Source organism: Thiomonas sp. (genome assembly GCF_034007205.1).
Lineage (GTDB): Bacteria > Pseudomonadota > Gammaproteobacteria > Burkholderiales > Burkholderiaceae_C > Thiomonas.
The window spans coordinates 1-52,979 of the sequence record NZ_JAVERI010000017.1; the positions used below are offsets into that span (position 1 = coordinate 1).

Annotated in this window: 51 protein-coding genes; 23 read left to right on the forward strand and 28 right to left on the reverse strand. The window is 66.2% G+C overall.

Annotation, left to right across the window (positions count from 1 at the left end; translation table 11 throughout):
• On the forward strand, nt 1–467 hold a 467-nt coding region (locus RBR52_RS12815; protein ID WP_320377669.1), incomplete at its 5' end, for a methyl-accepting chemotaxis protein.
• Nucleotides 468–935: 468 nt separating this feature from the next.
• Here the strand turns inward: RBR52_RS12815 and fliN are convergent.
• The 24 genes from fliN to flgA form a co-directional block, all read right to left on the reverse strand.
• Nucleotides 936–1,376: a flagellar motor switch protein FliN gene (gene fliN / locus RBR52_RS12820; RefSeq protein ID WP_320377670.1), complete on the reverse strand. Its 441-nt coding sequence runs from the start codon at nt 1,374–1,376 to the stop codon at nt 936–938.
• Nucleotides 1,377–1,406: 30 nt separating this feature from the next.
• Complete coding sequence (gene fliM, locus RBR52_RS12825) at nt 1,407–2,417, reverse strand: flagellar motor switch protein FliM (RefSeq protein WP_320377671.1); 1,011 nt, start codon at nt 2,415–2,417, stop codon at nt 1,407–1,409.
• 165 nt (nt 2,418–2,582) lie between these two features.
• Nucleotides 2,583–3,152 carry a flagellar basal body-associated FliL family protein gene (gene fliL / locus RBR52_RS12830; protein ID WP_320377672.1) on the reverse strand — a complete coding sequence of 190 codons (570 nt, stop codon included), beginning with the start codon at nt 3,150–3,152 and terminating at the stop codon, nt 2,583–2,585.
• Between the two features lie 164 nt (nt 3,153–3,316).
• Nucleotides 3,317–4,612 carry a flagellar hook-length control protein FliK gene (locus RBR52_RS12835; protein ID WP_320377673.1) on the reverse strand — a complete coding sequence of 432 codons (1,296 nt, stop codon included), beginning with the start codon at nt 4,610–4,612 and terminating at the stop codon, nt 3,317–3,319.
• A 72-nt stretch (nt 4,613–4,684) separates the two neighbouring features.
• Nucleotides 4,685–5,176, reverse strand: a complete 492-nt coding sequence (locus RBR52_RS12840; protein WP_320377674.1) for a flagellar export protein FliJ — start codon at nt 5,174–5,176, stop codon at nt 4,685–4,687.
• A gap of 90 nt (nt 5,177–5,266) precedes the next feature.
• The gene (locus tag RBR52_RS12845) at nt 5,267–6,628 is read right to left on the reverse strand and encodes a FliI/YscN family ATPase (protein ID WP_320377675.1); all 1,362 of its coding nucleotides are present in this window, start codon (nt 6,626–6,628) and stop codon (nt 5,267–5,269) included.
• Nucleotides 6,625–7,353 (reverse strand): FliH/SctL family protein, encoded by a 729-nt coding sequence (locus RBR52_RS12850; RefSeq protein WP_320377676.1) that lies wholly within the window; start codon nt 7,351–7,353, stop codon nt 6,625–6,627. Before RBR52_RS12850 ends, RBR52_RS12845 begins: the two co-directional genes overlap by 4 nt.
• 36 nt (nt 7,354–7,389) lie before the next feature.
• Nucleotides 7,390–8,406, reverse strand: coding sequence for a flagellar motor switch protein FliG (gene fliG, locus RBR52_RS12855; protein WP_320377677.1), 1,017 nt, complete (start codon nt 8,404–8,406; stop codon nt 7,390–7,392).
• Nucleotides 8,396–10,093, reverse strand: coding sequence for a flagellar basal-body MS-ring/collar protein FliF (gene fliF / locus RBR52_RS12860; protein ID WP_320377678.1), 1,698 nt, complete (start codon nt 10,091–10,093; stop codon nt 8,396–8,398). Before fliF ends, fliG begins: the two co-directional genes overlap by 11 nt.
• 38 nt (nt 10,094–10,131) lie before the next feature.
• On the reverse strand, nt 10,132–10,485 hold the full coding sequence (fliE, locus tag RBR52_RS12865) for a flagellar hook-basal body complex protein FliE (protein ID WP_320377679.1): 354 nt from the start codon (nt 10,483–10,485) through the stop codon (nt 10,132–10,134).
• 87 nt (nt 10,486–10,572) lie between these two features.
• Nucleotides 10,573–12,066 carry a sigma-54 dependent transcriptional regulator gene (locus RBR52_RS12870; RefSeq protein WP_320377680.1) on the reverse strand — a complete coding sequence of 498 codons (1,494 nt, stop codon included), beginning with the start codon at nt 12,064–12,066 and terminating at the stop codon, nt 10,573–10,575.
• A 125-nt stretch (nt 12,067–12,191) separates the two neighbouring features.
• On the reverse strand, nt 12,192–13,343 hold the full coding sequence (locus tag RBR52_RS12875; RefSeq protein WP_320377681.1) for a sigma-54 dependent transcriptional regulator: 1,152 nt from the start codon (nt 13,341–13,343) through the stop codon (nt 12,192–12,194).
• The gene (locus RBR52_RS12880; RefSeq protein ID WP_320377682.1) at nt 13,343–14,092 is read right to left on the reverse strand and encodes an SPOR domain-containing protein; all 750 of its coding nucleotides are present in this window, start codon (nt 14,090–14,092) and stop codon (nt 13,343–13,345) included. The genes RBR52_RS12875 and RBR52_RS12880 overlap by 1 nt, the downstream gene beginning before the upstream one ends.
• Entirely contained in the window at nt 14,089–14,949 is an 861-nt protein-coding gene (gene motD, locus RBR52_RS12885; protein ID WP_320377683.1) for a flagellar motor protein MotD, read from the reverse strand. Before motD ends, RBR52_RS12880 begins: the two co-directional genes overlap by 4 nt.
• Nucleotides 14,950–14,973: 24 nt before the next feature.
• Nucleotides 14,974–15,579 carry a PilZ domain-containing protein gene (locus tag RBR52_RS12890; RefSeq protein WP_320377684.1) on the reverse strand — a complete coding sequence of 202 codons (606 nt, stop codon included), beginning with the start codon at nt 15,577–15,579 and terminating at the stop codon, nt 14,974–14,976.
• 87 nt (nt 15,580–15,666) lie between these two features.
• On the reverse strand, nt 15,667–16,068 hold the full coding sequence (fliS, locus tag RBR52_RS12895; protein WP_320377685.1) for a flagellar export chaperone FliS: 402 nt from the start codon (nt 16,066–16,068) through the stop codon (nt 15,667–15,669).
• Between the two features lie 46 nt (nt 16,069–16,114).
• The gene (gene fliD / locus RBR52_RS12900) at nt 16,115–18,079 is read right to left on the reverse strand and encodes a flagellar filament capping protein FliD (protein ID WP_320377686.1); all 1,965 of its coding nucleotides are present in this window, start codon (nt 18,077–18,079) and stop codon (nt 16,115–16,117) included.
• A gap of 77 nt (nt 18,080–18,156) precedes the next feature.
• Nucleotides 18,157–18,555 carry a hypothetical protein gene (locus tag RBR52_RS12905; protein WP_320377687.1) on the reverse strand — a complete coding sequence of 133 codons (399 nt, stop codon included), beginning with the start codon at nt 18,553–18,555 and terminating at the stop codon, nt 18,157–18,159.
• A 103-nt stretch (nt 18,556–18,658) separates the two neighbouring features.
• Nucleotides 18,659–20,134, reverse strand: a complete 1,476-nt coding sequence (locus RBR52_RS12910) for a flagellin (RefSeq protein ID WP_320377688.1) — start codon at nt 20,132–20,134, stop codon at nt 18,659–18,661.
• Nucleotides 20,135–20,518: 384 nt separating this feature from the next.
• Nucleotides 20,519–21,634 (reverse strand): chemotaxis protein, encoded by a 1,116-nt coding sequence (locus RBR52_RS12915; protein ID WP_320377689.1) that lies wholly within the window; start codon nt 21,632–21,634, stop codon nt 20,519–20,521.
• Nucleotides 21,631–22,134, reverse strand: a complete 504-nt coding sequence (locus tag RBR52_RS12920; protein WP_320377690.1) for a chemotaxis protein CheW — start codon at nt 22,132–22,134, stop codon at nt 21,631–21,633. The genes RBR52_RS12915 and RBR52_RS12920 overlap by 4 nt, the downstream gene beginning before the upstream one ends.
• A complete protein-coding gene (locus RBR52_RS12925) occupies nt 22,131–23,093 on the reverse strand; it encodes a histidine kinase (protein WP_320377691.1) in 963 nt (320 codons plus the stop codon). The genes RBR52_RS12920 and RBR52_RS12925 overlap by 4 nt, the downstream gene beginning before the upstream one ends.
• A 76-nt stretch (nt 23,094–23,169) precedes the next feature.
• Nucleotides 23,170–24,147 (reverse strand): GGDEF domain-containing protein, encoded by a 978-nt coding sequence (locus RBR52_RS12930; protein WP_320377692.1) that lies wholly within the window; start codon nt 24,145–24,147, stop codon nt 23,170–23,172.
• 342 nt (nt 24,148–24,489) lie between these two features.
• Nucleotides 24,490–25,257, reverse strand: a complete 768-nt coding sequence (flgA, locus tag RBR52_RS12935; RefSeq protein WP_320377693.1) for a flagellar basal body P-ring formation chaperone FlgA — start codon at nt 25,255–25,257, stop codon at nt 24,490–24,492.
• Nucleotides 25,258–25,801: 544 nt separating this feature from the next.
• Here flgA and flgB point away from each other — a divergent pair.
• From flgB to RBR52_RS13030, 17 genes are all read left to right on the forward strand, one after another.
• Nucleotides 25,802–26,209, forward strand: a complete 408-nt coding sequence (gene flgB / locus RBR52_RS12940; RefSeq protein WP_320377694.1) for a flagellar basal body rod protein FlgB — start codon at nt 25,802–25,804, stop codon at nt 26,207–26,209.
• 27 nt (nt 26,210–26,236) lie between these two features.
• Entirely contained in the window at nt 26,237–26,653 is a 417-nt protein-coding gene (gene flgC, locus RBR52_RS12945; protein ID WP_320377695.1) for a flagellar basal body rod protein FlgC, read from the forward strand.
• Nucleotides 26,654–26,680: 27 nt separating this feature from the next.
• Nucleotides 26,681–27,370, forward strand: coding sequence for a flagellar hook assembly protein FlgD (locus RBR52_RS12950; RefSeq protein WP_320377696.1), 690 nt, complete (start codon nt 26,681–26,683; stop codon nt 27,368–27,370).
• A gap of 50 nt (nt 27,371–27,420) precedes the next feature.
• Nucleotides 27,421–28,665 (forward strand): flagellar hook protein FlgE, encoded by a 1,245-nt coding sequence (gene flgE, locus RBR52_RS12955; protein WP_320377697.1) that lies wholly within the window; start codon nt 27,421–27,423, stop codon nt 28,663–28,665.
• A gap of 20 nt (nt 28,666–28,685) precedes the next feature.
• Nucleotides 28,686–29,423: a flagellar basal-body rod protein FlgF gene (gene flgF / locus RBR52_RS12960; protein ID WP_320377698.1), complete on the forward strand. Its 738-nt coding sequence runs from the start codon at nt 28,686–28,688 to the stop codon at nt 29,421–29,423.
• A gap of 34 nt (nt 29,424–29,457) precedes the next feature.
• Nucleotides 29,458–30,243, forward strand: a complete 786-nt coding sequence (gene flgG, locus RBR52_RS12965) for a flagellar basal-body rod protein FlgG (protein ID WP_320377699.1) — start codon at nt 29,458–29,460, stop codon at nt 30,241–30,243.
• On the forward strand, nt 30,243–30,944 hold the full coding sequence (locus tag RBR52_RS12970; RefSeq protein WP_320377700.1) for a flagellar basal body L-ring protein FlgH: 702 nt from the start codon (nt 30,243–30,245) through the stop codon (nt 30,942–30,944). Before flgG ends, RBR52_RS12970 begins: the two co-directional genes overlap by 1 nt.
• A gap of 359 nt (nt 30,945–31,303) precedes the next feature.
• On the forward strand, nt 31,304–32,587 hold the full coding sequence (locus tag RBR52_RS12975; protein ID WP_413818329.1) for a flagellar basal body P-ring protein FlgI: 1,284 nt from the start codon (nt 31,304–31,306) through the stop codon (nt 32,585–32,587).
• Between the two features lie 8 nt (nt 32,588–32,595).
• Nucleotides 32,596–33,624: a flagellar assembly peptidoglycan hydrolase FlgJ gene (flgJ, locus tag RBR52_RS12980; RefSeq protein ID WP_320377702.1), complete on the forward strand. Its 1,029-nt coding sequence runs from the start codon at nt 32,596–32,598 to the stop codon at nt 33,622–33,624.
• A 38-nt stretch (nt 33,625–33,662) separates the two neighbouring features.
• Nucleotides 33,663–34,061, forward strand: coding sequence for a hypothetical protein (locus RBR52_RS12985; RefSeq protein WP_320377703.1), 399 nt, complete (start codon nt 33,663–33,665; stop codon nt 34,059–34,061).
• A 1-nt stretch (nt 34,062) separates the two neighbouring features.
• On the forward strand, nt 34,063–36,066 hold the full coding sequence (flgK, locus tag RBR52_RS12990; RefSeq protein ID WP_320377704.1) for a flagellar hook-associated protein FlgK: 2,004 nt from the start codon (nt 34,063–34,065) through the stop codon (nt 36,064–36,066).
• Nucleotides 36,067–36,248: 182 nt separating this feature from the next.
• Nucleotides 36,249–37,505 (forward strand): flagellar hook-associated protein FlgL, encoded by a 1,257-nt coding sequence (flgL, locus tag RBR52_RS12995; protein ID WP_320377705.1) that lies wholly within the window; start codon nt 36,249–36,251, stop codon nt 37,503–37,505.
• Between the two features lie 25 nt (nt 37,506–37,530).
• Nucleotides 37,531–38,655, forward strand: coding sequence for a DegT/DnrJ/EryC1/StrS family aminotransferase (locus RBR52_RS13000; RefSeq protein WP_320377706.1), 1,125 nt, complete (start codon nt 37,531–37,533; stop codon nt 38,653–38,655).
• A 19-nt stretch (nt 38,656–38,674) separates the two neighbouring features.
• Nucleotides 38,675–39,247, forward strand: a complete 573-nt coding sequence (locus RBR52_RS13005) for an acyltransferase (RefSeq protein WP_320377707.1) — start codon at nt 38,675–38,677, stop codon at nt 39,245–39,247.
• Nucleotides 39,244–44,061, forward strand: coding sequence for a glycosyltransferase (locus RBR52_RS13020; protein WP_413818330.1), 4,818 nt, complete (start codon nt 39,244–39,246; stop codon nt 44,059–44,061). Before RBR52_RS13005 ends, RBR52_RS13020 begins: the two co-directional genes overlap by 4 nt.
• Nucleotides 44,062–44,335: 274 nt before the next feature.
• The gene (locus tag RBR52_RS13025; RefSeq protein ID WP_320377711.1) at nt 44,336–45,616 is read left to right on the forward strand and encodes an EAL and HDOD domain-containing protein; all 1,281 of its coding nucleotides are present in this window, start codon (nt 44,336–44,338) and stop codon (nt 45,614–45,616) included.
• 15 nt (nt 45,617–45,631) lie between these two features.
• On the forward strand, nt 45,632–46,372 hold the full coding sequence (locus RBR52_RS13030; protein ID WP_320377712.1) for a flagellar brake protein: 741 nt from the start codon (nt 45,632–45,634) through the stop codon (nt 46,370–46,372).
• A 191-nt stretch (nt 46,373–46,563) separates the two neighbouring features.
• On the opposite strand, the gene fliW is transcribed toward RBR52_RS13030, so the two are convergent.
• Genes fliW through flgM form a run of 4 tightly spaced genes read right to left on the reverse strand, consistent with a single transcriptional unit; the run spans nt 46,564 to nt 48,175 of the window.
• Complete coding sequence (gene fliW / locus RBR52_RS13035) at nt 46,564–47,079, reverse strand: flagellar assembly protein FliW (protein WP_320377713.1); 516 nt, start codon at nt 47,077–47,079, stop codon at nt 46,564–46,566.
• Entirely contained in the window at nt 47,076–47,312 is a 237-nt protein-coding gene (locus RBR52_RS13040) for a carbon storage regulator (RefSeq protein WP_320377714.1), read from the reverse strand. The genes fliW and RBR52_RS13040 overlap by 4 nt, the downstream gene beginning before the upstream one ends.
• Before the next feature lie 40 nt (nt 47,313–47,352).
• Nucleotides 47,353–47,793, reverse strand: a complete 441-nt coding sequence (locus RBR52_RS13045; protein ID WP_320377715.1) for a flagellar protein FlgN — start codon at nt 47,791–47,793, stop codon at nt 47,353–47,355.
• Nucleotides 47,794–47,824: 31 nt separating this feature from the next.
• Nucleotides 47,825–48,175 (reverse strand): flagellar biosynthesis anti-sigma factor FlgM, encoded by a 351-nt coding sequence (gene flgM / locus RBR52_RS13050; RefSeq protein WP_320377716.1) that lies wholly within the window; start codon nt 48,173–48,175, stop codon nt 47,825–47,827.
• A gap of 259 nt (nt 48,176–48,434) precedes the next feature.
• Between flgM and RBR52_RS13055 the strand changes: the two genes are divergently transcribed.
• Genes RBR52_RS13055 through RBR52_RS13075 form a run of 5 tightly spaced genes read left to right on the forward strand, consistent with a single transcriptional unit; the run spans nt 48,435 to nt 52,835 of the window.
• Entirely contained in the window at nt 48,435–48,806 is a 372-nt protein-coding gene (locus RBR52_RS13055) for a response regulator (RefSeq protein WP_320377721.1), read from the forward strand.
• Nucleotides 48,803–49,348 (forward strand): protein phosphatase CheZ, encoded by a 546-nt coding sequence (locus RBR52_RS13060; protein ID WP_320377717.1) that lies wholly within the window; start codon nt 48,803–48,805, stop codon nt 49,346–49,348. The genes RBR52_RS13055 and RBR52_RS13060 overlap by 4 nt, the downstream gene beginning before the upstream one ends.
• 18 nt (nt 49,349–49,366) lie before the next feature.
• Nucleotides 49,367–51,460 (forward strand): chemotaxis protein CheA, encoded by a 2,094-nt coding sequence (locus RBR52_RS13065; RefSeq protein ID WP_320377718.1) that lies wholly within the window; start codon nt 49,367–49,369, stop codon nt 51,458–51,460.
• An 11-nt stretch (nt 51,461–51,471) separates the two neighbouring features.
• Entirely contained in the window at nt 51,472–52,086 is a 615-nt protein-coding gene (locus tag RBR52_RS13070; protein ID WP_320377719.1) for a chemotaxis protein, read from the forward strand.
• On the forward strand, nt 52,083–52,835 hold the full coding sequence (locus tag RBR52_RS13075) for an MBL fold metallo-hydrolase (protein WP_320377720.1): 753 nt from the start codon (nt 52,083–52,085) through the stop codon (nt 52,833–52,835). The genes RBR52_RS13070 and RBR52_RS13075 overlap by 4 nt, the downstream gene beginning before the upstream one ends.
• Nucleotides 52,836–52,979 lie beyond the last annotated feature (144 nt).

A 52,979-nucleotide genomic window follows, 5' to 3' on the forward strand; every position in this document is an offset into this window, starting at 1 on the left:
CCATGCAGGCAATAGCCGAGCGCATTTCCATCATCGACGACATCGCCTACCAGACCAATATGCTGGCTTTGAATGCCGCGATCGAGGCCGCCCGTGCCGGCGAGCATGGCAAGGGCTTTGCCGTGGTGGCCGCCGAGGTGCGCAAGCTCGCCGAGCGCTCGCAGGTGGCGGCCAAGGAGATCGGCGATCTGGCGGCCTCCACCGTCAGGCAGGCCGATGCCGCAGGCGGTCTGATCGCGCAGATCGTGCCCGCAGTGAGCAAGAACTCCGATCTGGTGCAGGAAATCTCCGCCGCCTCCGAAGAACTCGCCACCGGGGTGCAGAGCATCAATCAGGCCGTCGCCCAGCTCTCGGCCGTGACGCAGCAAAACGCCTCGGCCTCCGAAGAGCTTGCGGCCACCGCCGAAGAAATGAATGCGCAGGCGCAGGCCTTGCAGGAGAGCATGCGGCAGTTCAAGCTCGAATGAGAACGCAGCGGTTCGAGCCCCCCTCCCCGCTTCCCCCACTGCGTGGAGGAGGAGCAAACACCGGCGGGGGAAGCATGTTTGCTCCCTCCCCATTTGTGGGGAGGGTTGGGGTGGGGATGGGTGAGGAAGAACGGCGATGAATGGAGAACCCGCTCCCCCTCCCGACCTCCCCCAGCAAGTGGGGGAGGTGAGAACAGCGCTTCGCGCCACCTTCGGATGCCCCTCCCGACCTCCCCCAGCAAGTGGGGGAGGTGAGAACAGCGCTTCGCGCCACCTTCGGATGCCCCTCCCGACCTCCCCCACGAGTGGAGGAGGTGAGATCGGCCCCCTCTCCCTCCGGGAGAGGGTTGGGGTGAGGGTTCGCGGGCCAAGGCAACACCCCTCGCCGCCCAGCCGCCTCTAGGACGCGCGCCCTCCCGACCTCTCCACAGCATGGGGAGGGGTTTGCCGCGTCCGCCAGCCCGTGCATCAAGCCAAACGCCGGGCGCGCTCGGTCGGGCTGACGATGTCAGTCAGGCGGATGCCGAATTTGTCATTGACCAGCACGACTTCGCCCCGGGCGATGAGAAAGCCGTTGACCAGCACGTCCATCGGCTCGCCAGCAAGCCGGTCGAGGTCGACCACCGAGCCTTGCGCGAGTTGCAGCAGTTCGCGGATCTGGATCTTGGTGCGCCCGAGTTCGACCGAAAGCGTGACGGGTATGTCCATCACCAGATCGAGCTGCTCGTTGTGCGCGGCGCGGTCCTGATCGGCATGGAGTTCGGCAAAAGGCGCGGGCTGTACCTTGGCCTTCGGCTCGGGTGCGGCGGCGGCAGCGGGCGCGGCAGCCAGGCCCTGCTCCGCCATGGCTTCGCCCCAGTCGGCCAGATCGTCTGCGGCTGCGGTATGGGTGGGGGTGTCTTCTGCCATGAGAGTTCCTGCGGCCATGAGAAATCGGAATCAGGGCGCCGCATGCGCCAGCAGTTGGTCCCTCTCGGGCGCATCAGGGAAAAGCTGCTGGCGAATCTTGAGCGCCATCTTGTCGCCGTGCCGCCCGTACTCGCCCAGCAGCACGGGAATGCCATTGACCCGGGCCACCACGGTTTCGGGCATCTCGACCGGCAGCACATCGCCCACACGCAACTGCAGCAGCTCGCGCACCAGAACCTGGCGCTGCAACAGCTCCACGCGCATCTCCACTTCGGCCTCGCGCATTTCGGTCTGCAGCGCCTTGATCCAGCGGTGATCGACCTCGCTGCGATCGGTCGTCATGCCCGTGGTGAGCTGGTCGCGGATGGGCTCGATCATGCTGTAGGGAATGCACACATGCAGACTGCCGCCGCCGCCCTCGATCTCGACATTGAAGGTGGTGACGATGACCACTTCGGTCGGCGTGGCGATGTTGACGAACTGCGGGTTGACCTCGGAGCGCGTGACCTCGGGCTCCAGCGGCAACACCGGCGCCCAGGCGGTCTTGTATTCCTTGAACACCATGTCGAGCATGCGCTTGATGATGCGCTGCTCCAAAGCGGTGAAATCTCGGCCCTCGATGCGGGCGTGAAAGCGGCCATCGCCGCCGAAGAAGTTGTCGATCACGCTGAAGATCAGGCGCGGGTCGAAGATGAACAGCGCCGTGCCGCGCAGCGGCTTCATCTGCACCAGATTGAGGTTGCTGGGCACGACCAGGCCGCTGATGAATTCGTTGTACTTGACCAGCTTGACCGAAGACACGGAAATTTCGGATGCGCGCCGCAGAAAATTGAACAGGCTCACCCGCCACAGCCGGGCGAAGCGTTCGTTGATGACCTCCAGCGTGGGCATGCGCCCACGGACGATGCGATCCTGACTGGCCAGGTCGTAAGGGCGCACTCCGCCCTCGTCTGCCGTGTCCGGCTCGGCCACGGGCTCTTCGCCCGACAGCCCGCCAAAGAGGGCATCGACTTCGTCCTGGGAGAGAACGTCCTGGACCATGTCAGTTCCGCACGGCCGTTCCGAAGGAATTGACAGCCCCCCTGGGGGGCAGCGAGCAAAGCGAGCGTGGGGGTTGTTTCATGTCAGTTCCGCACGGCCGTTCCGAAGGAACTGACAGCCCCCCTGGGGGGCAGCGAGCAAAGCGAGCGTGGGGGTTGTTTCATCTCACTGCACCACGAAGGCGGTGAAAAACACGCCGTCGATCGGCGCCTTGGCGTGACCCTGCGCAGCCGGGGCCGCACCGCCCCCGCCGCCGTGACCGCCGCTGGCCGCGGCTGCCGCAGGCGCGCCTTCGAGCACCTTGTTCACCGAATGCAGGATTTCTTCGCGCAGGTGATCGCGCCCTTGCACCGTGTCGACCTTGTCTGTCGACTGGGCGGCGAGGATGCGCAGGATGTTGTTGCGGAGTTCGGGCATCATGAGCTTGACCTTGCCTTCAATGGATGGATCGTAAGTCTTGAGATCGATTTTCACCTGCAGGTAGTGCACCGTGCCGTCGCTGCTCTGCAGATTGGTGACGAAGGGCTCCATGCTGATGAAGCGCAGGTTCTTCGCCCGCTCGGCCGCGGCCTGCGCTGCCAGTTCGGCCGCGGTAGGGGGCACCTTGGGTTTCATCAGAAAAAATGCCGCGGCGCCGCCCCCCGCCATCAAGACGATGATCGCCACCAGAATGATGACGATCAACCTGGTCTTGCCGCCGCCCTGTTCCTTGGCCCTGGCCTCTTGCTCCGCCATACCCCGCTCCCGATGTGTTGATCTGGGCGAGCACGCTGCGCACCCATTGCGCGTGAAGCCCGATCAACGGCGCTTCACGGTTTGATTCAACGACACAGAGGCAGAGTTTTTGAAGGGGCGCCGCCTTGCGCGCCACACCCGCCGCGCTTTGAAGGGTCAGGCGTTCAAACATAGGTGTTGACCAATCCCTGTTGCCAGCGCACGACGGGGAGGGCGGAAGCCCCTGGCGAACTGACTGCAGCGATGTCGCCCATGGCGCCCGACCCCGATGTGCCGCGCTGCGCACGCGCCCGCTGATGCTCGCCCTGCCCGCCTTGCGCGCCGACGGAGGTCTGGCCGAGCGACAGCCCGGCGCCGGCAAACACATCACGCAACTGCGGCAGCGCCGCTTCCACCGCCTGCCGCACCACGGCATGCGCTGAAACGAACTGCGCCTGAACCTGGCCGTCGTGCATCTGTAGATGCACTTCCAGCGGCCCGAGTTGCGGCGGATTGAGGTGCAGCGTGGCGAATTGCTGCTGCCCCTGCGCCGCGAGCAGCACCTGCTGGTTCATCGCCTGCCCCCAGTCGGGCGCGCTCATGTGGGCCGACACCGTGCTCACCCACGTCGGCTGAGCGGCAGCACGGGTCTGCGGCAAACCCAAGGTCAGGGCCTGAGCGACCGGGGCGGGCGTCGCGGCCGACTGGCTTGAGTTTGAGTCGGCGTGGTTCGAGGGTGAAGTGCTCGGGGCCGAAAGCCCGGAGGCCGTGGCGATGGCCTGCTGCACGGCCGCGAAACGACTGGGCTGCGCGGTATCGGCGCCGTGGCCTGCCAGACTCTGCATCCACACGGGCAGGCTCTCGGCGCCCTTGCGGGCGACGCTGCCCGCCGATGCCTCCGTGCGCGCGGAAATCGCCTGTCCGTGGGGCAAGGGCAGGTCTTGCGCTGCGACCCGTGCGGTGGATGCGGGCAAGGCCTGGGCCTGCTTGTCTGCAACCGCAGCGGGCGCGGCCAGTGGCGCCTGCAGCATGGCGGCGAGCACGGAACCCGGTGCGGCAGGCGGCGTGGCCGAGGGCGCATCCTTCGAATCGGCCTTGCGCGCGTCCTGCGGCAAGACTTTGCCGCTTTGCGATGCCGCCATTGCCGCTTGGAGGGCGCCACTGGTGCTCAGCGTCTGCGCCGCGGCCGTTGCATTCGCGGCTGCCGGGTCTTGCGACGGCGCGCCTTGAAGCGTTTGCGCCGCATCGGCCTTACCTTGCGCCTGTGTCTTCGAAGACGGCGCATCGGCGGTTTGCTGCGCAGTGGACGGTCTGGCGGGCGCGGCAGCGGATGGCTCGGTCGGTTGCGCGGCCTTGTCCGCGCGCGAAAGCGCGTCGGCAAAGCGCGGTCCGCTCTCGGACTGAGACGTCGCTGCGCCGGAAGACGACGATTCGGCAGGCGATGCAGCGGCAGTGGAAACGGCAGGAACGATCAGCGGCATGATGGCGGCTCAAACGGCGGGATGCCCGTTCAAAGCAAAACCTGCGCCAGACCGTGTGGCTTTGCGATGACGCTAAAAATCCGACCGCTGTTGCGAGCTGGGCAGAAACTGCGACACCCGCCGCACCGCCCATTCCTGCAGGTTCTTCAGGGCGCTGGCCTTTTGTCCCTGACGCTGCTGTGCCTGATGCTGGTCGATCAACACCTCGAACGCCTTTTCGCGCTGGCGCAATGCCGTCCATTGCCCCATCAACTCGGTCAGGACGAGCTGCTGGCGGTCGAGTTCGATCTTTTGCGCCGTGATGGTCGACTCGATGCGATCGACAAAACCGCGCAGATCGCGCACCTGGCTCCAGGCGGCGCCCGTCGCACCCAGGCTGTCGATCTGCCCACGATATTGCGCGGCATAGCTTTCGAGCTGGGCCAGCTTCGCCCGGGCGGCCCTGAGAACTTCCTGCTGCTTGCCCACCCTCTGTCCCGCATTCTGAGCGGCGTCTACGGCTTGCGCATGCAAGGCCTGGAGGGTTTCCAGGCGTTGCGGGCTGAGGGTGTTGTCGTAGGTCATGCGCTGCGGGCCGAATGAAATTCAGCGAAAGTGTAAGCCTTGGGCCAGGACGGGCAGCGCGAATCCGAAACGGGAACCCAGACCAAAACGTCAAGAATCCGACGGGGCGGGCAGATACGGCGTCATCAGATCGGCCAGTTGCTGCCGGCTTTGCACCAGGCTCACGGCCTGGTGCAGGTCCTGGATCAGGAATTGGCGAATGCCCGCGTGCGCCTGCACCGCCTGATCGAGCTGCGGGTCGGCGCCCGGCGTGTAGGCGCCCACGGCGATGAGGTCCTGCTGGCTGGCATAGCGCGACTGCAGTTCCTTGAGCCTTTGCATGCGCCGCAGTTCGGGGGCGCTGGCGATGGCCGGCATCACGCGGCTGATCGATGCCTGCAGATCGATGGCCGGGAAATGCCCCTGCTCGGCCAGGCGGCGGCTGAGCACGATATGGCCGTCGAGTATCGCGCGCACATTGTCGGCCACCGGGTCTTGCTGGTCGTCGCCTTCCATCAGCACGGTGTAGAACGCGGTGATGCTGCCGCCGCCCTCCGGCCCGTTGCCCGCGCGCTCTACCAGCGCGGGCAGCTTGGCGAACACCGAGGGCGGAAAACCGCGCGCCGCCGGGGGCTCGCCTGCGGCCAGCGCCACCTCGCGCAGCGCCAGGGCGTAGCGGGTGATGGAATCCATCAGCAGCAGCACGTTCAGCCCCTGATCGCGGTAATACTCGGCCATCGCCGTGGCCAGACGCGCGCCGCGAATGCGCGTGAGCGCCGGCGCATCCGCCGGGGCAGCGATCACCACGGCCCTGCTGCGCCCTTGCCCGCCCAGAATGTCTTCGATGAACTCCTTGACCTCGCGGCCCCGCTCGCCGATGAGTCCGACGATGATGATGTCGGCATCGGTGTTGCGCGCCATCATGCCCAGCAGCACGCTCTTGCCCACCCCGCTGCCGGCGAACAGGCCCATGCGCGCGCCCCGGCCCACGGTGAACAGCGCATTGATCGCGCGCACGCCCACGTCGAGCGGCTGGCGCACCAGGGCACGGCTCAGGGGATTGATGGGCTGCGTCGACAAGGTGGTGTAGTTCGAGGCCAGCAGCGGCCCGTCGCCGTCGAGCGGGCGGCCGTTGCCGTCGAGCACGCGCCCGAGCAGCTCCGGCCCGACCGGGATGCGGATGTCGCCCGGCACCGGATACACCCGCGCCCCCGGCGTGAGCCCCTGCACCTCGCCCAGCGCCATGAGCTGCACATGATCGCCGTTGAAGCCCACCACTTCGGCGTCGATCACGCGGTTCTGTTCGGTGCTGATGCGGCAGCGTTCGCCCAGACTGGCCTGAAGCCCCTGCGCCTCCAGGATGAGCCCGCGCACCCGCACCAGGCTGCCGCTGTAAACCAGAGGCAAGGGCCCGCCCGACTGCAGGCGCAGTTGCAAGGTTTGCAGATGGCGCGATACCTCGGCCAGGCTCATTGCAGCCCTTCCTCGAACAGCCGCGCCATGATCTGCCGCCAGCGCTCTTCCACGCGCAGATCGAGCTCGCTCACCGCCTCGCGCGAGCGCCAGCGTCGGTCGGGTTTGGCGGTCTGACCAGGCGCGGCGGCATCCACGATCAAATCGCCGCGCTGCAGGGCGTCATCGGCCAGCAGGCCCACGCCCTGCGCTTCGAGCTCGGGCGCAGCGGTGCGCAGCACCTCCAGATCCAGCGGGTGCAGCCGCACCGAGGGCGAGCCGGCCTGCGCCGGAAACGCGGCCAGCGCCTTGCGCACGATGGGCAGCAAGGCCTCGGGCTGGGTGCGCAGCTCATGCAGCACGACCTGGCGCGCCAGTTCCAGCGCCAGCGCGACCAGCGCGGTCTCGGCCTCGGCGTCGAGCGCGGCAACGGGTTGGGTCAGGCGGGTGATGAGCGCCTGCAGCGTCTGCCGTTCCTGCTGTGCCTGTTCGCGTCCGGCGGCCAGACCCTCGGCGTGTCCGGCGGCATGGCCTTCGCGGCGCCCCTCTTCCAGCCCGGCCTGCCGTCCCTCCGTGCGGCCCTGCGCCTCGGCCTGCGCATAGACCGCCTCGAACTGCTGCGCGGTCGGCGGCCCGCCTGGGGTCTGGCGCGAGGCCGATGCTGCGGGCGCTGCGGCAGGGTCCATGTCCTGCGGTTGCCAGCGCCGGGCGGCCTGGGCGTTTTCCCTGGGAATGATGCGGCTCATGGCTGGCGTGCGAACCTGTCGTCAACTGCGCCCGGATCAGCCGATGAGCTGCTCGCCGCCACCGCTGCCGAGCTGGATCTGCCCGGCGGCCTCCAGGCGGGTGGCGATCTGCAGGATTTCCTTTTGCGCGCCCTCCACCTCGCTGAGCTTGACCGGGCCCTTGGCCTCCATGTCGTCGCGCAGCATCTCGGCCGCGCGCTTGGACATATTGCCGAGGAATTTCTCCTTGAGCGCATTGTTCGCTCCCTTGAGCGCCAGTATCAGCGTTTCGGACGAAATTTCGCGCATCAGGGTCTGCAGGCTGCGGTCGTCCACCTTGATCAGGTCGTCGAACACGAACATCTGTTCCTGCACCTTGGTCGCCAGTTCTTCGTCCTGCGAGCGCAGATGCTCCATGATGCTCGCCGACAGCGCGGTTTCCACCCGGTTGAGGATCTCCGCTGTGACCTTGGGCCCGCCCACGGCGCCGACCTGCACGCCCTGCGAGTCGCCCGAGAGCTGCTCTTCGAGCACTTCGTTGAGCTCGCGCAGCGCGCCGGGCTGCAGCCCGTCGAGCGCGGCCAGGCGCAGCATGGCTTCGTTGGCCTGGCGTTCGGGCAGAAAATGCAGCACCTCGCCGGCCTGCTCCGGCTCGATATAGGCCAGCACCAGCGCCACCACCTGCGGATGCTCCAGCTTGATGAGGTCGGCAATGGCGCGCGGTTCCAGCCATTTGAGGTTTTCCAGCCCACTCGACTCGCCGCCGTGCAGAATGCGCTCGATCAGCGAATTGGCGCGATCGCCGCCCAGCGCCTTGGTCAGCGCGCTGCGCAGAAACTCGTTGGAGCCCAGGCCCAGGGCGGTCTGCTTTTCGAGTTTTTCGCGAAACTCGCGCAGCACCGCATGCGCCTGATCGGCGCTCACCCGGCTGAGCTTGGACATGGCCACGCCCAGGCGCTGCACTTCGCGCGGCGCGAGATGGCGCATGATCTCCGCCGCCTGATCCTCGCCCAGGCTCAGCAGCAGCACGGCGGCACGGTCGAGCCCGCTGAAATCGGCGTTTTCACTGGCCATCGGACAGCCACTCCTTCACCACCTGCGCCGCGCGCCGCGGGTCTTGTTTGACCAGTTCGCGCGAGACCGCCGCATCCGACTCCAGCGTATTGCTCAAATGCACCGTGTCCGGGGCCAGCGCGCCGGGCAGTCCCGCCGCCGCCCGTTCAGTCCCCGCGCTCACGCCGGGCGACGCCTGAGCGCTTTCCTCTGTCGCAGCGGTGCGCGCACCCGCGCCCGGCTCGGCCGCTTGTTCGCCCCGACGCCGCTTGCCCCCGCTCGCCGCCTTGCGCATGGCGCGGTAGGCCAGGAAACCGAGGATGAGCGCGATCGCATAGGGCACGGCCTGCCGCACGGCGTCCCAGACCCAGGGCTGGCGCCACAGCGGCAACTGCTTCTCGGCTTCCTTCTGCGCCGCGGTGAACGGCATGTTGACGATGCTCACCGTGTCGCCGCGCTTGGCGTCGAAACCGATGGCGTTTTCCACGAGCTGTTTCATCTGCGCCAGTTGCGCTGCGCTCAGCGGCGCGGGCTTGCCGGCCCTGGTCTGATCGTTGACCAGCACCGAGACCGACAGCCGCTTGACCCTGCCGACGGGCTGCTGGGTGTGGCTGACGGTCTTGTCGAGGTCGTAATTGGTCGTCGCCGACGAACTCGCCGCAGTGGGCGCGAGGGTCTTCAGGCTGGGGGTGATCTGCGCGAGCTGCTGCGGCGTGAGCGGCGCCGAGGCCGAACCCACGGTGAACGGCGCGGTCACCCCGCCCGGCGGCTGGTTGGTCAGCGCTCCGGGCACTCCGGCGGGAAGCCCCGCGTTGCCGGTGGACGTGGTGCTCTGCTGTTGCTGACTGAGCACATGGCCCTGGCCGTAGAACACCGAGCTGGATTCGCTCCTGGCGAAATCGAGGTCGGCCGAAACCGCCACGCGCACCCCGTCGTTGCCCACCAGTGGCGCGAGCAGCGCCTCGATCTGCTTGCGATACTGCTGCTCGATGGTGTTGCGATAGGCGAGCTGATCGGGCTGGATGCCGCTGTCGGCGCGCGTTCCTGCGGTGAGCAGGTTGCCGTCCTGGTCGATCACGCTGACGTTCTTGTCGGGCAACCCCGCCACTGCGGACGACACCAGATGCACGATGCCCGCGACCTGCGCGCCGCTGAGCACCCGGCCCGGATAGAGCTTGAGCAGCACCGAGGCCGAGGGCTTCTCCGCCTCGCTCAGGAACACCGAGGGCTTGGGGATGGCCAGATGCACCGTGGCCGATTGCACCGCCGAGAGCGACTCGATGGTGCGCCCCAGCGATCCCTCGAGCGCGCGCTGGTAGTTGATGCGCTCGACGAACTGGCTGGTGCCCATCGGCTCGTTGTCGAGCACCTCGAAGCCCACGCCGGCGCCTCTGGGCAGGCCGTCGGCGGCGAGTTTCATGCGGGTGGCGTACACCTGCGACGACGGCACTTCGATCACCGCGCCGCCGCCGGTGATGCGGTAGGGGATATTGAGCTTCTGCAGCTCGCCGATGACCGCGCCGCCGTCGCGCTCGGACAGATTGGTGTAGAGCACCTGGTAGTCGAGCCGCGTCGTCCACATCAGGGTGACGATGATGAGCGCGATCAACGCCGCCAGCCCCGCCAGCCAGGTGAAGCGCTGGTTCATGTTCATCTGGCGGAAGGCACCCAAGGGGTCTTGCAGCGCGGCGGCAGGGGTCGTGGCCATGAGGGGGCGTCAGGAGAGATGCGTCAAAAATATGTCAGTCAGGCCTGGATATTCATGATGTCCTGATACGCCGAAACGAGCTTGTTGCGCACCTGCAGCACCGCCTGGAAAGACAGGCTGGCCTTCTGCGAAGCGAGCATCACATCGCTCAGACTCACATCGCCCGCGCCCGAAACGAACTGCTGCTGCAGGGCATTGGCGTGCTGCAGCTCGCCGCTCACCCCGTCGACGGCGCTCTTGAGCGTGGCGGCGAAGTCGGCCTGCTGCGAGGCAGCCGTCGCCCCCAGCGCGGCGGCGGCGTTGCCGCCCACCGCAGCGGCAGGCCGGGCGGCGGCTTGCGCGGTGAGGCTGCGCATCTGCGCGAGCACGCTTTGCATGGGATCGATCTGCATGAGGCCTCCGGCAAATTTTCGTCGATTCAACCGGCTGAAAACCGGCATTTTGGCCCTTCGAAGCAAAAGGCGTTCCAACGGCTGAAATCAAGGCAGGTCGGGCCAATCGGGCAACTTCAACCCGGCTTCGCGCAGCTTTTGCAGTTTGTGCCGCAGCGTTCGCGGGCTGATGCCCAGTTGCTGCGCAGCCCGCTGCTTCGAACCCTGGCTGTGCACCAAGGCCTCGGCGATGAGCTGGCGCTCGTTCAGCGCCAGCTCGCTGCCCAGGTCGCCTGCGAAGGTTTGCGGCGAAGGTGCGGGCTGGCGCTGCGGCGGCACCGGGTCGCGTTGCGCCATCTGCGCGGCGGCTGGGGGGAACAGCAGATCGTCCGCCGAAATCACCCCGTTCTGGCTGAGGATGGCCGCGCGCTGCATCACGTTGTCGAGCTCGCGCACATTGCCCGGCCAGCGGTGCGCCAGCAGCGCCTGCTGCGCCGAAGGTTCGAGTCGGGGTACCGGCGTGATACCAAACTGCGCCGCATGCCGCGCCAGCATGGCCCTGGCCAGCGGCAGGATGTCGTCGCGCCGCTCGCGCAGCGGCGGAATCTGCACGGGAAACACGTTCAGGCGGTAATACACGTCCTCGCGCAGCACGCCCTGCTGCACCGCCTGTTGCAGGTCGCGGTTGCTGGTGGCGACGATGCGCACGTCGAGCACGATACGCTTGCGCCCGCCCAGCCGCTCGATCTCGCGCTCCTGCAGCACACGCAGCAGCTTGGCCTGCAGCGCCGGCGCCATCTCCGTCACCTCGTCGAGCAGCAGGGTGCCGCCCTGCGCCTGCTCGAACTTCCCCGGCGCCGACTGCCCTGCACCGGTAAAGGCGCCCTTCTCGAAGCCGAACAGTGTGGCTTCGAGCAGCGTTTCGGGAATGGCGGCGCAGTTGATGGCGATGAACGGCCCTGCGGCGCGCGGCGACTGCGCATGCACCAGGCGCGCCATCACCTCCTTGCCCACGCCGCTTTCGCCCAGCAGCATGACGGTGACATCGGTCTGCGCGGCACGTCGCACGAGGGTCAGGATCTGCTGCATCGCGGCGGATTCGGCCACCAGCGCGCCGGTCGGTACGGTCGGTGGCGCGGCCGGTGGTCTTGCACCGGCAGCCGCCGTGGGTGCCGAAGTCGCGGCTTGGATCGATGCTGCGCGCGCCTTGTCTTTCGGCAAGGTCAAAGACGCCGCCGCCGGAACGAACTGACGGATCTTCGACAGCACCTGCGCGAGTTCGACGGGAGCGCTCAGATAATCCGCCGCGCCGCTTTGCAGCGCCTGCACCGCCGCCTGCACAGAGGCATGCCGCGCCATCATCAGCACCGGCAGCGTGGGGTGCAGGCCGTGCAGCCGACTCAGCACGCGCGCGGCGTCGATCCCCGCGCCGTCACCGTCGCAAAACACCAGATCGGGCGACCAGCCCTGCTCGACCGACCGCAACGCCGTGTCCTGTGCCGTGTGCAGCGCGGCCACGCAGCCCGCACCCTGCAGTGCGTCGCAAAGGCGCTGCCCGCGCTCGGCGTCGTGGTCGATCAGCAAAATGCGTGGGGAGGTCATCGAAGAAATCGAAATCAGCGGGTGAAAACGAGAGGGCATACAGCGTGGCAGCCAGTTAGCAAAACCAAGACCTGATAGGTGACGATTTTCCGTCACTCGCACGCGCCCTCGGGCAAGTTGCGAATTTACCCGCGCGCCTCGGCGCCCAGGCCGTATTTGCGGATTTTCTCCACCAGGGTGGTGCGGCGCAGGCCGAGGTGCTGCGCCGCATGCGCGATGACATGGCGGCTGCGCTGCAGCGCCTGTTCAATCAGGCTGCGTTCGATCTGCTCCAGATAGGCGCGCAGGTCCATGCCCTCTTCGGGCAGGACGGGCTGCAGCACGGGCTCGGTCATCGCTTCCATCAGAGCGTGCAGGCCCTCCTGGTCGCCCTCCTCGGGCGCGTCGATACCCACCGGTTCGGGTAGAGCCGCCACGTCCATGCCAGACTCACGCCCCGGATCGCCGCCCGCACGCAGCTTGGGCGGCAGGTCGACCAGGCGCACGATGGAACCGGCGTGCAGGATGAGCAGCCGCTCCATCAGGTTCTGCAACTCGCGCACATTGCCCGGCCAGCGATAGTGCAACAGCGCCTGCTGCACCCCGTCGCCGAATCGCACCCGCCCCAGCCCCTGCGCCTCCAGGCGCTGCAAGGCATGTTCGGCCAACTGCAGAATGTCTTCGCCGCGCTGGCGCAGCGGCGGCACCTGCAGCGGAAACACGTTCAGGCGGTAGTAGAGGTCTTCGCGGAACTGACCCAGACCGATTCTCTGCTCCAGATCGCGGTGGGTCGCTGCGACGATGCGCGCCTGCGCCGGCAGCACTTCGCTGCCCCCCACCCGCTCGAAGCACTTCTCCTGCAGCACCCGCAGGATCTTGACCTGCAGGGGCGGACTCATTTCGGCGATTTCGTCGAGAAACAGCGTGCCGCGTCCGGCCAGTTCGAACCGGCCCTTGCGCGCGTTGAGCGCCCCGGTGAACGCGCCGCGCTCATGACCGAACAGCTCGCTCTCCATCAGCTCGCCGGGAATGGCGCCGCAATTCACCGCAACGAAAGGCCGGGCGGCGCGCGGCGACTGCAGATGCACGCTGCGCGCCACCAGTTCCTTGCCCGTGCCCGACTCACCGAGCACCAGTACCGTGCTGTCGGTCTGCGCCACGCGGCGTATCTGCTCGCGCAGCGCGCGCATCGGCGGGCTTTCGCCCAGCAGCAGATCGGAGCGGTCGGTCATCGGCAGGTGAGGTGCGCGGTCGTCGAGCATGGCGACATTCTCGCAGCCCCGCGGATGCGGGGGCATCAACCCAACTTGCGCAAAATGCCTTCCACCCCGGTGAGCTTGCGCAGCGGAGCCCGCGCATCGCGCGCCGCTGCCGCATTTTTGTAGGGGCCCACAAAAAACAGATGCAGCCCGCGCACCTGCCTTGCGGCCACGCAGACCCGGGTGTAACCCGCACGATGCAGCTTCTGCGCCAGACGATCGATGCTCTGCTGCTTGCCGAATGCGCCGACCTGCACATACCAGCCCGCCGTGCGGCAAACGCCCACTGCCCCGGCGCGCTTGGGCTGCGCCACAGGCTTGGGTTTGGGTGCAGCGCGTTCAGGGGCGGGCCTGGGCGCGACCCCGGTTCGCACCGCCGAACTCGCAGTCTGAGGTATAGCCGTTTGCGTCTTGATGGGTGCCGAGGCGGCATTTGCAGGCGCCGAGCTGACCGCAGCAGCCTCGGACGCCGTCGCCGCCGCAGCACCCGTTTGGGGTGCGCTGGCCGCAGACAGCGCATTCATCGCGGCCGCCGCCGCCCGCTCCTGCTGCGCCGTGCTCATCGCAGGCTTGGGTTGGGCCGTTGCCACGGCGGAGGCCGCACGCGTCGCCAGGTTGGAAGCGCTCGACGCAGGGTGTATGACCGTGCTCTTGGAGCCCGGCGCAGTTTGACGCAAACCGAACACGGCCCAGGCGACGAGGCCCAGAAGGATGAGAATACCGAGGACGAGAATGCTGCGATTGAGCCAGCGCAGGCGGTTTTTCAGGGGTTGGAGATCGTCGTTCAAGAGGGTTTTCCAGTGCTGGGGGGCTTGGTTGTCGGCGGCGTGGCGGGCGCTTCGGCGGAGATGATGGGGGTGTCGCTCACATTCGTATTGTTCAGCGGCGACACGATCACCACGCTGACGCGGCGGTTGGCTGCGCGGCCCTTGGCCGTGTCGTTGGATTCGACCGGATGATATTGACCATACCCCGCAGCGACAAGCTGTTCGGGTTTCACTCCCTGGGCGATGAACATTTCCACCACCGAAACCGCACGCGCCGACGACAGCGCCCAGTTGGACGGGAACTGCGGGGTATTGATGGGCCGATCATCGGTATAGCCATTGACCTGGATCGGGTAAGGCACCCCCTGCAGCACCCCGGCGATCTGGTCGAGCAGATCCCGAGCCTGCGGCGTCAGCGCCGCCTGACCCGAAGCGAACAGCACGGTGTCATGGATGTCGATGACCACACCAAGCGGGGTCAGGCGCACGCGCACATCGCCCTTGCGAATCGCGCCGGCGAGCAGCTCCTCGATCTTTTGGGCCACGCCCTGCAGCGCCTTCTGCACTTCCTTGGCCGCCGGCCCACCCCGCCCAGGCTGAATGATCTCGGGTTTTTGCGGCTTGGGAAGGGGCGGCAGATCGACGGCCGAAGGCGTGCTGTTGAACGGCTGACCCACCGGCACCGGGTTGGGCGTGGTCGGCTGGCCGGTGAAGGCCGCAATCATGGTCTGCGACAAGACCTTGTACTTGCCTTCGTTGAGCGAGGAGATCGAATACATCACCACGAAAAACGCGAACAGCAGGGTGATGAAGTCGGCATACGACACCAGCCAGCGCTCGTGGTTTTCGTGTTCTTCGGGGGCTTTTTCGCGGGCCATGATTCAATTCATTCGGACGCAGGCTCAAGCGCGCTGGCGCTGCTGCGCCACCTGGCGGCGATGGTGACGGAAAATCAGCCGGTCGAGGTCGTTCTGCACCGGCTGATCGAGGGGATCGAATTCCAGGGTGTGCCAGAACTGGCCGCGGTCGGGGCGCTGTTCGGTGATCAGCCCGGAGAGCACCAGCGGCAGGGCGATGCGATGGCGCAGGTAGATGCGCGCCCACAGCCGCCGCCCGAGTTCGAGCGACTGCTCGCTGGCCCAGCGCAGTTTGCGCGACGACAGCGCACAGGGTCGCTCGGGCGGCAGGTTGCCCAGACCGCGCAGCGCCGCGCTGGCCATCAGCAGCAGCAGATCGACGCGGCGTTCCAGGTTTTGGATCGGGTCGGCGCGGCCATGTTCGCTATCGTGCGACACGGGAGGCTCGTCGAGCATCAGCAGGGCGCGCAGCAGGGTGTTGTTGTCGGCCATGACCTCGGCGCGCGCCTGCGGGGGATCGAGTTCGTCCAGCCAGTCCAGCGGAAAGACCCCGTCGAGCTGCACCGCCGCGACCGCGCCGTGCAGCGCGTCGGGGTGACTGGCGAAAAAACGGGAATCGGGGAAATCGGTGGATTCGTTGGACTGGGACATGGCGGTCGTCTCCGGCGCGTGGACAGGCGTCGCATTCTCCCATCACAGCAAAAGCCGGACCAATCCGTGCATCCACGCAGACCCCGCTCAGGCCGCCGCCTGCTCCAGCCCCCGATGCCAGGAATCGCGCAGCGCCGCCACCACGATGCGGCAGTCGTCGATGGCCTGCAGGTCGTCGAAGATATTGGCCTGCGCCAGCCGTTCGAGCAGATAGGTGTAGATGCGCGCCAGACGCTCGCCCACCGGCTGTTCGCCGGGTTGCGCGGCGTCGGGCAAGGCGGCCAGCAGATGCTCGACGATCTGGTAGGCGCGTCCGAGCGACTGTCCCTTGAGCGGCAAATCCTTGCCGTTCGGGTTGCGCAGGGCGTTTTCCGCCCGGCGCAGGTATTCGAGGATGCCGTCGAGCCCGAGGGCATAGAGCCTGTCGCCGGCGATCCCCTGGTTTTCCACCTGGCGATAGGCGCGCATGGCAAAAGCGGCTGCACTCATGAAACTCTCCTGAATTTTCAGCAATGGGTGGCGATCAGGGCGGCGATCAGCCGCCGGTTGGACTGGAACTGGGACTGCTGCCTGGCGGATTGAAGAACGCGGTGAGGTATTGCCCCACCGATTGCAACTGCGCCACCTGCGTCTGCATGGCGTTGAACTGCTGCTGCAGCAGCGCCGTCTGCGCCGCGGCGCTGTTCTGCAACTGGGTGATCTGCTGGTCGATGCCCTTGATGGTGTTGTTCAGCCCGCTGGTCGCGGCCGAGACAAACCCGCTCTGGGCATCGAGCGCCTGGGTCAGAATGGCATTCATCTGCTGATAAATGCCCCGGCTGACCGTGACCGAACCCAGGCTGCCCGTGGCCTGTCCGCTGATATTCACCTGCAGCCCCAGTGCCGCGCCCGGCCCGGTGACGGTGAGCAACTGCCCTGCCCCGCTTGCGGTCTGGCCGTTGATCGAGCCGATCACATCCGTGCCCTTGACGGTCTGCAAGGTGGTGCCAACCCCGGTGCTGCCCGCAGACGCCGCCTGCGTGGACACCACGGTGAAGCTTTGCGCGCTGCCATAGCCCGCGGTCTGGAACTCCAGGCTGCCGTTGTTGTTGAGGGCGGTGATGCCGCTCAGTCCCTGCTGGCCGAGCGTGGCATTGATCGTGTTCACGATGCTGTCGATGGTCGAGCCCGAAGCCAGTTGCACCGACACGCTGGTTGCGCCCGAGCCGAACACCAGCGTTTCCGAGCTGGTGATGCCGCCGCTGGCCACCGGGTTGGCCGCGGTGAACGTGCCCTGCGTGGCGCCGGAGGTGACATTCACCGCGTAGGTGCCGGGCTGGGTATCGTTGCCCGCGCCGACATACTGCACATTGGCATTGGTGGCCGTGCCCACCTGGCCGAACAGCCCGGCCACGGCGTTGTAATTGTTCTGCAGCGCAGAACTCAATGTGCCCGAATCGAGCGCCAGCGTGCCGTCCTGCGCCAGGCTGATGCCCACCGCGCCCAGCGAGGTATAGGCGCTGCCCGGCGTGGTGCCGACGCCCTGTCCGCTGATGAGGTTGAGCAGTTGGGTGCGCAGCGTCTGGATGCCGGCATTGCCGATCAGCGGGCCGCTCTGTCCCGACGATCCGCTGGAAGTCGTGCCGCCATTGAACGCGGTGAGCTGGTTCAGCGTGCCCATGGTGGTGTTGAAGGCGGTGACGAAACTCTGCACCGAGGTGACGAAGGCGCTGGTGTCGTTGGCCACGGTGAGGGTGGTCGAGCCGCTGGCTTGCAGCAGGTTCAGGCTCACGCCCGGAATCGCCCCGCTGACCGCATTGGTCGCGCTGGTGACCGCCAGACCGTTGATGCTCACCGAAGCGTTGCGGGCGGCCTGGCTCTCGGTCATGGCGCCCGAGGCGCTGGCGCTATAGCTCAGGTCGCCCAGCGAACCGGTCGCGCCGCTGACACTCACGGTGAAGGCATTGGCCGCCCCGGTGTGGTTGCCCGTGAGCGTGAGCCGGTAGCCGGTGCCGTCATAGATGACCGCGGCATTCACCCCGCTGCGCGACTGGTTGATCGCCGCGGCGATGCCGTTGAGCGAGTTGTTGCTGTTGTCGATGTTGATGTTGGTGACCGAGCCGCTGCCCACCTGAATCTGCAGCGTGCCCGTACCGAGCGCGGTGTTGGTGGCCGAGGCGAAATCGCCGGAATAGATGCTCTGCGTCTGCGCCAGCACGATATTGCTCAGCGAATACGTGCCCAGCGGCGCATTGGCGCTGGCCGTGCCCGACACCGCGCTGGAGTCGCTCAGGCTGACCGTGCGGTTGTTGAGCTGGGTGACGTTCTGCAGCCCGGCCACGGTCGATTGCAGGCTGGACAGGCTGCTCTGCACCGAACCCCAGGCGCTCAGCGTGGACTGATACGACTGCTCCTGGCTTTTCAGCAGATCGATGGGCTTTTGATACGCCGCCGACAGCGTCGTGATCAGCGACTGCACATTGATCCCGCTCACCAGGCCTGAAATGGATACCGACGACATGCTGGACTCCGATTGCGCTTGCGCTTGTCAGGCTCAACGACACACCCCGGCCGAACTGTAGGGCCAGAGACCTGTCATCAGGCTTTTTCCTGCAACAGGCTGCCCGGCGGCATGGGTTGATCGGGGCTGCGGGCCGCTGCCTTCGCCACCTGATCGGCGGGCACGTAGTAGCGCACGAACACCTGCTGCGTCTGCTTGTCTTTCAGCTCCACCAGCACCTGGCCGGGGTGTCCCCCGTCCGGGTCGAGCCCGGCGGTCAGCGCCACCGAGGGCTCTTGCTGGCTCACCTGTTTCTGCAATTTATCGGCTGCCTGTGCCAAGTCGGCGGGCGGCACGCTGCCGGGCGCGGCGGCAGGCAAGACCCCTGCAGGTGCACCGGCTTGCGCAGCCGCTGGTGCCGGGCCTGGCGTGGGCGCAGGCGCAGCGGCAGGCAGCTTATTGGGTGTCGAAAAATTCACCGCACTTCGAACGTCCATGATGCCTCCATTCAGGCAGACAAAAACCATGAAGCAGATGGCAAAACCCCCGGGACACCTGACGGCGGCCCGGGGACACTCCTGGAGAAACGATCAGGCGTGCTTACGGCAGCAGCTTGAGGTAGCTCTGCTGCAGCGAGTTGGCCTGCGCCAGGGTGGAGATGCCCGCCTGCTGCAGGATCTGGTACTTGGACAGCTGCGTGGTCGCCTGCGCGATGTTGGCGTCCTGCACCACCGACTGCGCCGCCTGCAGATTGGTCGCCGTGGTCTGCGAGTTCTGCACCGAAGCCTGGATCCGGTTCTGGATCGCGCCCAGACTGCCGCCCTGCTGGTTCAGGGTGTTGATCGCCTGGTCGATGATCGAGATCGCCTGGTTGGCCCCTTCGACCGTCGCCACATTCACCGTGGACACCGCCGACAGCGTGCTGATGTCGCCCAGGCCGATGGCCACGCCGTTGCCCAGCGAGTAACCCTGGGTGGACTGCAACTGGGTGAAGCCCTGCACCAGCGCCGTGGCGTTGGTGCTCGACACGGTCGTGCCGCCCGCAACCAAGGTGCCGGTACCGGTGAAGCCCTTGATCGAGATGTTTTCGCCCTGGCTTTGGGTCAGCACGAGCTGGTTGCTGGAGTTGACGCTGGCGGCGATACCGGTCTGCGCGGTCGAGCCGTTGATGGCCGACACCAGACCGCTCAGGCCGGTGGGATCGACACTGGTGACGTTGGCCGAGATATTGACCGCGTTCGTCTGGCTGCCCGTGTCTCCGTTGCCGATGCTGAAGCTGAAGCTGCCGGTGGTGACGGTGAGGGCCACGCTGGTATTGGCCGTGGCGGTGACGCCGGTTGTCTGGCTGATGGCGTTGATCGAGGCGGCAATGCTTGACGCGGATTCGGTCGCGGTGACGGCAACCCCGGAAGCGCCTGCCGAGCCCGACACCGTGACAGTGCCTGCCGTGAACGCGCCTGCGCCGGAGGTGATGGTGTAGGCCTGACCTGCCGCATAGCCGTTGCTGGCTGCAGCGCCAGTGGTGCTATAGATGGTGCCGCTGGTGGCCATCACGTTATTGCCGATGGCGTTGGAATTGGCATTGGCCACCGACACATTGATGATCTGGTTGGCGTTGGCGCCCACCTGGAACTGCTGGCCGCTGAAGGTGCCGTCGAGCAGGTTCTGGCCGTTGAACTGGGTCTGCGTGGCGATGGTCTGCACCTGCGCGAGCAACTGCGACACCACGCCCTGCAGCGAGGCCCGGTCCTGCGAGGTGTTGGAGCCGTTGGCCGACTGGACCGCGATGGTGCGGATCTGCTGCAGCAGGTTGGTCTCGTTCTGCAGCGCGCCGGTGGCGGTCTGCACCAGCGACACCGCCTGGTTGCCGTTGGACACGGCCTGGTTCAGGCCGTTGATCTGGGTTTGAAAACGCTGCGAAATGGCGTAGCCCGCCGGGTTGTCCGCAGGGCCGTTGATCTGCTTGCCGGTGGAGAGCTGCTGGATATAGGTGCTCAGGCTGTTGGACGTGCTGTTGAGCGCGTTGAGCGTATTGAGCGAATTGACGTTGGTGTTGATGATGCCGGAAATGGCCATGATGGAGCTCCTTTGCTATGGGGAAATCCGGCATCCGTGCCGAATACGGACAACCCTGTCCGCACTTCACTTGACGGCACGCGGCAAAAGGACTTTAGGGCCCGTTCGCAACAAAACGCTGAAATCCCCCTCCCGGCCTCCCCCACAAGTGGAGGAGGTGAGAAATGCGCTTCGCGTCATCTTCGGATGCCCCTCCCGGCCTCCCCCACAAGTGGAGGAGGTGAGAAATGCGCTTCGCGTCATCTTCGGATGCCCCTCCCGGCCTCCCCAACCAGACCGCAAAGGCGCAGATCGGCTCCCTCTCCCTCCGGGAGAGGGTTGGGGTGAGGGTTCGCGCGCCAAGGCGGAAAAGGCAAAGCCAACTGAATTTTTCAGGGCGTTTTCTCAAGTTTTACGGGCGGCCTGCGCGATCGCCTGGCAAGCGCCCTGCGCGGCCAGATGCCACTGCGTCCACTGCCGATGAAGGCTCGCCATGCGTTCGTCTTGCTGCGTCGCCGCATCAGTGATCGCGTCGATCTGCGCCGTGACGTCGCGCAGGCGTGCCAACATCTGGGACGGCGCGTCGCCCGGCGCGTCGGCCCGAGGGGTCTGTCCCGCTGGCCTTTCGGACGGGACGGGCGCAACCGCCGCTTCGCCCGCTTGTCGGGCTGCCGCGCCGAGCAAGGCGTCCAGATCGGCTTCGGTCTGTTCGATCACGGCCGCGTCGGCCGTTGCGCTGGCGGCCAGGTGCGAGAGCTGCAGTCGCAGGTTCAGCCCCAGCAGGGTCAGCGCCTCGGCCGATTGCGCCAGTTGCTCGGCGCGGCGCTGCTGCGTAGCCAGCAAACCGGACTGCTTCTGCACCTCGGCCGTCAGGCTGACAACCACCGATTTCAATTCGGCCAGCGCGGCCTGCCTTTCATGCGCCATTGCGCCCAGTTCGTGCCGCGTCGGCTCGGGCAAAGGCGGCAAGGCGGCCAAAGCGGCTTGGGCTGCTTCGGCGCGCTCCAAGGTACGGGCGGTTTCCTGTGCCTGTTGTCTGAGCAGGCCGAGTTCGGCCTGCGCCTGGGCCGCCTGCCGCTGCCAGGCGCTGCCCTGCGTCCGCTCGGCGTCGAGCGCCGACTGAAGGGCGGCGAGTTGCGCAGCCGTCTGCGCGGCGGTCTGCACGGCGAATTGCGCATTCATTTGCGCCTTCTCGCGGGCTGCTGCCTCCACGGGCAGGCGCGCCGCCGAGGCCGCGTCGATCAAGGGCTGCCAAAAAGCGGTCAGAGAAGATTCGAGCTGCGCCGTCGCCTCCGGCTTGGTGACCGCCTCGTGCAATGCCTGCTGCACCTGCAGCAAATCCAGTCGGAACGACAGTCCGAGGTAGAACGCCAACGACACCAGCAGCGCTGCACCCGCGCCCCAGGCGGTGAGCAGTAGAGCGAAAGAAGCGCCCAACCCTGCGAGTATGGCCAGGGCGCCGCCCCAGACCAGCGCGAGCAGGCTGAGCAGCAGCAGGCTGCGTTGCGGCGTGCGTTTCATCGCCGTTCTCCCGCCAGATTCCAGCAGGACTGCCACAGCGCGGCCACATCGAACACCGCGATGGGATCGGCGGGCTCCAGCTCTGCCGGGCCGGCAAGCGAAGGAGCGCCCGCGTGCAGCAGGCCGCGAATGGCGTTCCACGGCGGTCGCAGCCCCGGCCGCGCCGGCGCCCAGTGCCGGGTGAGCGTGGTCGCGGACAGTCGCAGCAGGCCACCCACCTCATCGACGGCCAGCACCCCGGCGTGCTGCGCCTGAGTCCAGACCAGAAACCGCGCATCCCCTGCCGACAGACTCGGGCGCCGCAACAGGCAGGCGCCCAGATCGAGCACCAGCAGCGGCCTGCCCTGCCAGGCCAGCATCCCGGCGCAGCAGGGCAGACGCTGCGACGCGGGCAGCGACAGCAGATTCGGCGAGCGCAGAATCTGGCGCACGGGTGCAGCCTCCAGCGCATGAAACTGCTCGCCCACGCGAAACTGCAGCCAGGAGGTCGCGCGATTCATGCGCCTTCTCCGGTACGCAGACGTTCGGCCAGCCAGGGAAGATCCAGCAGCAGCACGGCCTGCCCGGCCTGCGGCTGCCACGGCGCGCCTTCCCACGCCGCCGCGCGCACCCCGCAGGCCGATTGCACGGCGGGCGGCACCGGCCAGAACAGCAGGTCTTGCTGGCGCCCAAGTGCCTGTACCCGCACGGCAAAGTGCGTCCCTTCCGGGCCGGATTGCAGCAGCATCGCCGCGCCGCCTGCCGTGTGCCGTGGATTTGGAACATTCCAGCAGGCAGCGAGATCGAGCGCGGGCAGCGCCATGTCGTCGTGCAGCAGCAGCAATTGCCCGTCCGGGCCCCTCCACCACGGCATGGCGGACTCCGACGCCGTGGATACAGCCTCCAGGGGCAGAGCGACGACCCAGGGGCCGACGGTGGCGGTTTGTACGCTCAGGGACATGCTGGAAAACGCCTCCCCCGCCAGCGGGGGAGGCTGAGAGGAAGGCGCAATCTCTGGCTCTGGCTCTGGCTCGGGTTGCGTCTCACTGGAAGTTTGGGTCTCAACGGAATACGGAGATGGCGGCGGGAGCGGCGCGGCGACCGCCGCAGCCTGCTCGCCCTGATTGAGCATCAGGCGATCGCGCAAACCGTCGATCACCGCCTGCAATTCACCCCACTGCAGCGCCGCGCCCGAGGCGATCAGCGGCAATTGCCGCAGCAAATCCTGCTCGCCCCGGCGGCAAAGCGCACTCACGTCCTGAAGCCGCAGAAAATCCGCGCCGATGCGAATGCCGCGCAGCGCCTCGGCGGCATTGCCCAGAGACTGCAGCGTGTCCTCGCGCGTGGGCTGCGTCTGCAGACCGGCGATGAACAGGCGCAAAAACTCCTGCGCATCCACGCGAAACGCCGCCAGCAGCTCTTGCGCGCTGGCGAGTCGCAGGCCGCTGGGCGAACGGTGAAGGGGGGCAGACGCGGACATGGCGGCGCTCAGCGTTCGGCCCGTCTCCAGGTTGAAGCGTTGCCCGTTTCACGCTGGCGGAGCATGAGCGCAAAAATCATGCGCAGTGACCGGGTTCGAGCCGTACCTGATCGCGCCCTTGCGCCTTGGCGCAGTACAGCGCCAGGTCGGCGCAGCGCAGGGTTTGCGCAATCGCGCGGCCGGTCAGCGCGGCCACGCCGGCGGAAAAACCGATGTGCAGTCCGCCGGTCCGGGTTTGCACCAGTGGACGTTGCGCGAGGGCCTGCCGCATGCGATCGACGATCTGCACCGCCTGCACCGCCGTGGCGCCGGGCAGCACGAGCACGAACTCTTCGCCGCCATAGCGATAGACACCGTCGTAGGGGCGCAAGGCGCCGCGCAGCAGGCGTGCGAACGCGGCCAGCACCCGGTCTCCGGTCTGATGGCCGTGCTGATCGTTGACGCGCTTGAAGTGGTCGATGTCGAGCATGACGACCGAGCACATGCCACCCTGGCGCAGCACCAGCGCCTGTTCGCCCTGCAGTCGCCGCTGCAGCGCGGCGCGGCCCGGCAGACCGGTCAGTGCGTCTTGCGCCGCGCGCCGGGCGGCCAAGAGCACTTCCAGATCGGCAAAGCCCTGCAAGGTGTCGAGGCCGAGGTCGATCAGGCGATCCCAGGTCTGCACGGCCCGTGCGTGCTGCTGATCGGTAGCGGTCAACTCGCTGATCAGCGAGCAGATCTCGGCCAGACGCCGCTGCTGCGCGTCGAGCGGCGGCAGCAGCTCTGCGGCATCCGGTGCGCTGCAGTCGATGACCTGGTCGAGCTGGTGTTCGATGGCGCCACGCGGCAACGCGACCACGGCCCCGGGGTGATTGCGGCAGACCCCCTGGCGCAGGCAACGCTGAAACCAGGCGACGTAGATCTGCCGCGCCAGTCGCAGAGCCGAAGCCTCCTGCGCTGCTCCGGTCTCGGGCTGGGTGGGGCTGGCGTCGATCAGGCCGCCTTCGAGCACACTCAAGGTCGGCGCAGACGGCTGTTTGGGTTCGGCGGTGGGCGACAGGGCCAGGGCGCACATGGGAATCTCCATTGTGAGGATGATCCCTGCTTAGCAAACGCGGTGCCAGTCGATTCCCTGCTTTTTGCGGCGCTGAATGACGATTTATCGGCGCCAATATCCACGTGAAAAGATGCAATCGAGTCGTGCTGCGGCGTGCATCCGCAACAAGACGGTTTTTTGACGCCGCTGGAAAATGAGCCAGTGCAGTGTTTCATGCTTGATGGAACAAATAAAAACGATGGATTTGGGGTTGGGGCAAGGCGCAAACCACAGCGATACCCGCAGGTATCGCGCGGATTTGCAACGCCGCCCCGGCGCCAAAGACGCGTTTTTATGTTCCAGATAGCGTGAAACACTGCACTACTGCAGCGGCACGACGACCTGCCCCTGCGCATCGACGATGCCGCTGACCACCCGGCCCGACTGCACATTGCGCACCAGCACCGATTGCCCCACGCGACCGTCCGCCATGGCCTGGCCGAGCGCGACCAGACGCACCCCCATGCCCTGTGCGATCAGGCTGACGGACTGACCGTAGTGCACGAGCTGCGGGCCGGTGAGCATGCTCTGCACCAGCGGCTGACCCGCGGCCACGCTGTAGCGCAGCACCTGCCCGACCAGCGCCTGCGCGTCGGTCACCGCGCCGGGGGGAAGCCGGGCGGCGTCGCGCTCGACCGTGGTGAGATCGGCCGCGGTGAGCGTGTGGCCAGCCTGCAGCGCGCGCGCTGCCACCACCGCACCCTGCGGCCGGTCCACCCGCACGGGCAGGTAGAGCGACCACACCGAGGGCGCGGCGCAGCGCACTTCCACGGTTTGCGCGCCAAACGGGTTGGCGTTGCCGAAATAGGCCGTGCGCAGATCGGCGCAGCGCGGGAAACGCAGCCCCGGCGCGGGTCCCTGCACATCGATTTTCACCTTCTCCCCGCCTGCTGGCAGCCCGGCGCGGACAAACGCCTCCACTGCAGCTCGTATCGTGGCCGGGCTCTCAGCCGCAGGCGCGGCCCAGGCCGAGGTCGCGCCCAGGCCAAGGCCGAGGGCGAGCGTGAAGATCGCCCCCAGCCCTGCCGCATTCGCGTCAGGCCCCCCGAGGGGGATGAGAAAACTTGGGGCGGCCCGGCGTTTTCTCATGAGGCGCAGGCACGAGATCAGAAATAGACGAATCAGCATCGCACAGGAGAAGATTGCAGTGAGTTGGCACGCCTGTAGACGCAAGGTCTGTACCAGCGAAACCTCCCCCTCCCGGCCTCCCCCACAAGTGGGGGAGGTGAGAACAGCGCTTCGCGCCTCCTTCGGATGCCCCTCCCGGCCTCCCCCAGCAAGTGGGGGAGGTGAGAAATGCGCTTCGCGCCTCCTTCGGATGCCCCTCCCGACCTCCCCCGCAAGTGGGGGAGGTGAGAACAGCGCTTCGCGCCTCCTTCGGATGCCCCTCCCGGCCTCCCCCGCGGGCGGGGGAGGTGAGATCGGCCCCCTCTCCCCCCGGGAGAGGGTTGGGGTGAGGGTTCGCGCGCCAAGGCAACACCCCTTGCCGTCCAAAGCCGTCAAGCGGCAAGGTCTTGCCGCTTTGCGCGTGCCGCTTGCCGCTTGCGGCGGCGTGTTCCCTGCGTTTCCCGGCTTGCCGCATCTGGCATGAAATCTGCAGTTCAAGCGCCACGAACCCTTACGAAACACGTCCATGACTTCCGCCCTCGACCGTGAATTCGCCCCGCTGCAAACCGCGCTGAACCTGCGCGCGCAGCGCCAGCAACTGCTCTCGGCCAATATCGCCAATGCGAGCACGCCGGGCTACAAGGCGGTGGATCTGGATTTTTCCGCCGCGTTCAAAGCGGTTTTATCTGGGCAACGAACCGGCGCTGTGGCGCTCAAGACCGATCAGCCCCGGCAACTGCCCGGCGCCGCCGCTCCCGTCGGGTCGAACTTCATCGCCTACCAGTCGGGCAACGCCGTGCGGCTGGACGGCAACTCGGTGGACATGAACCGCGAGCAGGCCGAGTTCCAGAAAAACAGCATTCAGTACGAAGCCGATCTCACCTTTGTCACCGGCAAGATCAAGACCCTGACCTCCGCCATCACCGGCAACTGAGTCTGCAACCGAGCCTGAGCCCCCGCCATGTCCCTGTTCTCCGCCCTCGATGTCGCCAACTCCGGCCTGAACGCCCAGAGCCTGCGGCTGAACGTGGTGGCCAGCAATCTGGCCAATGCCAATTCCGCCGTCAGCTCCAACGGCCAGCCCTACCGCGCCCGCGAAGTGGTGTTCGCCGCGCAGCCGCTGTCGGGTCCCGGCGTGCCCGCCGGGGTCAACGGCGTGCAGGTGGCCGGCGTGGTGGAAAAACCCGGCCCGCTCAAGCTCGTTTACGACCCCGGCAACCCGCTGGCCAACAAGGACGGCTATGTGAGCTATCCCAATGTCAACCCGGTCGATGAAATGGTCAACATGATTTCCGCCTCGCGCGCCTATCAGGCCGACGTGAACGTGATGAACACCACCAAGAACCTGCTGCTGAAAACCCTCACCCTGGGCCAATGACGCTTTTTTGCCTGAAAGACTCCTGCCATGAGCACCTCTCCCATCGGTTCCAACGCCTTTCTGTCCTCGCTGCAGACGAGCAGCAGCAGCGGCAGCGCCGCCAGCGGCCTGGGCGCAATGGCCGACGTCAACACCTTCTACAAGCTGCTGGTGACGCAGCTCACCAACCAGGACCCGATGAACCCGCTGAGCAACCAGGACCTCTCGGCCCAGCTCGCGCAGTTCAGCACCGCCAGCGGCGTGCAGGGCATTCAGCAATCGATGGCCGCGCTTACTGCCCAGCTCGCGCAGACGCAGGGGTTGCAGGCCGCCAATCTGGTGGGGCAGACGGTGGTGTTCGACCACAACAGCATCAGCCTGCCCGCCAGCGGCGGCGCGGCGGGCGGCTTCACCCTGGCCTCGGCCGCGCAGAACGTGCAGGTGCAGGTTGTGAACAGCGCCGGCCAGACCGTCGACACCCTGCAACTTGGCGCCCTGCCGACCGGCGTGCAGACCTTCAACTGGGACGGCTCGACCAGCGGCGGACACAAAGCGCCTGCGGGCGCCTACACCTTCAACGTCAGCGCCACCGACGGCAGCGGCCAGCCGGTGGCCGCGGTGCCCTTCGGCACGGGCAAGGTGCAGTCGGTCTATCTCAGCGGCAGCAACGGGCCCGCGCTTCAGCTCGAAGGACAGAGCGGCACCGTGCCGCTGTCGAACATCCAGGGCGTGATGTAGGCGCCAAAAGCCGACCCGCTTCGCCACACGATCTTTTTCCGGGGGATTCCATGAGCACCTTCCAAACCGCGCTGTCCGGCCTGAAAGCCGCCTCGACCGACCTGCAGGTGATGGGCAACAACATCGCCAACGCCAACACCGTGGGCTTCAAGAGCTCGAACGCCGAATTCGCCGACATGTACGCCGCCGCCGTCGCCGGCACTTCGCCGCAGTATGGCCAGGTGGGCATCGGCACCACCGTCTCGACGGTGGCGCAGCAGTTCTCTCAGGGCAATATCAGCGCCACGAGCAATCCGCTGGATGTGGCCATCAACGGCACCGGCTTCTTCCAGTTCGACTACAACGGCGCCACGGTCTATGGCCGCAACGGCCAGTTCCAGCTCGATCAGAACGGCTATGTCGTCGATGCCTCGGGCGGCAAGCTCATCGGCACGCCCGCGGTCAGCGGGGTGCTCACCGGCGGCTCGGGCCCGCTGCAGATCACCGAAACCACGCTGGCGCCCAAGGCCACGGCCAGCGGCACGCTGGGGCTGAACCTCAACGCCAGTTCGACGCCGATCAGCAGCGGCACGCCGTTCAACATGAACGACCCGACCACTTACAACTACTCCACCACCACCACGGTGTACGACAGCCTGGGCACGTCTCACCTGCTCACGACCTATTACGCGCTGACTTCCGGATCGACCGACGGGCAAAAATGGGATGTGTATTACAGCGTGGACGGCACGACCAGCAGCGGCAGCGGCATCACCAGCGGCGGGCCGATGACCCTCCAGTTCAGCTCGACCGGCGCGATCAGCGGCACGGCCAGTGGCGCCGTCGGCCCGCTGTCGTGGGCCGACGGCGCCTCGGGCTCGACCATTGCGCTCAACTTCGCCGGCTCGACCAATTACAACGCCCCTTCGGTGGTGAACTCGCTCACCACCGACGGCTACGGCGTCGGGCAGCTCAGCAATCTGTCGATCGATCCCAGCGGGGTGATTTTCGGCCGCTACACCAACGGCCAATCGGCCAAGCTGGGGCTCATCACCCTGACCAACTTCAAGGCGCCGCAGGGTCTGCAGCGCTTGGGCAACAACTACTTCGTGCCGACCTATGCCTCGGGCCTGCCTCTCACCGGACAACCCGGAGCGGGCGGATTGGGGGTGCTGCAGTCCAGCGCGGTGGAAGAGTCCAACGTCGATTTGTCGTCGCAACTGGTCAATCTGATCGTCGCGCAGCAGGCCTATCAGGCCAATGCGCAGACCATCAAGACGCAGAACCAGGTGGTCCAGACTTTGCTTAGTCTGTAAAAAAGCAGCCCTTCCGAATCATGGATACCCTCTGGATTGCCGCCACCGGCGCCCGCGCCATCCTGCAGCAGCAGGCGGTGACGACCAACAACCTCGCCAACGTCAACACCGTCGGCTTTCGCGGCGGGCAGGCGCAGTTCCGCGCCTTGCCGGTCTACGGCAACGCCTTGCCGACCAGCGCCTACACCGCGGTGCAGGGCAACAGCGCCGATCTGCAGCAAGGGCCGATCAACCACACCGGGCGCAACCTCGACGTCGCCATCCGCGGCCCCGGCTGGATCGCGGTGCAGGCCCCCAATGGCGACACCGCCTACACCCGCAACGGCGATCTGCAGGTGTCGGCAGGCGGCATTCTGTCCACCAGCGACGGCCGCCCGGTGCTGGGCCAGGGCGGCGCGCCGATTTCGCTGCCGCCGCTGGAGTCGGTGCAGATCGGCGCCGACGGCACGATCTCCGGTGTGCCGGTGGGCAGCCAGCCCAACGCGCTGGTCGTGGTCAACCGCATTCGGCTCGTCAACCCGCCGGCCAGCCAGATGCAGCGCGGCGCCGACGGCCTGTTCCGCGACACGCAAGGCCCGGCGCAGCCCGACGGCAATGTGCAGCTCGCCGTCGGCGCCCTGGAAGGCAGCAATGTCAACCCGGTGCAGGCCATGATCCAGATTCTCGACAACACCCGCGCGTTCGAAATCCAGACCAAGCTGATGCAGACCGTCGACCAGAACCATCAGGCCGCCACGCAATTGCTCAACGTGAGTTGATCCGCCCCACCGCAATCCCCTCAGAGAACCCGCCATGATTCGCTCGCTCTACGTTGCCAAGACCGGCCTGGAAGCCGAACAGACCCGCATGGACGTGATCGCCAACAACCTGGCGAACGTCAACACCAGCGGCTTCAAGGGCTCGCGCGCCGTTTTCCAGGACCTGCTCTACCAGAACCTCACCCAGCCGGGCGCGCAGTCGTCGCAGAGCACGCAATACCCCAGCGGCCTGCAACTTGGCACCGGCGTGCGCCCGGTGGCCACCGAGCGGCTGATGACGCAGGGCAACCTCACGCAGACCGGCAACTCGCTCGACGTCGCCATCAACGGCCAGGGCTTCTTTCAGGTGCTCGAACCCAACGGCACCATCGCCTATACCCGCGACGGCACCTTCCAGCTCAACAACCAGGGGCAGATCGTCACCGCCAACGGCTATCTGGTGCAGCCCACGGTCACCATTCCGGCCAGCGCGCAAACCATCACCATCGGCGCCGACGGCACCGTGTCCGTCACCCTGCCGGGGCAGGCCACGCCGCAACAGGTCGGCGCGCTGCAACTCGCCAGCTTCGTCAATCCCACCGGGCTGCAGAGCATCGGCGACAACCTCTATCTGCAGACCGGCTCCAGCGGCGCGCCCAACACCGGCCAGCCCACGCTCAACGGCCTGGGCTCGGTGCAGCAAGGCTATCTGGAATCGTCCAACGTCAACGTCGTGGCCGAGCTGGTGGACATGATCTCCACCCAGCGCGCCTACGAAGTCAACAGCAAGGCGGTGACGGCCTCCGACCAGATGCTGCAATACGTGAACAACAATCTGTGATGACGATCATGTCCGGGCTGTCCCAATACCGCCGGCTCCTGGCCGCCGCGCTGGCCATGCTGCTCGGCGCCTGTGCCACGCCGCAGCAGCACCTCAGCAGCGAGGCGCTCACTCCGCTGCCCATTCCGGCGCAGCCCGAGGCGATGAACGCCCATGCCCCCAACGGCGCCATCTGGCAGCCGGGCACGAACGTCTCGCTGTTCGAGGACAGCCGCGCGCACCGCGTGGGCGACCTCATCACCGTGCTCATCCAGGAGAACGCCAACGCCACCAAGTCCACCAACACCACGGTGAACAAGTCCGACGACGTGAGCGCGGGTCTGTCGAGCTTTTTCGGCAAGCCGCTGACCGCGGGCGGCTATTCGCCGTCGATGGGCATGACTTCATCGACCAAGTTCGGCGGCAACGGCGCCACCTCGCAGAGCAACACCTTCACTACCGTACTCGAAGCGACCGTAGTGAAGGTGATGAGCAACGGCAACCTCGAAATCTCCGGGCAGAAGGAGGTGATGCTCAACGGCGGGCATGAATACATCCGCGTGGCCGGTGTGGTGCGCGCATCCGATGTCAGCCCGCAGAACACCGTGCTGAGCACGCAGATCGCCAACGCCCGCGTGGAATACAGCGGCACGGGCGATGTGTACGCCGCGGCCAAGGTGCCCTGGCTGACGAGCTTTTTCCTCTCGCTGTGGCCGTTCTGAAACGGGGTGACGACATGCTGACCGAATCGCGGCGGACAACCCTCCCCCTCCCAGCCTCCCCCACAAGTGGGGGAGGTGAGAACTGCGCTTCGCGCCTCCTTCGGATGCCCCTCCCAGCCTCCCCCACAGTTGGGGGAGGTGAGATCTGCCCCCTCTCCCTCCGGGAGAGGGTTGGGGTGAGGGTTCGCACGCCAAGGCACACCCCTCACCGCCCAGCCGCCTCAAGAACGCGCCTCCCCCTCCCAGCCTCCCCCACAAGTGGGGGAGGTGAGAACTGCGCTCCGCGCTTCCTTCGGATGCCCCTCCCAGCCTCCCCCACAAGTGGAGGAGGTGAGAACTGCGCTCCGCGCTTCCTTCGGATGCCCCTCCCAGCCTCCCCCACGGTGCGGGGGAGGCATGATGGCTCCCTCCCCACTGGTGGGGGTGGAGGCGGAAAAGGCAAAGCCAACTGCTTGGCTTTGCCCCGCCGCAACGGGGCTGGCCTGCAAGCCAGCCATTGGACGGGTTGGGGAGGGGAGCGTGCCGTTAACCGCCGCCTTCTCGCCTGGCTGGCCGCCCTCTGTCTGCTAGGCGCCTTACTGACCGCTCCGGCTCAGGCCGCCGCCATCCGCGACCTCACCAGCGTGCAGGGCGTGCGCGTGAATCAGCTCGTCGGCTATGGCCTGGTGGTCGGCCTGGGCGGCACCGGCGACCAGGCCACGCAGGTGCCCTACACCACGCAATCGCTGCTCTCGATGTTTCAGCGCCTGGGCATCAACCTGCCGCCGAATGTGGCCTCCAACCTGCAACCCAAGGACGTGGCCGCGGCGATGGTCACCGCCAATCTGCCGCCGTTTTCGCAGCCGGGGCAGCAGATCAACATCACCGTGTCCGCCATCGGCAATGCCTCCAGCCTGGCCGGCGGCACGCTGCTGATGACCCCGCTCAAGGGTGCGGACGGCCAGACCTATGCCGTGGCGCAGGGCAATGTGGTGGTCAGCGGCTTTGGCGCATCCTCCGGCGGCAACACCACCCAGGTCAACTTTCTCACCGCCGGCCAGATCGCCAACGGCGCCACGGTGGAGCGCGCCGTGGCGAGCAGTTTCGACCAGTCCGGCCCGATCACCCTCGCGCTCGATACCCCGAGCTTCGGCACCGCCAGCCGCGTGGCCGATTCCATCAACCAGCGTTTCGGCGCAGGCACGGCCACGGCGCTGAACGCCGGGGTCGTTCAGGTGCAGGCGCCGCTGACCGCGGGCGAGCGCACCGCCTTTCTCGGCCAGATCGAGGCGCTGGACGTGTCGCCCGAATCGCCCCCGGCCAAGGTGGTGATCGACGCCCGCAGCGGCACCGTGGTGCTGGGCCAGAACGTCACCCTGGGCGCCTGCGCGGTGGCGCACGGCAATCTGTCGGTCACCATCAGCACCCAGTACGAAGTCAGCCAGCCCAACCCGCTGGGCGCGGGGCAGACCGCCGTCGTTCCCAACACCAATGTGAAAGCCAAGGCGGACCAGGCCAAGCTGCTCATGTTCAACCCCGGCGTGACGCTCGAAGCCGTGGTGCGCGCGCTCAACGCCGTGGGCGCGGCGCCCAGCGACCTCATCGCCATTGTGCAGGCCATGAAGGCCGCAGGCGCGCTGCACGCGCAGCTCGACGTGATCTGAGCTGAACGATGACGACTGCACCTCCTCTGCCCGGCGCCGCCGCGGCATCCAACAGCCTGTCGTTCCAGGGGCTGAACCAGCTCAAGGCCGCAGTCGTGGCCGATCCGCGCAGCCCGCAGGCGATCAAGGCCGTGGCGCAGCAGTTCGAGGCGCTGCTGATGCAGCAGATGCTCGGCGCGATGGACGCCACCCGCCTGGGACCGGACCTGCTGGGCGACACCTCGGGGCCGATGTTCAAGTCGATGTTCAACCAGCAGCTCGCCGTCACGCTCAGCCAGGGCCAGGGCATGGGGCTGGCCAGCTTCATCGCCCGCGATCTGTCCACCCGCTATGGCCTGGATCCCGCCGCGCCCAAGGCCCAGCCTGCCGACCCTTCGTCCCTCGCCGCGCAGGCCGTCAACACCGGCGCCAGCGCGCTTCCGCTGGCCAGCGGGGCGGCGGCCCTGCCCGCCACATCGCTCGCCGCCTACCGCCAGAACGCCCTGCCGCTCCAGTCCGCGCCAGCGCCCACCGCCGCGCAACCCTCCCCAGGCGGCCCATCGCTCGAACAGGCCAAGACCTTCATCGCCCGCATTCTCCCCAGCGTGCAGGCCGCAGCGAAACAACTCGGCGTCACCCCGGTGGCGATACTGGCGCAGGCTGCGCTCGAAACCGGCTGGGGGCGGCACACGCCGGGCAACAACCTGTTCGGCATCAAGGCAGGCGGCGGCTGGGCGGGCGGCGCCGTGCAGACCCTCACGCGCGAATTCCAGAATGGCGTGGCGTCGGTGGGCGCGGCCGCCTTCCGCGCCTATCAGAACGTGGCCGACAGCGTGGACAACTACGCCGCCCTGCTCTCGCGCCCACGCTACCAGTCGGCGCGCGGCCAGGGCAACGACATTTCGGCCTTCGCCACCGCCTTGCAGCGCAGCGGCTACGCCACCGATCCCGACTACGCCGCCAAGCTGGTGGCCATCGCCCGCAGCCCGCGCATGCAGCAGGCGCTGCAGCAGCTTGGGGTGGAGGCAAGTTCGGATTCAAGTTCTGCGGTGCAGTGACGTTATACCGAGTACCTCCCGCGTCCGCTTCCGCCGCCATGCCCCAAGTCCAGACCCCGCAAGACGAACGCCAGCTCGTCGCCGCGCTCACCGAAGTGCTGCGCCAGCAACGCCAGGCGCTGGTGAATACCGGCAGCGAGGGCGCGGCGCCCGTCACGCCGATCTGGCAACCGCTGATCGCGGCGCTCGACCAGTTCGCCGCCCGCCGGCGCGCGGGCGACCCGACGCTGGACCGATCCCCCGAGCTCACCGCCGAAGTCGCCGCGCTGCGCGACGAAACCCTGGCGCTGCAGCACACCCTCACCGTCTGGAGCGCCGCGCTGCAGCAGGCCATCGCCCAGTCGCAGCGGCAAGCGGCCGACCCCACTTACGGACCCGCAACCGGCGCCGCCAAGCGGTATGGCCAGACGCAAGGGCAAACTCTGGGGAGGGGATGAAATGTCAGGCATCAGCGGGCTGCTCAACAACGCCCTCACCGGCCTGCAGGCGGCGCAGTCTGCGCTGCAGGTCACGGGCAACAACATCGCCAACGTCAACACCCCCGGCTACAGCCGTGAGACGGCCGTGCAGTCCAGCCTCACGCCCAGCCTGTACGGCGGGCAATATCTCGGCAATGGCGCGCAGATCGACGCCGTCACCCGCAGCTACAACGGCTATCTGCAATCGCAGGTGTGGAGCACGGCGGCCACCGCCAGCGGCGCCAGCACGCTCGACACCCAGCTACAGCCCATCGTCAACCTGATCGCCGGAACCGACTCCGGCCTGAGCACCTCGATCAACCAGTTCTTCGCCAGCGGGGTGGCGCAGGTCGCGGCCAATCCGGCCGACATCCCCTCGCGGCAAAATCTCGTCGGTCAGGCGCAATCGCTGGCGCAAACTCTTCAGACTTCGGCGCAACAAATGCAACAGGCGGCCGATGGCGTCAACCAGCAGATCGGGCAGAGCATCACCGCAATCAACAGCCTCACGCAGCAAATCGCCCGGCTCAACGTCCAGATCAACTCTCTCTCGGGCGCGGGCAGTGCCCCCAACTCGCTGCTCGATCAGCGCGACCAGCTCATCACCCAGTTGTCGGGCCAGGTCGGCGTCACCGTGCTACCGCAAGACGGCAATCAGGTCAATGTGTTCACCGGCAACGGGCAGGTGCTGGTCGCGGGCGCGCAGTCGTTCGACCTGAAAACCACGCCCAACGCCTACGATCCGTCGCAGCTCGAAGTGGCCTACGCCGCCAATGGCGCGGTGCTGTCTTCGGGATTGCAGGGCGGCGCCTTGGGCGGGCTGCTGCAGTTCCGCAACCAGGTGCTGCAGCCCGCGCAGAACGCGCTCGGCCGCATCGCCGACGGTCTGGCGTCGGCCATGAACAGCCAGCAGGCGCAGGGGCTCGACCTCAATGGCCAGTTCGGCGCGGCGATGTTCCAGGCCGGGTCGGTGCAGGTGCTCGCCAGCTCGACCAACAGCGGCAACGCCGTCATCAGCGGCAGCGTGGTCGATGCCAATGCCCTCACCACCGCCGACTACCGCCTGAACTACGACGGCAGCAACTGGACGGTCACCAATCTTTCCTCGGGCCAGCCCGTCAGCGGGGCGACGGTGGCCGCCTCGGGCAGCGCGACCGTCCTCACTTTCGACGGCGTGCAGGTCAACGTCAGCGGGGCGCAGGCGGGCAACAGTTTCGAGGTGCAGCCCACGCGCTACGGCGCGCTGAACTTTCAGTCCGTGCTCACCGACCCCACGAAAATCGCCGCGGCGTCGCCTTATGTGTCCAGCGCGGGGCAGATGCAATCGGGCAGCCTGGTCAACACCAACCTCGGCAATCTCACCCTCTCGGCCGGGCAATACAGCGCCAGCAGCGGCGCGGGCGCGCTGGTCATTTCGGGCGCGAGCGTGCCCACGAGCCTGCAAGTCACCCTCACCAGCGGCGGCACCAGCGGCGCCGTGGGTTTTGAGGTCACGCAACCTGGCTCGGCCACCGTGCTGGCTTCGGGCAGCCTGAGCCTGGGCGGCAGCGGGCAGGTGCTGTCCATCCCCTACGCCAGCAACCCGCCCGGCGGCTACTGGAACGTCACCCTCGCAGGCAGCACCGCCGTCTCGGGCGACGCCTTCACCCTCAGCCCGGCGGGCGGCGGCAATGGCGGCAATGCGCAAGTCATGGCCGCACTGCAAACCGCCAAAACCTTGGCAGGCGGCAGCACCTCGCTCGAAGGCGCGTATTCGCAGCTCGTCAGCCAGGTCGCCACGCAGGGCAGTCAGGCGCAGAGCGCGCTCAGTGCCGCCACTTCGGTGGCGGCGCAGGCCACGGCGGCGCAGCAGTCCGTTTCCGGCGTGAACCTCGACGAGGAAGCGACCCGCCTCATTCAGTACCAGCAGGCGTATCAGGCCGCGGCCAAGGCCATCCAGGTCGGCAGCAGCCTGTTCACCTCGCTGCTGCAGGCCGTGCAGTAAAGCGAGTGCAGTGTCTCGCCAATAACTTGACATGAAACCGCGTCTTTTCCCGCCATGCTGCGTTGCACCCCCTTGCCCTATGCCCAATAGGGCGGCGGGGTTGCGCCTTGCCTGGCGAAAAAATCCATCGGCTTCATCCTGTCAAGCCATTGGCGAGACACTGCACTAGAAGGAGCGTCGCCATGCGCATCAGCACCCCACAGTTCTACGCCGCCAGCCTCACCGGCATTCTCAATCAGCAAAACACGCTGAACACCCTGAGCCAGCAGCTCTCCACCGGCAGCACCCTGGTCAACCCCTCCGACCAGCCTGTGGCCGCGGCGCAGAACGTCGCCCTCACCGGGAGAATCAACCGCCTTGCCAATTACACCGAGAACGGCCAGAACGCGCAAAACTCGCTGCAGCTCGAAAGCGCCACGGTGCAAAGCGTCACCACCCTGGTCAGCCAGGTGCGCCAGCTCGCGGTGCAGATGAACAACGGCACCGTCAATTCGCAGGACCTGCAAAACGCCGCCGCCGCCATGCAAGGCTACACGCAGCAACTCGCGCAATATGCCAACACGCAGGACGGCCAGGGCAACTACCTGTTTGCCGGCAGCAAGAGCGGCACCCAGCCCTTCGTCCTCCAGGCCGACGGCAGCGTGCAATACCAGGGTGACGGCGGACAGAACCAGCTCGCGCTCGGCCCCAGCCTGAACACCGCCATCAGCGACCCCGGCAACGCGCTGTTCATGAACGCGCGCGCGGGCAACGGCACATTCACCGTCGATGCCGCCAGCAGCAACACCGGCGGCGCCACCGCCGGCCCCGGCACCGTCAACGACACCGCCCTGGCGCAGCAAACCCTGATGGTCGACGGCACGCAATACCAGATCAGTTTCAGCGGCAGCGGCGGCTCGATGACCTACTCCGTAGCCAGCGGCACCGGCGGCACTTTCTCCGCCAGCCCGCTCGCCAGCGGCGCCTTCACCCCGGGCATGAGCATCGGCCTGCCCCCCGGCGGCAGTCCGGCCATCACCGTGCCCATCGTCGGCACGCCCGCTGCGGGCGACCGCTTCACCGTCGGCGCCGCCGCGCCGCAAAGCCTGTTTCAGACCTTCCAGGCGCTGCAGCAGGCCTTCTCCTCCGCTCAAACGCAGACCTCCGGCAGCAACGCCCTGCGCGCGCAATCCATCAGCAACGCCCTGGCCAGCCTCGACCAGAACCAGACCAATCTGCTCAGCGCCCAGGCCAGCATCGGCAGCCGATTGCAGCAGGTGCAGGCGGTGCAGACGCAGAATTCCAGCCTCACCCTGCAACTGCAAACCCAGCAGACCCAACTCACCAGCATCAACTACCCGCAGGTCATCACCGAATATCAGTCCAGCCTCACCGCGCTGCAGGCGGCGCAGAAGGCGTTTGTGCAGGTGCAGGGGTTGAGTTTGTTTCAATACCTCTAACCAGGCTTTGATCGCCTCGCCACTGATGGCCAACATTTCTGTGAAACCGCAATCCAAGGTTTTTGTCACCCAGCCCTTTCTGCCGCCTCTTGAGGAGTTTCTGCCCTACCTCCAGCAGATCTGGGACAACAAGATCCTGACCAATGGCGGTCCCTTTCATGTCCAGTTCGAGCGTGCGCTGTGTGAGCACCTCGGCGTCGAACATGTAGCCCTCTTCACCAATGGCACGCTGGCGCTCGTGACGGCGCTGCAATCGCTGCGGATCACCGGAGAAGTGATCACCACGCCCTACTCTTTCGTCGCGACGTCGCATTCGCTGCTATGGAATGGCATCCGACCGATCTTTGTCGATATCGATCCCAAAACGCTGAACCTAGACCCCTCAAAGATCGAAGCAGCGATCACACCGCAGACAACCGCCATCCTGCCGGTTCACTGCTACGGCCATCCCTGCGATGTCGAGGCTATTCAGCGCATTGCGGATATTTACAACCTCAAAGTAATCTATGACGCGGCGCATGCCTTTGGGGTTGAGGATGCAGGTGGCAGCATCCTGCGGCATGGCGATCTTTCCGTACTGAGTTTCCACGCAACCAAGACCTTTTCGACGTTCGAAGGCGGTGCCATCGTCTGCCCCGATGCGAAGACCAAGCAACGCATCGATCACCTCAAGAATTTCGGCTTCGTCGATGAAACGACTGTCGTCGCTCCAGGCATCAATGGCAAGATGAGCGAATTCAATGCGGCGCTGGGTTTGCTACAACTCAATTACATCGATGAGGCCATTTCGCGGCGAGCTGAGATAGACGCGAAATACCGAAGCCTGCTGTCTCCAGTGCCGGGCATACGTTGTGTGCCCGACAACGGAGAAACGGTCCGCAATCATGGCTATTTCCCCGTGCTCGTGGGGCCCGAGTACCCTCTCACACGCGACGCTCTATACGACAAGCTCAAAGCACGTGGCTATCACGCGCGCCGTTACTTCTATCCACTGATTTCGGATTTTCCGATGTATCGTGGCCTTCCCTCGGCGCGCCGTGACAATCTGCCCGTAGCCACGCAGATGGCCGAGCAGGTGCTGTGTCTTCCCATCTTTCCCGCGCTCGATCACCAGACCGTCGAGGATATCGTCGCGATCATCGCGGAATGACAACGTAAAGGTAACGACCATGTTGACTCGTTCCGAGCTGGAAACCATCGGCTTTGCCAAGGTTGGCAAGGAGGTGCGGATATCGGAGCTGGCACGCTTCTATGGCGCTGAACGGATCATCATTGGCGACCATGTCCGCATCGATGATTTCTGCGTCCTTTCAGCCGGCACTGGCGGCATCCGAATCGGGCACCATGTGCATATCGCGGTATTCAGTTCTCTGATCGGGCAAGGCGAAATCGCCCTGTCAGATTTTGCCAACCTATCTTCGCGTGTATCCGTATACAGCAGCAACGACGACTACTCCGGAGCCAGCCTGACGAACCCTACGGTGCCAGCTAAATATACCGACGTCAAACACGCAGATGTCAGACTGGGCCGCCACGTCATCGTAGGTAGCGGCAGCGTCATTCTTCCAGGGGTCACGATTGCCGATGGCGTCGCGGTAGGCGCCTTGTCATTGGTCACCCAAGACTGCAGCGAATTTGGCATCTATGCCGGTTGTCCCGCCAAACGCATCAAGGAGCGCAGTCGTGCACTTCTCGATCTGGAGGCGCGATTCATCGCCAATCAAACGCCTTCAAACCCATGACTTCATCCCTCTACCTCAACGTTGGCTGCGGCAAGGTCAAATTACCTGGTTTTGTCAATATCGATCTGGAACCTGGCGGCGACGTCCAATGCGATGTGACGCAGGGACTTCCCTATGCCGATGCCACGGTCGATGGCATCTACAGCGAGCATTTCATCGAGCATCTGAGCCAGAAAGACATTCTGGGTTTTCTACGGGAGTGCCGCCGTGTCCTTAAACCGGGAGGACGGGTTCGCATTGCGACCCCAGACCTGGAAGAACTCGTATCACATTACGCCAGCAAAAACTGGCGTCAACCTTGGCTTGAAAAATACGGATACCAATGGGTCAGTAACCGCGCTGAATACCTCAATTTATCGCTGCGCGAGTGGGGACATGCATGGGTTGTCGACGAAGAGGAGCTGTCCCGCCTGGCGAACTGGGCAGGCCTTGAGCGTCCCCAGCGCGTCACGCTGAACACGAGCACAGACCCCCATCTGGCCGGGTTGGAAACCCGCCTTGAATCGACGCTGATCATGGAATACGTCCGTGCCGCGGATGCCGAGGATGACCAGCCGCTCGTGTCCATAGTGATCCCGGCGTACCGCGCTGACTTCCTCGCCGCCTGCCTGGACAGCGCATTGGCGCAGACCCACTCTCATATCGAGATTCTCGTCCTCGATGACAGCCCTTCCGACGCGGTCGCTCGAATTTCCGAAGTCTATGCACAACGCGATCCGCGAGTGGCCTATCGACGCAATGCCCAGCCGCTGGGTGAGCCTGAAAACCTTACCCAGGGCATACGTCTTGCCCGAGGGGCGTTCATCAAACCGCTGTACGACGATGATCTGCTCGCTCCGGAGGCGGTGGAACAGTTGCTCGCGGTCTGGCGTGCCCACCCTGGCGTGCGGCTCGCCGCAGTTCGGCGTCTTCCGATTAATGCAACAGGTCAGCCCCTTGATGAGACCCTCCTGCCGCCCCTGTCACGGGTGACAGGCCGTCTGCGCGGCACCGAAGTGCTCGGCCATCTCCTCGCCCGCGGCCTCAACCTGCTGGGAGAGCCAACCTGCATGATGTTCCGGCGCAGCGATGCTCTGGCGATTGACGAACCCAATGTGATGAGCCTGTTCGGGCATCTCTGCTTCGGCGTTGGTGATGTCTGCCTCGCCATGCATCTTCTCTCCCGAGGCGATCTCGCCTACATTGCAGATCCTCTTGCAAGGCTTCGCATCCACCCCGCTCAAACCCAGCGGCAACAACAGACCCACGCGCTTGGTACGGCCAATTGGCAATATCTGCGCGAGCAAGGTGCACGTTTGGGCATTGCGCTTCAACATCGGGCGCCAACACCTACACTTGCGAACATACCCTCCCTTCCGAACCGAACGTTACTGTCCGGCACGTTGCATCCTGGGAGCCCTCAAGGGTCAGGCTCCGCCGTCCTCCTGCACCTGTATTACCCCGACCTCTGGCCCGAAATGCGCGATGCCATTGCGCAGATTCCGGCGCCTTGCGATCTCTACGTTTCGCTGACCGAGGGGCGCGAAGACGTGCTGGCTGAGATCGTGCGCGACCGGCCGGATGCGGTGGTGATCAGCCACCCCAACCGCGGACGCGACATTGCGCCTCGCCTGGCGCTGCTGCGCATGGCGCGCGCGCATCGATACGATCAATTGCTCTTTCTGCACGGCAAGAAATCGCCGCATCTGCGGGAACTCCCCGGGCAGATTCCCATTCCTTTCCTGCGGCACAAGGATGGGGATCGGTGGCGCAGGGAAATCGTCGCGGAATTGCTGGCCGATCCCGCGCGCACGCTGGCGGCATTCGCCCAAAACCCCAAGCTCGGTCTTCTCGGCCCGCGCCGCTTCTGGTTGAGGACGCACTACTCCGACCCCAACGTCCCCCGGCTGGCCGAATTTGCACAGCGCCTGGGACTTTCTTTGGATACCAACCGGCACGGTTATATCGCCGGAACGATGTTCTGGTGCCGTCCCCATGCGCTCGATCCCCTGCTTGCGCTCGATCTCAAGACGGAAGACTTCGACGACGAAGCCGGACAAGTCGAAGGGACTCTGGCGCATGTGGTCGAACGCCTGTTCACGCTCAGCGTGGAGGATGCCGGATTCGAAGTCGGCCTGAGTGAAGGCGAGGCAATCGGCCCGGTTCCCCGCATACTCCCCCCCTGGCTCCCCGAAGTCCGCTGGCTGCCGCATGAAAGCGACTGGGCGCAGGAGGCGCGGCAGGCGTGGGCAACACAAGGCTGGACGCCCCCGCGCATCGCCCTGGCGCTGGCGGCAGCGGCGCCCGAGCGCACGCAGGCGACGCAGCAAAGCCTGGCCGGGCAATGGCGGACGGGACTGACGGGCGATCTGCTGGCCGTGGAGGGCAAGGGCGCAGACCTGCTCGCCGCCATCAACCGCCAACTGCTGGGCGGCAACGCCGACTGGCTCGGCCTGATCGACGCCGGCGACCAGCTCGCCCCCGACGCGCTGTTTCGCCTCGCCTGCGCCATGCGCGAGCATCCGCAGTGGCAGCTCGTCTATACCGACGAAGACCAGCTCGACGCCTCCGGTCAGCACACCCACCCGCACTGCAAGCCCGACTTCAACCTCGACTATCTGCGCAGCCTGCCCTATATCGGCGGGCTGCTGCTGATCCGCCGCGACCTGTTCGAGGCGCTGGGCGGTTTCGACCCGCAGGCCGAAGGCGCGGAAGACTACGACCTGCTGCTGCGCGCCTGGGAGCATCTGCAGCAGACCGGCGCCGGAGAAGCGGCCATCGGCCATGTGCCCGAGGTGCTTTATCACCGGCTGCAGGGCTCGGGGCATACGCAGAAATCGGTGCCCGAGATATTGCAGGCTGGGCAATCTGCCTTGGAGCGTCATTTCGCGCGCCTGGGCATCGCCGCGCAGGTGCAGCCCGGGCCGTTTCCGCCGTCTTTCCGGGTGCGCTGGCCGCTGCCCGAAACCCGCCCGCTGGTGTCCATCCTCATTCCCACGCGCGACCAGTTGCCGCTGTTGCAGCGCTGCGTGGAATCGGTGATCGAAAAAACCAGGTACCCGGCTTACGAAATCCTCATCATCGACAACGACAGCGCAACAATCGAGGCGCGCAACTATCTGGCTGCCATCGAGGCCAAGGAGGCTGAGCTGGGCGGCCGTCTGCGCGTGGTTCGCCAGCCGGGCGCGTTCAACTTCTCGGCGATGAACAACGCCGCGGCGCGCGCGGCGCGCGGCGAGTATCTGCTGCTGCTCAACAACGACACCGCCGCGCTGCACGACGATTGGCTGGACGAAATGATGGGCCACGCCGTTCGGCCGGATGTGGGCATCGTCGGCGCCAAGCTGCTCTACCCTGACGGCAAGATTCAGCATGCCGGGGTCATCCTGGGCCTGCGCGGCCCGGCCGAGCATCCCTTCATCGGCCGTCCGCCCGAAGATCGCGGCTACTTCGGCCGCGCCCAGCTCACGCACGACCTCTCGGCCGTCACCGGCGCCTGCCTGCTCATCCGCAAAAGCGTTTACGAGCAGGCGGGCGGGCTCGATGAACAGGCTTTCAAGGTGTCTTACAACGACATCGACCTGTGTTTGAAGGTGCGCGAAGCGGGGCTGCGCGTCGTGTTCACGCCCTACGCGCTGCTGATGCACGAAGGCTCTGCCAGCCAGAAGGGCAAGACCGAGGCCCGGCCCGACGAGGCCAAGCTCAAGCGCTTTGCCGCGGAAAAAGACGCCATGTATGCCAAGTGGCTGCCGCAGCTCGCGTTCGACCCGGCGTACAACCGTCACTTGAGCCTGGCCAGCACCGACTTTCTGCTCGACGATCAGCCCTGTCTGAGCTGGGACCCGGCGTGGCGCCCGCGCCCGCGCATTCTGGTGCACCCGGCCGACCGCGACGGCTGCGGCGAGTACCGCATCATCGCGCCGATGCGCGCCCTCAACCGCGCGGGCCGCACCCAGGGCTGGGAAACCATGCGCCTGTTCGAGCCCGCCGAAATGCAGCGCATGCAGCCCGACACCCTGGTGGTGCAGCGCCAGATGGAGTGGCCGCAGATCGAGGCGCTTGAGCGTCATGTCCGCACCTCCAGGGCGTTTCGCGTGTTCGAGATCGACGATCTCATCACCAATCTGCCGATCAAGAGCGTGCACAAGGGCACCATCCACAAAGACATCGCCAAGCGTTTTCGCAAGGCGGCGAGCCTGTGCAACCGACTGGTCGTCGCCACCGAGCCGCTGGCCAAGGCGTATGCGCATTTCACCGACGAAGTCGTGGTGCAGCCCAACTACCTCGAAGCCGCGCGCTGGGGACATTTGCGCCCCGCCCGCGCCGAGCGCAGCAGGCCGCGCGTGGGCTGGGCCGGCGGCGTGGGCCATACCGGCGACCTCGAACTCATTGCCGATCTGGTGCGCGACACCGCCGCCGAAGTCGATTGGGTGTTCTTCGGCATGTGCCCGGAGCCGCTCAAGCCCCTGGTCAAGGAGTACCACCCCGGCGTGCCGCTCGATCAATACCCGGCCAAACTCGCCTCACTCGACCTCGATCTGGCCGTGGCCCCGCTGGAAGACAACGCCTTCAATGAGGCCAAGAGCCATCTGCGCCTGCTCGAATACGGCATCCTCGGCTATCCCGTCATCTGCTCCGACCTCACGCCGTATCAGGGCGACTTCCCCGTCACCCGCGTGGCCAACCGCTACCGCGACTGGGCCCGCGCACTGCGCGACGCCGTGGCCGACCGCGCCGCGCTGCGCGCCAAGGGCGACGCGCTGCGCGCCAAGGTGCTGGCCGACTGGATGATGGAAGACCATCTCGACACCTGGCTGAAGGCCTGGCTGCGCTGACCCCCTCTCCCCCCGGGAGAGGGTTGGGGTGAGGGCCCGCACGCCAAGGCAACCCTCCTCCCAGCCTCCCCCACGCCGTGGAAAAGCTGAGACCGGCCCCCTCTCCCTCAGCGAGAGGGTTGGGGTGAGGGCTCGCGGGCCAAGGCAACCCCCCTCCCAACCTCCCCCCACGCCGTGGGGGAAGGGTTTCAGCGGATCGACATGCAACGCGGCGGCTAGCCGCCATCCGCAGGCTGCTAGCATCGACGCCAAGACCGAGACATTTTTTCGCTTCATGAACAGCGCACTCACCCCGCCGCAATCCGATTCGCCCGAAGCGCAAGGCGCCGTCATGCAGGCGCACATCGCCCGCCAGCCCATCGTCGACCGCAAGCAGCAGATCGTCGGCTATGAGCTGTTCGCGCGCGAAAGCGGCACGGCCGAGCAGGCCCCCGCCCATCACACCGCCGAGAGCGACAGCGTGCTGCTGTTCAACGCCCTGTCGAACATCGGCGCCGAGAGGCTGTTCGGCGAAAAGCTCGCCTTCATCAACTGCGTGGTCGAAGACCTCCAGGCCGAGCACCTCGACATCGTCTTCCCCGACCGCATCGTGCTCGAAGTGCCGCGCATCTACGGCGACGACCCCGCCGGTATAGCCGCCGTCGCTGCGGCACTCAAACACCTGAAGGAACGTGGATTCCAGCTTGCAGCCGGCCCCTTCGCCGCGGCCTCGCCTTATGCCGCCTGGCTGCCTTTCCTCGGCTTCATCAAGGCCGATGTGCAGAGCCTTTCCGCCAACGTGGCCGTGGCCTTGCAACGCAGGGCCGAAAGCTGGCGCAATCTGCGCCTCGTGGCCGAACGGGTGGAAACGCCCGGGCAGTTCAAGACCTATTTCGACGCGGGATACCACTTTTTTCAGGGCTATTACTTCGCCCGGCCGCAGACCATCAGCGCCAAGGTCATCAACCCGGCGTATGCCAATGTGCTGCAGTTGATGAATCTGGTCATGCGCCAGGCCGATCTGGGCGAAATCGAGCTGGTGCTCAAGCGCGACCCGGCGCTGTCGTTCAAGCTGCTGCGCTACATCAACTCCTCGGGCTTCGGCCTGATGTCGGAAGTCACCTCCTTCCGCCACGCCGCCGCCATTCTTGGGTATAAAAAGCTGTTTCGCTGGCTGGCCCTGCTGCTGGCCACCGTGCCGGGCAGCGCGGCTTCACCGGCCATCGCGCGCACCGCCATCACCCGCGGCCGCATGATGGAACTGCTGGCCAAGGGCTCGCTCTCCGACGAAGATGCCGACAACGCCTTCGTCGTGGGCATTTTTTCCATGCTCGATGCGATGCTTGGCGTGCCGATGGAAAAGGCGCTTGCCGAAATCACCCTGTCCGAGCAAGTCGTGATGGCGCTCAGGCACGACAGCGGACTGTTCGGCAGCTATCTGCAGCTCGTGCGGGCCGTCGAACAACGCGACTTCGACAACCTCGACTTTCTCGCCTCGGCCCTGGGCATCCCCGGCTGGCGCGTCGGCTCGGTGCATCTGGCCGCGCTGGCCTGGGTGGAAGACCTGGGCATCTGAAGCTGGCGCCGAGCAATGAAGGAAGTCACCTCCAAACTGTTCCGCGAGGAATATCAGGTCAGTTCCGCACAGAAAACGGATCACGTACTGAACAAGATCGCCGAGCGACACGAGCTGCTGGCCGTGCTGCCGCACGACCGCGCCGAGGAATTCAGCTCCACCCTGCTCGTCGTCAACCGCACCAAACATTGGCTGGTCATCGACGAGGTCAATCCGGATATCGGCAACCGCCGCCTCGAAAACGGCGCGCCGTTTTTCATCATCGGCCGCTTCGAGGGCGTATTCGTCGGCTTTCAGTCCAGGCTCATCGAGCGCATCGATCACGAGGGCTATGGCGCGCTGCGCGTCGCCTACCCCGAGGTCATCTACTACCTGCAGCGGCGCAATTTTTTCCGCGTCACCGTGGCGCCGGGCGACTTGAGTGCGGTGGAGGTGCAGCGCCGGGGAGCCAAGCCGCTCCATGGTCAATGCCATGACATCAGCGTCAACGGCATGCGTCTGCTCGTGCCGTCAACGCTCGACTATGCCTTGACCGTGGGGGAATACATCCCGCTGGTGCGTTTCAGCCTGGAGGATGTGGAACTCGCCGTCGAAGCCGAGGTGCGCTATGTCGGGCCGCTGCGCGACACCAAGACGCGGCAGCCCATGCGCCAGCTCGGCATTCAGTTCCTGAACATGGCCCCAGGCTTCGAGCAACGCCTGCAGCAATACGTCCAGCGGCGCGACCGCGAGCTGCTCAGGGATGCAAGGCGCTGAGGTGTGCAGTCGGCCATCGCAGCACCGTCGATAAAGGTGTCGCTCGGCGTCCTGCCGTTGATGCAATGCGAGGCGCAGGCCGCGCCGTGGTGTGTTGCACCACAAGCGGACACTGCAATACCAAGAAAGATCGCGAGCCGTTTTTTTGAGCGGTTCGTCCAGCGACAGCGAGTCCCCGCCCAACAAACCTTCTACTGCAGCGCCAGCACGCGCGACATCAACCCCGGCGTGGGCGGCGCTTCGGCCTGACGCACGAAAACGCCATCTCCCTCCACCTCCGAGGCCTCCACGATGCGCTGCTCGAAGCGCGCCGAGGTCGCATCGAACACCAGCGGCGCCTGCCCATGCGCACGCAGCGGCTGCCCGCTCTGCGCGGGCAGGAGCACCATCACCATCGGCATGGATTGCCTGTCGATAGGGGCATAGCGCAGGCCAAAATGCGCTGCGGGCGCGAGCAGAAAGCTCACCCCGGCGTCCTCCACCGATTGCAGCCAGAGGAAAGGCCGCTGCGCTTGCAGACCGATGAGCACAAAGCGTTGCAGGGTCTCGAATCCGGGCAGAGGCGAGGCGGCTACCCAGATCTGATGCGGCGCAACCGGCAACAGACCGAAGCGTGTGGCCACGTCGAATGCTTGATTGGCCGCCGCTGCCGAAGCCGCGGGCGCGGGACCATCGGGCGAGACTGATTCATACAGGGCTGAATTCACCGCGGCTCTCCCTCATTCAAGCCCACCCATTGCGCCAATGAAAGACCCTGCGGCGCCACCGCAGCCTGGTTGCCCTGGCTGATCTGGGCATAGAGTTCCTCGCGCAGCACGCGCAAGTCGAGCGGGCCTTCGATACCGAGGCGAACCTTGCCGGGCGCGGACTGCAGCACGACCAGGCGGATGTTGTCGCCGATGCGGATGGCTTCACCGGGGCGGCGCGTGAGAATGAGCATGAATCTGGCTTGAACCCGGCGCAACCGTCGTCGAGCGTGCTCAGGCGCTGACCTGCAGGCGCAAGGAACGCACCGGGCCGCTGCCGGGCTGCCCCTGGCCGTGCGCGCCATAGAGATCGACGCCATCCGGGTTGCCGCGCAGGATCTGCAGCGCCCCTTCGGTGCTGCGCACCAGGGCGGAAATCATCGCGCCATTGCGCCGATTGGCCTCGGCGACTTGCCGCGCCAGCGTCTGGACACTGCCCCACAGAGGGCTGGCAGGCGCTTCGGGCTGTGTGTCGAACTGCGCCATGCGTTCGCGCTCGATCGCGTCGATCTCGGCCAGCAGGGTGTTCTTCTGCTCGGTAAGGGCTGGCAGCTCGTCGGCAGCGGCTCGCAGCAGGCAGGCATGCTCCTGCAGCAGCAGACGATGGAAAGCCTGCAGCTTGTCGAGTTGCAGGCGAAACAGGGCTTCAACCAGGGCTTCAACCGACTGCGGCATGATGGGCTCGGATGGGGTGGGTTGCAAGGTTTCAGTTCGAAGCCGGCTTGCTCGCGCCGATCAGCGCCTGACTGTCCTGCAGCAGGCCCTTGGCGATGCGCTGCGCGTCGACCCCATATTGCCCGCTGCGAATGGCGTTTTGCAGTTCGGCGATGCGGGCGTCGCTGGCCGGGGGCGTGGCGCCCTGCGTGCTGGCAAGGTTGAGCATCTGCCCGGCTCCTGAGATGGAGACCTGCTCGGTCGTCGCCGCGACTGACGCATTCACCTGCCCAGCGCCAGCGGGTGCCGAGCCTGCAGCCGAGACTGCGCGGCGCGCCGCTGCGGCCGAACCGCTGGCAGAGGCCGAAGCGCTTGAAAGGGTGGAATTCTGGATGGGAATCATGGTGGCATTCTCTCCTGTTGGAGGGCTCAACGTCACACTTTTCCGCAACTTTAGGGGAAGTGTGACTTTTTTGGCAAACCTCGTCGAAACGCCGCTGAAACGTCCTTGAAACGCCCTTGCCCGCACCGGCGACCGCATCGGGTGCGGGCAAACCAAACGCCCGCCTCAAGTTCGCGCCCAGCGTGCCGTTACTTCAAGCGCAAGACGAACCCACGCGAGGCCCACCTTGAAATTCCTGGTTGTTGACGACTTTCCCACCATGCGGCGCATCGTGCGCGGGCTGCTGCTGCAGACCGGCTATGTGAGCGGCACGATCGACGAGGCGGAAAACGGCGAAGAAGCCTGGCGTCGGCTGCAGTCAGGCGGCATCGATTTCGTCATCACCGACTGGAACATGCCGGTGATGCAGGGCATCGACCTGCTCAAGCTCATCCGCGCCAGCGACAACCCGGCCATCCGCAGCCTGCCGGTGCTGATGGTCACCGCCGAGGCCAAGAAGGAAAACATCATCGCCGCGGCGCAGGCCGGGGTCAACGGCTACATCGTCAAGCCCTTCACCGCGCAGACGCTCAAGGAAAAGCTCGACGCCATCATGGCCCGCCTCAATGCCGCAGCAGGAAGCGCCAAATGACCCCACCCAACACCGTCACCGTGGCCGAGGCCGCCTCCAGCGCGCTGCACAAACTCACCGAAGCCGATGCCCTGCTGCATGAAGGCGTGCGCCGCATCATGGCCGCCTCCAGCGACCTGCCAGAGGTCAGCCAACCGCTGGAAGAGGCGCTCGCCTTGAGCGAAAAACAGGCCATGTCCACGCTCGAAGCGGTCGAGACCGGTCTGGCCGAACTCCAGGCCATCCGCGCCACGCAGCGCGGCTTCATCGACGAGCGTCTCGACCGCATCGAGCAGCAGTTCCAGATCATATCGCTCAGTCAACAGGGGCAAGACCTGGCCGGTCAGAGGCTGAAAAAAACCATGCATCTGCTGCAGGCGGTGGAGCAGCGCATCCGTGCCGCAGTCGAACAGCTCGCCCCGCAACTCGATGCGCCCGCGGCGCCTTCGTCAGCGTCCGGTTTGACTCCCGGCAGCACTCCAGCTCACGCGGCGCCCGCCCAAGCCGGCCCCGCGCTGGCCCAGGACGACGTGGACGCCCTGCTGCGCGACCTCGGCATCTGAAACCTTCCCTTCGCCATCATGGACAACGACATCCTGCAGGAATTTCTCGCCGAGTCGCGCGAGCTGCTGAGCCAGGCCCAAGACCAGTTGCTGCAGCTGGAATCCCGGCCCGACGACGCCGGGCTGCTTGCCGCCATTTTCCGCGCCTTTCACACCCTCAAGGGCGGCGCCGGTTTTCTCGAAGCGCAGAACATGGTCGATTGGTGCCATCACCTCGAAGACCTGTTCGACAAGATGCGCGCCGGCAAGCTGCGCGCCACCGCGCCGATGATCGACGCCATCCTGCGTGCCACCGACGTCATCACCGCCATGCTCGACGACATGGCGCATGGCGAAAATCCGGGCCCCGGCCCGGCCGACCTCGGGCAGGACATTCAGGCCTTCGCCGCAGGCGAAGTCCCGGTATCTGCCGCAGGCGAAGTCCCGGTATCGGCCGCAGGCGAAGTCCCTGTATCGGCCACAGGTGAAACGCCTGAGGCGACGATCAAAGCGCCTCAGTCCGAGCCCGCGCCCGAAGGCATCTGGGTCACGCAGGCCCAACGCGATGGCGGCGGCACCGGGCTGTTTGCCGAACGCCGCGACGTTGCGGATACAGCCCCTGCAACCGCACCCCATATGGAGTCGGCTCAAGGCGGGCATCCCCCTCCCAACCTCCCCCTGCCCCCTCTCCCCCCGGGAGAGGGTTGGGGTGAGGGCGCGCGCGCCGACCACCCCGCCTCATCCGAAGAAATCACCCAGGACGAATTCGAGCATGTGCTCGATGCGCTTTACGGCCCCGGCCAGGCGCCCGGACTGGCTCCCGTGCCAGATCCTGCCGCCCCCGCATCCGGCAAGGTCGAGTCGGGCGAAATCGAACACGTCACGCCGCAGGCGGGCCAGACGGTCGATGTGCCCAAGGCCGAACCCGCCGCCGCGACGCCCCGCGTCGCCAACGGCACCAACGGCGGCGTCACTGAAGAAGCCACCATCCGCGTCGATTCCACCCGGCTCGACCAGGCGATGAACCAGGTCGGCGAGCTCGTGCTGCTGCGCAACCGCCTGAGCGCCGCCGTGGCCCGCATGGGGCAGGACGACGAAGCCCTGGCCCGGCTGGCGCGCGAAACCGATCTGGCGGTCAACGATCTGCAGAACACCGTCATGCGCCTGCGCATGCAGCCGTGCAAGCGCCTGTTCCAGAGCCTGCCGCGCGTGGTGCGCGACGCCTCGCGCGCCTTGGGCAAAAAGGTGCGGCTGGACATCGAAGGCGAAGACGTGGAGATCGACAAGACCGTGATCGATGCGCTCTCCGGCCCGCTCATCCACCTCGTGCGCAACGCGCTCGACCACGGCATCGAAGAGCCCGATGCACGCCGCCAGGCAGGCAAGCCCGAGGAAGGCGTGCTGCGCGTGGCCGCGCGTCATCTGGGCGACAAGGTGCAGATCGCGGTGGGCGACGACGGGCGCGGCATGAACGCGCAAAGAATCATGCAGCTCGGCATCGCCAAGGGGCTCATCACCGCGCAGGAAGCCGCCCGGCTGTCCGAGCGCGAAATGCTCGAACTCATCTTCCTGCCCGGCTTTTCCACCAAGGAGCAGGTCAGCGAGCTCTCCGGCCGCGGCGTGGGCATGGACGTGGTGCGATCCACCGTCGCCTCGCTGCGCGGGCGCATCGACATCGACACCGCCCCAGGCAAGGGCAGCACCCTGACGCTGGAGCTGCCACTCACCATGGCGGTGCTGCCCGTGCTGTATTTCCGCCTGCGGCGCGAGACCTACGCCCTGCCGGTGACCGCCATCGAAAACCTGCTGGCCATCGACCCGGCGCAGGTGCACGCCATCTCGGGCCGCCTGATGGTGCAGGTGGATGGCGAGCGCGTCGTGCCCTACATCGACCTGGGCCAACTGCTGCAGAACAGCCCGATCGACCTGATCCGGGAGCAGAGCGAAGGCATTCTCATCGAGCAGGGGCTGCTGGTGGTCTCCGAGGCGATGGGCACCGAAGACTCGGTGGTCAAGCCGCTGGACATCACCACCCGCGACGCCCTCTACCAGGGCGCCACCATCTCCGGCAACGGCGAGGTGGTGCTGATTCTCGACGGCGCCACGCTGTCCCGGGTGCAACGCAAGAGCTGAACGAGCCCATCATGGACGACCAAACCCTCGAATCCCTGCGCCGCGACTTCATCGCCGTAGCCGACGCCACCTACGCCTTTCAGCGCGATCTGAAAAAACGCCTGCGCGAAATCGACCGCAAGGCGCTCAACGCCCAGGTGCTGGTCAAGCGCCACGGCAAGGAACTCGCCGGCTATGGCGTGGTGGCCCAGTCCTTCCGCGAAGGCGCGCAGTCCATGCAGTCTGCCGCCGAACAGGTGCAAAAGCTCATCAACCCGCTGATGATGCATTTCATGGAAACGCTGCGCGAGGCGCAGCAGATGCAGAGCCTGCATCACATTCAAAACACCGCAGCAGCGCATTGCCCCGCTCTGGCCGAGCGCATGCGCGAACACGCCGAGCTGCAGGACCGCCACACCGCGGGCAGCCGCCGCGCCGGGCAGGCACTGAACACGGCGCTCGACCGCTTTCAGTCCGTCCTCGCCGAGCTCGACTACGTGGTGGTCAATGGCCGCATCGAGGCGGCGCTCAAGGGCGCGGTCAACGCGCCGCTGGCGCAGGTTTCGCTGGAAATGGATCGGTCGGTGAGCGGCGTGCAAGAGCTGCTGCGCACCTATCGCCAACAAATAGAAAGGATCATCGAATGAAATCCCTCGAATTCTTCAGCCAGGGCAACCACCGCTGGAACATCATCTACGACCAGGAGGAGCGCCGCGTCATCGACTCCAACGTCTACGCGCTGAGCGTGGACGATCAGACGCTGATCCTCGATCCGGGCGGATTCGAGATCTTCCCGCAGGTGTTCAGCGCCCTGGTCGAAGTGGCGCCGCCCGGCTCGCTCAAGGCCGCCTTCGTCAGCCATCAAGACCCCGACATCGCCTCCAGCCTGCCGCTGTGGAACGCCTGCAACCCCAGGATCGCCTGGTATGTGCCCAAGCTGTGGAACGGCTTCATCCGCCACTACGGCGCGCTCGAAGCCGACCTGCGCGACATTCCCGACGAAGGCGGCGAAATGACGCTGGGCTCCGCCCGGCTGCAGTTCGTGCCCGCGCACTACCTGCACGCCTCGGCGAATTTCCATGTGTACGACGCCTTCGCCAAGGTGCTGTTCAGCGGCGACGTCGGCGCGGCGCTGCTGCCCGCAGGCCACGCGCCCTTCGTCGACCGCCGCAACATCGAAACGCCTGCCGCGTTCGACGAGCACATCAAGTCGGCCGAATATTTTCACAAGCGCTGGATGCCGTCGATGGCCGCCAAGCGCAACTGGTGCGAGCGCGTCTCGAAGATGGACATCGACTTCCTCGCTCCGCAGCACGGCGCGATCTACACCGGCCAGAACGTCAAGCGCTTCATCGACTGGTTCGACGCCCTCAAGGTCGGCTCGGCCATTGAGTAATCAGTGGTCGGTGGTCGGTGGTCAGGGGTCAGTGGTCAGAGCAGTTAGTCAATTTGCCCACTGCCCACCGACCACTGCCCACCGCCCACTGCCCACTGCCCACCGACCACTGCCCACCGCCCACTGCCCACTGCCCACCGACCA

Coding starts and splice junctions, on each gene's coding strand:
- RBR52_RS13075 (WP_320377720.1), top strand. CDS start 52,083: ATGAAATCCCTCGAATTCTTCAGCCAGGGCAACCACCGCTGGAACATC.
- RBR52_RS12975 (WP_413818329.1), top strand. CDS start 31,304: ATGCCCCTCCCAGCCTCCCCCACGGTGCGGGGGAGGCATGATGGCTCC.
- RBR52_RS12850 (WP_320377676.1), bottom strand. CDS start 7,353: ATGAGCCGCATCATTCCCAGGGAAAACGCCCAGGCCGCCCGGCGCTGG.
- fliD (WP_320377686.1), bottom strand. CDS start 18,079: ATGTCGTCGGTATCCATTTCAGGCCTGGTGAGCGGGATCAATGTGCAG.
- RBR52_RS13000 (WP_320377706.1), top strand. CDS start 37,531: ATGGCCAACATTTCTGTGAAACCGCAATCCAAGGTTTTTGTCACCCAG.
- fliF (WP_320377678.1), bottom strand. CDS start 10,093: ATGGCCACGACCCCTGCCGCCGCGCTGCAAGACCCCTTGGGTGCCTTC.
- RBR52_RS12970 (WP_320377700.1), top strand. CDS start 30,243: ATGACGATCATGTCCGGGCTGTCCCAATACCGCCGGCTCCTGGCCGCC.
- RBR52_RS12845 (WP_320377675.1), bottom strand. CDS start 6,628: ATGAGCCTGGCCGAGGTATCGCGCCATCTGCAAACCTTGCAACTGCGC.
- RBR52_RS13040 (WP_320377714.1), bottom strand. CDS start 47,312: ATGCTCATTCTCACGCGCCGCCCCGGTGAAGCCATCCGCATCGGCGAC.
- fliS (WP_320377685.1), bottom strand. CDS start 16,068: ATGAGTGCAGCCGCTTTTGCCATGCGCGCCTATCGCCAGGTGGAAAAC.
- flgE (WP_320377697.1), top strand. CDS start 27,421: ATGAGCACCTTCCAAACCGCGCTGTCCGGCCTGAAAGCCGCCTCGACC.
- flgA (WP_320377693.1), bottom strand. CDS start 25,257: ATGAGAAAACGCCGGGCCGCCCCAAGTTTTCTCATCCCCCTCGGGGGG.
- flgL (WP_320377705.1), top strand. CDS start 36,249: ATGCGCATCAGCACCCCACAGTTCTACGCCGCCAGCCTCACCGGCATT.
- fliM (WP_320377671.1), bottom strand. CDS start 2,417: ATGGTCCAGGACGTTCTCTCCCAGGACGAAGTCGATGCCCTCTTTGGC.
- RBR52_RS12905 (WP_320377687.1), bottom strand. CDS start 18,555: ATGGACGTTCGAAGTGCGGTGAATTTTTCGACACCCAATAAGCTGCCT.
- fliG (WP_320377677.1), bottom strand. CDS start 8,406: ATGGCCAGTGAAAACGCCGATTTCAGCGGGCTCGACCGTGCCGCCGTG.
- flgM (WP_320377716.1), bottom strand. CDS start 48,175: ATGATTCCCATCCAGAATTCCACCCTTTCAAGCGCTTCGGCCTCTGCC.
- RBR52_RS12985 (WP_320377703.1), top strand. CDS start 33,663: ATGCCCCAAGTCCAGACCCCGCAAGACGAACGCCAGCTCGTCGCCGCG.
- flgC (WP_320377695.1), top strand. CDS start 26,237: ATGTCCCTGTTCTCCGCCCTCGATGTCGCCAACTCCGGCCTGAACGCC.
- RBR52_RS12890 (WP_320377684.1), bottom strand. CDS start 15,579: ATGTCCCAGTCCAACGAATCCACCGATTTCCCCGATTCCCGTTTTTTC.
- RBR52_RS13025 (WP_320377711.1), top strand. CDS start 44,336: ATGAACAGCGCACTCACCCCGCCGCAATCCGATTCGCCCGAAGCGCAA.
- RBR52_RS12875 (WP_320377681.1), bottom strand. CDS start 13,343: ATGCCCCCGCATCCGCGGGGCTGCGAGAATGTCGCCATGCTCGACGAC.
- RBR52_RS13030 (WP_320377712.1), top strand. CDS start 45,632: ATGAAGGAAGTCACCTCCAAACTGTTCCGCGAGGAATATCAGGTCAGT.
- flgF (WP_320377698.1), top strand. CDS start 28,686: ATGGATACCCTCTGGATTGCCGCCACCGGCGCCCGCGCCATCCTGCAG.
- RBR52_RS12835 (WP_320377673.1), bottom strand. CDS start 4,612: ATGCCGCTGATCGTTCCTGCCGTTTCCACTGCCGCTGCATCGCCTGCC.
- RBR52_RS13045 (WP_320377715.1), bottom strand. CDS start 47,793: ATGCCGCAGTCGGTTGAAGCCCTGGTTGAAGCCCTGTTTCGCCTGCAA.
- fliE (WP_320377679.1), bottom strand. CDS start 10,485: ATGCAGATCGATCCCATGCAAAGCGTGCTCGCGCAGATGCGCAGCCTC.
- RBR52_RS12915 (WP_320377689.1), bottom strand. CDS start 21,634: ATGAAACGCACGCCGCAACGCAGCCTGCTGCTGCTCAGCCTGCTCGCG.
- RBR52_RS12950 (WP_320377696.1), top strand. CDS start 26,681: ATGAGCACCTCTCCCATCGGTTCCAACGCCTTTCTGTCCTCGCTGCAG.
- flgK (WP_320377704.1), top strand. CDS start 34,063: ATGTCAGGCATCAGCGGGCTGCTCAACAACGCCCTCACCGGCCTGCAG.
- RBR52_RS13020 (WP_413818330.1), top strand. CDS start 39,244: ATGACTTCATCCCTCTACCTCAACGTTGGCTGCGGCAAGGTCAAATTA.
- RBR52_RS13070 (WP_320377719.1), top strand. CDS start 51,472: ATGGACGACCAAACCCTCGAATCCCTGCGCCGCGACTTCATCGCCGTA.
- RBR52_RS12930 (WP_320377692.1), bottom strand. CDS start 24,147: ATGTGCGCCCTGGCCCTGTCGCCCACCGCCGAACCCAAACAGCCGTCT.
- RBR52_RS12840 (WP_320377674.1), bottom strand. CDS start 5,176: ATGACCTACGACAACACCCTCAGCCCGCAACGCCTGGAAACCCTCCAG.
- flgB (WP_320377694.1), top strand. CDS start 25,802: ATGACTTCCGCCCTCGACCGTGAATTCGCCCCGCTGCAAACCGCGCTG.
- motD (WP_320377683.1), bottom strand. CDS start 14,949: ATGGCCCGCGAAAAAGCCCCCGAAGAACACGAAAACCACGAGCGCTGG.
- RBR52_RS13005 (WP_320377707.1), top strand. CDS start 38,675: ATGTTGACTCGTTCCGAGCTGGAAACCATCGGCTTTGCCAAGGTTGGC.
- RBR52_RS12870 (WP_320377680.1), bottom strand. CDS start 12,066: ATGACCTCCCCACGCATTTTGCTGATCGACCACGACGCCGAGCGCGGG.
- flgJ (WP_320377702.1), top strand. CDS start 32,596: ATGACGACTGCACCTCCTCTGCCCGGCGCCGCCGCGGCATCCAACAGC.
- fliL (WP_320377672.1), bottom strand. CDS start 3,152: ATGGCGGAGCAAGAGGCCAGGGCCAAGGAACAGGGCGGCGGCAAGACC.
- flgG (WP_320377699.1), top strand. CDS start 29,458: ATGATTCGCTCGCTCTACGTTGCCAAGACCGGCCTGGAAGCCGAACAG.
- RBR52_RS12910 (WP_320377688.1), bottom strand. CDS start 20,134: ATGGCCATTTCCGGCATCATCAACACCAACGTCAATTCGCTCAATACG.
- RBR52_RS12920 (WP_320377690.1), bottom strand. CDS start 22,134: ATGAATCGCGCGACCTCCTGGCTGCAGTTTCGCGTGGGCGAGCAGTTT.
- RBR52_RS13060 (WP_320377717.1), top strand. CDS start 48,803: ATGACCCCACCCAACACCGTCACCGTGGCCGAGGCCGCCTCCAGCGCG.
- RBR52_RS13065 (WP_320377718.1), top strand. CDS start 49,367: ATGGACAACGACATCCTGCAGGAATTTCTCGCCGAGTCGCGCGAGCTG.
- fliN (WP_320377670.1), bottom strand. CDS start 1,376: ATGGCAGAAGACACCCCCACCCATACCGCAGCCGCAGACGATCTGGCC.
- RBR52_RS12925 (WP_320377691.1), bottom strand. CDS start 23,093: ATGTCCGCGTCTGCCCCCCTTCACCGTTCGCCCAGCGGCCTGCGACTC.
- RBR52_RS13055 (WP_320377721.1), top strand. CDS start 48,435: ATGCGGCGCATCGTGCGCGGGCTGCTGCTGCAGACCGGCTATGTGAGC.